This window comes from Lutibacter litoralis, assembly GCF_014646675.1.
GTDB classification, from domain to species: Bacteria; Bacteroidota; Bacteroidia; order Flavobacteriales; family Flavobacteriaceae; genus Lutibacter; species Lutibacter litoralis.
The window spans coordinates 145,108-202,778 of the sequence record NZ_BMNS01000001.1 but is presented as its reverse complement, the minus strand read 5'-3'; the positions used below and the strand labels follow the sequence as shown (position 1 = coordinate 202,778).

At 30.8% G+C, this 57,671-nt stretch carries 47 protein-coding genes and 1 tRNA gene (2 of these 48 only partly in view); 18 read left to right on the top strand and 30 right to left on the bottom strand.

What is annotated here, in order from left to right; translation table 11 throughout:
- Both IEW75_RS00895 and IEW75_RS00890 read right to left on the bottom strand, forming a co-directional pair.
- On the bottom strand, positions 1 to 46 hold the 5' portion of the coding sequence (locus tag IEW75_RS00895; protein ID WP_134248160.1) for a coiled-coil domain-containing protein. The gene continues 2,849 nt to the left of window position 1, outside the view; the window shows 46 of its 2,895 coding nt (coding positions 1-46); the start codon lies at positions 44 to 46; its stop codon lies beyond the left edge, outside the window.
- 602 nt (positions 47 to 648) lie between these two features.
- Entirely contained in the window at positions 649 to 984 is a 336-nt protein-coding gene (locus IEW75_RS00890; RefSeq protein ID WP_134248159.1) for a single-stranded DNA-binding protein, read from the bottom strand.
- 589 nt (positions 985 to 1,573) lie between these two features.
- Between IEW75_RS00890 and IEW75_RS00885 the strand changes: the two genes are divergently transcribed.
- Entirely contained in the window at positions 1,574 to 1,921 is a 348-nt protein-coding gene (locus IEW75_RS00885; RefSeq protein ID WP_134248158.1) for a hypothetical protein, read from the top strand.
- A 330-nt stretch (positions 1,922 to 2,251) separates the two neighbouring features.
- Here IEW75_RS00885 and IEW75_RS00880 read toward each other — a convergent pair whose 3' ends face one another.
- Positions 2,252 to 3,667: an alkaline phosphatase gene (locus IEW75_RS00880; RefSeq protein WP_134248157.1), complete on the bottom strand. Its 1,416-nt coding sequence runs from the start codon at positions 3,665 to 3,667 to the stop codon at positions 2,252 to 2,254.
- A 143-nt stretch (positions 3,668 to 3,810) separates the two neighbouring features.
- On the opposite strand from IEW75_RS00880, the gene IEW75_RS00875 reads away from it, so the two are divergent.
- Together IEW75_RS00875 and IEW75_RS00870 are read left to right on the top strand one after the other, a co-directional pair.
- Positions 3,811 to 6,120, top strand: a complete 2,310-nt coding sequence (locus IEW75_RS00875; protein WP_134248156.1) for a M28 family peptidase — start codon at positions 3,811 to 3,813, stop codon at positions 6,118 to 6,120.
- Between the two features lie 2 nt (positions 6,121 to 6,122).
- The gene (locus IEW75_RS00870) at positions 6,123 to 7,229 is read left to right on the top strand and encodes a DUF2891 domain-containing protein (RefSeq protein ID WP_134248155.1); all 1,107 of its coding nucleotides are present in this window, start codon (positions 6,123 to 6,125) and stop codon (positions 7,227 to 7,229) included.
- Between the two features lie 20 nt (positions 7,230 to 7,249).
- Here the strand turns inward: IEW75_RS00870 and pyk are convergent, their stop codons facing one another.
- The 5 genes from pyk to IEW75_RS00845 form a co-directional block, all read right to left on the bottom strand.
- The gene (gene pyk / locus IEW75_RS00865; protein WP_134248154.1) at positions 7,250 to 8,692 is read right to left on the bottom strand and encodes a pyruvate kinase; all 1,443 of its coding nucleotides are present in this window, start codon (positions 8,690 to 8,692) and stop codon (positions 7,250 to 7,252) included.
- A gap of 2 nt (positions 8,693 to 8,694) precedes the next feature.
- Positions 8,695 to 9,150, bottom strand: a complete 456-nt coding sequence (locus IEW75_RS00860) for an IPExxxVDY family protein (RefSeq protein ID WP_134248153.1) — start codon at positions 9,148 to 9,150, stop codon at positions 8,695 to 8,697.
- An 88-nt stretch (positions 9,151 to 9,238) separates the two neighbouring features.
- Entirely contained in the window at positions 9,239 to 9,979 is a 741-nt protein-coding gene (rnc, locus tag IEW75_RS00855) for a ribonuclease III (protein ID WP_134248152.1), read from the bottom strand.
- Positions 9,980 to 9,991: 12 nt separating this feature from the next.
- On the bottom strand, positions 9,992 to 11,242 hold the full coding sequence (gene fabF / locus IEW75_RS00850) for a beta-ketoacyl-ACP synthase II (protein ID WP_134248151.1): 1,251 nt from the start codon (positions 11,240 to 11,242) through the stop codon (positions 9,992 to 9,994).
- A gap of 6 nt (positions 11,243 to 11,248) precedes the next feature.
- Positions 11,249 to 11,485 (bottom strand): acyl carrier protein, encoded by a 237-nt coding sequence (locus IEW75_RS00845; RefSeq protein WP_134248150.1) that lies wholly within the window; start codon positions 11,483 to 11,485, stop codon positions 11,249 to 11,251.
- Positions 11,486 to 11,657: 172 nt separating this feature from the next.
- On the opposite strand from IEW75_RS00845, the gene purN reads away from it, so the two are divergent.
- Positions 11,658 to 12,227 (top strand): phosphoribosylglycinamide formyltransferase, encoded by a 570-nt coding sequence (gene purN, locus IEW75_RS00840; protein WP_134248149.1) that lies wholly within the window; start codon positions 11,658 to 11,660, stop codon positions 12,225 to 12,227.
- Entirely contained in the window at positions 12,220 to 12,852 is a 633-nt protein-coding gene (locus IEW75_RS00835; protein ID WP_134248148.1) for a ribonuclease H1 domain-containing protein, read from the top strand. The genes purN and IEW75_RS00835 overlap by 8 nt, the downstream gene beginning before the upstream one ends.
- 1 nt (position 12,853) lies before the next feature.
- On the opposite strand, the gene IEW75_RS00830 is transcribed toward IEW75_RS00835, so the two are convergent.
- The 3 genes from IEW75_RS00830 to IEW75_RS00820 form a co-directional block, all read right to left on the bottom strand.
- Positions 12,854 to 13,261: a hypothetical protein gene (locus IEW75_RS00830; protein WP_134248147.1), complete on the bottom strand. Its 408-nt coding sequence runs from the start codon at positions 13,259 to 13,261 to the stop codon at positions 12,854 to 12,856.
- A 78-nt stretch (positions 13,262 to 13,339) separates the two neighbouring features.
- The gene (locus tag IEW75_RS00825; RefSeq protein WP_134248146.1) at positions 13,340 to 14,401 is read right to left on the bottom strand and encodes a zinc metalloprotease; all 1,062 of its coding nucleotides are present in this window, start codon (positions 14,399 to 14,401) and stop codon (positions 13,340 to 13,342) included.
- 173 nt (positions 14,402 to 14,574) lie between these two features.
- Positions 14,575 to 15,789, bottom strand: coding sequence for an aminotransferase class V-fold PLP-dependent enzyme (locus tag IEW75_RS00820; protein WP_134248145.1), 1,215 nt, complete (start codon positions 15,787 to 15,789; stop codon positions 14,575 to 14,577).
- A gap of 350 nt (positions 15,790 to 16,139) precedes the next feature.
- Between IEW75_RS00820 and IEW75_RS00815 the strand changes: the two genes are divergently transcribed.
- A complete protein-coding gene (locus tag IEW75_RS00815; RefSeq protein WP_134248144.1) occupies positions 16,140 to 17,138 on the top strand; it encodes a metal-dependent hydrolase in 999 nt (332 codons plus the stop codon).
- Here the strand turns inward: IEW75_RS00815 and IEW75_RS00810 are convergent.
- The 9 genes from IEW75_RS00810 to IEW75_RS00770 form a co-directional block, all read right to left on the bottom strand.
- Complete coding sequence (locus IEW75_RS00810; protein WP_134248143.1) at positions 17,135 to 18,256, bottom strand: ABC transporter permease; 1,122 nt, start codon at positions 18,254 to 18,256, stop codon at positions 17,135 to 17,137. The two genes, IEW75_RS00815 and IEW75_RS00810, sit on opposite strands and share 4 nt — an antisense overlap.
- Complete coding sequence (locus IEW75_RS00805) at positions 18,256 to 19,362, bottom strand: ABC transporter permease (RefSeq protein ID WP_134248142.1); 1,107 nt, start codon at positions 19,360 to 19,362, stop codon at positions 18,256 to 18,258. The genes IEW75_RS00810 and IEW75_RS00805 overlap by 1 nt, the downstream gene beginning before the upstream one ends.
- Positions 19,359 to 20,087 (bottom strand): ABC transporter ATP-binding protein, encoded by a 729-nt coding sequence (locus IEW75_RS00800; RefSeq protein ID WP_134248141.1) that lies wholly within the window; start codon positions 20,085 to 20,087, stop codon positions 19,359 to 19,361. The genes IEW75_RS00805 and IEW75_RS00800 overlap by 4 nt, the downstream gene beginning before the upstream one ends.
- A 177-nt stretch (positions 20,088 to 20,264) precedes the next feature.
- Positions 20,265 to 21,167 carry an ABC transporter ATP-binding protein gene (locus tag IEW75_RS00795; protein WP_134248140.1) on the bottom strand — a complete coding sequence of 301 codons (903 nt, stop codon included), beginning with the start codon at positions 21,165 to 21,167 and terminating at the stop codon, positions 20,265 to 20,267.
- Positions 21,168 to 21,175: 8 nt separating this feature from the next.
- On the bottom strand, positions 21,176 to 22,072 hold the full coding sequence (locus IEW75_RS00790; RefSeq protein ID WP_134248139.1) for an HlyD family secretion protein: 897 nt from the start codon (positions 22,070 to 22,072) through the stop codon (positions 21,176 to 21,178).
- Positions 22,073 to 22,074: 2 nt separating this feature from the next.
- Positions 22,075 to 23,331, bottom strand: coding sequence for a TolC family protein (locus IEW75_RS00785; RefSeq protein WP_134248138.1), 1,257 nt, complete (start codon positions 23,329 to 23,331; stop codon positions 22,075 to 22,077).
- Between the two features lie 253 nt (positions 23,332 to 23,584).
- Positions 23,585 to 24,196: a TetR/AcrR family transcriptional regulator gene (locus IEW75_RS00780; RefSeq protein ID WP_134248137.1), complete on the bottom strand. Its 612-nt coding sequence runs from the start codon at positions 24,194 to 24,196 to the stop codon at positions 23,585 to 23,587.
- A gap of 104 nt (positions 24,197 to 24,300) precedes the next feature.
- Complete coding sequence (locus IEW75_RS00775) at positions 24,301 to 25,431, bottom strand: PepSY-associated TM helix domain-containing protein (RefSeq protein WP_134248136.1); 1,131 nt, start codon at positions 25,429 to 25,431, stop codon at positions 24,301 to 24,303.
- A 58-nt stretch (positions 25,432 to 25,489) separates the two neighbouring features.
- Positions 25,490 to 27,868 (bottom strand): TonB-dependent receptor, encoded by a 2,379-nt coding sequence (locus tag IEW75_RS00770; RefSeq protein WP_134248135.1) that lies wholly within the window; start codon positions 27,866 to 27,868, stop codon positions 25,490 to 25,492.
- A 173-nt stretch (positions 27,869 to 28,041) separates the two neighbouring features.
- On the opposite strand from IEW75_RS00770, the gene IEW75_RS00765 reads away from it, so the two are divergent.
- From IEW75_RS00765 to IEW75_RS00750, 4 genes are all read left to right on the top strand, one after another.
- The gene (locus IEW75_RS00765; RefSeq protein WP_134248134.1) at positions 28,042 to 29,376 is read left to right on the top strand and encodes a serine hydrolase domain-containing protein; all 1,335 of its coding nucleotides are present in this window, start codon (positions 28,042 to 28,044) and stop codon (positions 29,374 to 29,376) included.
- 251 nt (positions 29,377 to 29,627) lie between these two features.
- Positions 29,628 to 38,090, top strand: a complete 8,463-nt coding sequence (locus tag IEW75_RS00760; RefSeq protein ID WP_134248133.1) for an Ig-like domain-containing protein — start codon at positions 29,628 to 29,630, stop codon at positions 38,088 to 38,090.
- Positions 38,091 to 38,159: 69 nt separating this feature from the next.
- Positions 38,160 to 39,062, top strand: coding sequence for a PorP/SprF family type IX secretion system membrane protein (locus IEW75_RS00755; RefSeq protein ID WP_134248132.1), 903 nt, complete (start codon positions 38,160 to 38,162; stop codon positions 39,060 to 39,062).
- A 15-nt stretch (positions 39,063 to 39,077) separates the two neighbouring features.
- Positions 39,078 to 40,667, top strand: coding sequence for an OmpA family protein (locus IEW75_RS00750; RefSeq protein WP_134248131.1), 1,590 nt, complete (start codon positions 39,078 to 39,080; stop codon positions 40,665 to 40,667).
- Between the two features lie 175 nt (positions 40,668 to 40,842).
- On the opposite strand, the gene IEW75_RS00745 is transcribed toward IEW75_RS00750, so the two are convergent.
- Both IEW75_RS00745 and IEW75_RS00740 read right to left on the bottom strand, forming a co-directional pair.
- A complete protein-coding gene (locus IEW75_RS00745; protein WP_134248130.1) occupies positions 40,843 to 41,964 on the bottom strand; it encodes a TlpA disulfide reductase family protein in 1,122 nt (373 codons plus the stop codon).
- A gap of 54 nt (positions 41,965 to 42,018) precedes the next feature.
- The gene (locus IEW75_RS00740; protein ID WP_134248129.1) at positions 42,019 to 42,531 is read right to left on the bottom strand and encodes a CvpA family protein; all 513 of its coding nucleotides are present in this window, start codon (positions 42,529 to 42,531) and stop codon (positions 42,019 to 42,021) included.
- Positions 42,532 to 42,595: 64 nt separating this feature from the next.
- Between IEW75_RS00740 and IEW75_RS00735 the strand changes: the two genes are divergently transcribed.
- The gene (locus IEW75_RS00735) at positions 42,596 to 42,955 is read left to right on the top strand and encodes a hypothetical protein (protein WP_134248128.1); all 360 of its coding nucleotides are present in this window, start codon (positions 42,596 to 42,598) and stop codon (positions 42,953 to 42,955) included.
- Positions 42,956 to 43,087: 132 nt separating this feature from the next.
- Positions 43,088 to 44,434, top strand: a complete 1,347-nt coding sequence (locus IEW75_RS00730) for a TlpA family protein disulfide reductase (RefSeq protein WP_158283786.1) — start codon at positions 43,088 to 43,090, stop codon at positions 44,432 to 44,434.
- Between the two features lie 37 nt (positions 44,435 to 44,471).
- Here the strand turns inward: IEW75_RS00730 and IEW75_RS00725 are convergent, their stop codons facing one another.
- Both IEW75_RS00725 and IEW75_RS00720 read right to left on the bottom strand, forming a co-directional pair.
- Positions 44,472 to 44,831, bottom strand: a complete 360-nt coding sequence (locus IEW75_RS00725; RefSeq protein WP_134248126.1) for a YraN family protein — start codon at positions 44,829 to 44,831, stop codon at positions 44,472 to 44,474.
- A gap of 168 nt (positions 44,832 to 44,999) precedes the next feature.
- Complete coding sequence (locus IEW75_RS00720) at positions 45,000 to 46,685, bottom strand: glutamine--tRNA ligase/YqeY domain fusion protein (protein ID WP_134248125.1); 1,686 nt, start codon at positions 46,683 to 46,685, stop codon at positions 45,000 to 45,002.
- 324 nt (positions 46,686 to 47,009) lie between these two features.
- On the opposite strand from IEW75_RS00720, the gene folB reads away from it, so the two are divergent.
- From folB to IEW75_RS00690, 6 genes are all read left to right on the top strand, one after another.
- On the top strand, positions 47,010 to 47,381 hold the full coding sequence (folB, locus tag IEW75_RS00715; protein WP_134248124.1) for a dihydroneopterin aldolase: 372 nt from the start codon (positions 47,010 to 47,012) through the stop codon (positions 47,379 to 47,381).
- A gap of 70 nt (positions 47,382 to 47,451) precedes the next feature.
- A tRNA-Cys gene (locus IEW75_RS00710) sits at positions 47,452 to 47,522 on the top strand.
- Positions 47,523 to 47,679: 157 nt separating this feature from the next.
- Positions 47,680 to 48,540 carry an MBL fold metallo-hydrolase gene (locus IEW75_RS00705; RefSeq protein WP_134248123.1) on the top strand — a complete coding sequence of 287 codons (861 nt, stop codon included), beginning with the start codon at positions 47,680 to 47,682 and terminating at the stop codon, positions 48,538 to 48,540.
- 13 nt (positions 48,541 to 48,553) lie between these two features.
- On the top strand, positions 48,554 to 50,194 hold the full coding sequence (locus IEW75_RS00700) for a S8 family peptidase (RefSeq protein ID WP_134248122.1): 1,641 nt from the start codon (positions 48,554 to 48,556) through the stop codon (positions 50,192 to 50,194).
- Positions 50,195 to 50,296: 102 nt separating this feature from the next.
- Positions 50,297 to 52,132: a M1 family metallopeptidase gene (locus IEW75_RS00695; protein WP_134248121.1), complete on the top strand. Its 1,836-nt coding sequence runs from the start codon at positions 50,297 to 50,299 to the stop codon at positions 52,130 to 52,132.
- 352 nt (positions 52,133 to 52,484) lie between these two features.
- Positions 52,485 to 53,045: a fasciclin domain-containing protein gene (locus IEW75_RS00690; protein WP_134248120.1), complete on the top strand. Its 561-nt coding sequence runs from the start codon at positions 52,485 to 52,487 to the stop codon at positions 53,043 to 53,045.
- 65 nt (positions 53,046 to 53,110) lie between these two features.
- On the opposite strand, the gene alr is transcribed toward IEW75_RS00690, so the two are convergent.
- The 6 genes from alr to IEW75_RS00660 form a co-directional block, all read right to left on the bottom strand.
- Positions 53,111 to 54,262 carry an alanine racemase gene (gene alr / locus IEW75_RS00685; protein WP_134248119.1) on the bottom strand — a complete coding sequence of 384 codons (1,152 nt, stop codon included), beginning with the start codon at positions 54,260 to 54,262 and terminating at the stop codon, positions 53,111 to 53,113.
- A gap of 3 nt (positions 54,263 to 54,265) precedes the next feature.
- Positions 54,266 to 55,408 carry an amidohydrolase gene (locus IEW75_RS00680; RefSeq protein ID WP_134248118.1) on the bottom strand — a complete coding sequence of 381 codons (1,143 nt, stop codon included), beginning with the start codon at positions 55,406 to 55,408 and terminating at the stop codon, positions 54,266 to 54,268.
- 75 nt (positions 55,409 to 55,483) lie between these two features.
- A complete protein-coding gene (locus IEW75_RS00675) occupies positions 55,484 to 55,693 on the bottom strand; it encodes a YwbE family protein (RefSeq protein WP_188703935.1) in 210 nt (69 codons plus the stop codon).
- Between the two features lie 27 nt (positions 55,694 to 55,720).
- Entirely contained in the window at positions 55,721 to 56,314 is a 594-nt protein-coding gene (locus tag IEW75_RS00670; protein WP_134248117.1) for a PepSY domain-containing protein, read from the bottom strand.
- Positions 56,315 to 56,330: 16 nt separating this feature from the next.
- A complete protein-coding gene (locus IEW75_RS00665) occupies positions 56,331 to 57,014 on the bottom strand; it encodes a LysE family translocator (protein WP_134248116.1) in 684 nt (227 codons plus the stop codon).
- Between the two features lie 35 nt (positions 57,015 to 57,049).
- Positions 57,050 to 57,671, bottom strand: partial view of a 2Fe-2S iron-sulfur cluster-binding protein gene (locus tag IEW75_RS00660; RefSeq protein WP_134248115.1) — the 3' portion only. Its footprint extends 434 nt past the window's final position; only the last 622 of its 1,056 coding nucleotides appear in the window; its start codon lies off the right edge, out of view; it ends in the stop codon at positions 57,050 to 57,052.

Sequence of the window (57,671 nt, the reverse complement as noted above, 5' to 3'; positions counted from 1 at the left end):
AGGTAGTCATCATCAGAACTACCGACAATTTTTTTAAATGTTTCATTTTGTAACTTTTTAATTAATATTCTTTAAAATGTAAATAGGTTAATAAACTTGTGTTATTACAATTAGTTAACAAAACTACATAATTTTTTTTATTATGCAATAATTGATTTGCTAAAACTATTAAATTTTTGGTTTATGTACATCTTATTTATTATATGTAGCTATAATGTGTTAGAGTACAATGGTTTAAAAAGAGGTGTTTAATTCGTTTTTTTGGTGGTAATTTATTTTTTACATAAAGAATTGCCTTAAAAATGATAAATATTCATTTTTTAAAAGTTTTTTTTGTTATTAAAAGGCGAGTTTTGCCTTTAGAAGTGATAAAATGGCACTTTTTAACCCTATTTTTTGCAGATTTATAGTTGTATGTTTAACCAAAAACGGTTGAAGGGGTCCTTTTTACCTTATAAATATAGTTGTTTTTGAAAATCTATAACTTTCTATGAATGGTATTTCTAAATTACTATTGGTGTAAGGTGTACTTTTAATAGTGTTGTATATGAAACGCTAGTTACCAAAAAAACCTTTCACAAACTTGTTTGTGAAAGGTTTTAAAAATTTTGATTTTAGTACAGGTTAAAATAATTAAATTAGTAGTTATTATTTAGTACCTAAGAGTAATAACTCGCTTACCACTACTTCTGTAATAGAACGTTTATTGCCGTCTTTGTCATCATAACTTCTTGTTGTTAGTTTTCCTTCAATAGCAATCTCTTTTCCTTTTTCTAAATAGTTTTCAGCTATTTCTGCTGTTTTACCCCAAGCCACTAAATTATGCCATTCGGTATTGGTAACTTTTTCTCCTTGTGCGTTTTTGTAATTTTCATTGGTAGCAATTGAGAACTTTGCTAATTTTTTTCCAGATTCTAATGTAATAATTTCTGGTTTGTTTCCTAAGTTTCCAATTAACTGTACTTTGTTTCTTAACGTATTCATAAGATAAGTTTTTATAAGTTGAATATCATTCGGTCAATTCAACGGTGCAAATATGTAACAACTTGCAAATTTTATTCGGTTGGTATGTAATTACTTTCGTATGTAAATGATTGTAGTCGTTTGTAAACGGATAATTTTTGTTATATTTGGAAGTGAGAAGTTTGAAGTGAGAAGTGAGAAGTTTGCAGTGAGAAGTTTGAAGTGAGAAGTGAGAAGTTTGCAGTGAGAAGTTTGAAGTGAGAAGTGAGAAGTGAGAAGTGAGAAGTTAGAAGTGAAAAGTGAGAAGTTTGATGTGAGAAGTTTGCAGTGAGAAGTGAGAAGTGAGAAGTTTGAAGTTTGAAGTTTGAAGTGAGAAGTTTGAAGCTTGATGTGAGAAGGCAGTCCGAAGTCCGTATGCTTGAGAAAAAACAAAACCACGGAGTTCACAAAGTTTTACACAAAGAACTTATAGATTATTGATATGAAGGATGAAATAAGAATAACAGTATAAACAAATGGAGAAAATGATTAAAACTTTACTTAGTAAGAAATAGGCTTCAATTCTGCTCAGCCACCTTTTCAATCATTAAACCTATAAACCTATATTAAGATGAAAAAAAAATGCTTAGAATGTGGAGAACCTCTTAAAGGAAGAATAGATAAAAAGTTTTGTTCGGATTATTGCAGAAATGCGTACAATAATAAAATTAATAAGGATAGTAAAAACTTAATACGGAATATTAATAACCGACTTAGAAAAAATCATAGATTGCTTTGTGAGTTAAATACTTCAGGAAAAACAAAAGTTACGAGGTCTAAATTGCTAGACGGTAATTTCGATTTTAATTTTTTCACCTCAATATATACTACTAAAACGGGTAATACTTATTATTATATTTACAACCAAGGATATCTTGCTTTAGAAAATGATTATTATCTTTTAATTAAGAAAGAATAGTTTTAAGTTAGGGTTATACTTTGAAACGTTATTAAGGGCGCAATGAAGTAATCTGTTGCTTTGGAGCTAAGACAAACTTATAGAGATTATTCATAAGATTCCTGCCTGCGCAGGAATGACAACTTTGATTGAAATGATACTATGAGCGCAATGAAGCAATCTGTAACTTTAATACTAAAATAAACTTGTAGGTATTATTCATGAGATTCCTGCCTATGCAGGAATCTCAATTTGGATTGAAATGTTATTACGAGCGCAATGATGTTGAGAAAAGAGATTATGCAGTCGTGTTTTTTATTTTATTTCAATAACTTCATCGCCTTAACATGATTAATAATTATTTTCAACTTCAGCAGCTTCTAACATTAAATAATGTAGGTCGGTATTTTTAATCATTGGTTTTAATAAATCACTTCCCGGTCCAAACATTGCTAGTTCAACATAATCGGCAGAATGGTTCATGCTTATCCATCCAACTGAGTTGTGTTGTTTTTGAATTTTAGCCAACTCATAAAATGGTAAGTTTTTTGGATTGTACAATCCATCTTCAGCATTTAAATTGGTGTAATACTTTAAAAGCGTATTGGCTTCATTAGTTGTAACAGTAATATTGTTAGCGTATTCAATTCTTTGTTTAATTTGAGAAATTGAAGTTTCTTTTCCAAAACCATTTAAAATCCAATCGTTCGTATGCTTGTACTGTTGTATGCTATCAAATTGTTGATTTGCCTGTTTGCCATAAATAACACCAGGGTTTGCGTTTCCGTGGTCTGTTGTTATAATAACCAGTGTATTTTCATCTTTTTCAGCAAAATCTATGGCAACTTTAACAGCTTCATCATGGGCAACTTGATCGTATAATAAACCTGCAATATCATTACCATGGGCAGCCCAATCTACTTTTCCTGCTTCAACTTGTAACACAAATCCTTCCTCATTATTTTTCATGCAGTCAATTGCTTTTTGTGTCATTTCGCCTAACGTTGGAATTTTTTTAGTAAGTTCCTTGCTGTTATTTCTATCTGCACTATAAGGCAATGCATCAGTATGAAAAACGCCCAGAATTGGTTTTTCATTAGTTGCTCTCAACATTTCATCTCTAGACTTAACTACTTGATAGCCTTCGGTTTTAAATTTTTGAAGTATATCAATTTTATCTTTTCTATAATCGGCAGAGAAATATTTTTCTCCTGCACCCATCATAACATCAAATTTTTGAGTTAAATACTTTTCGGCAATACCTTCTTGGTCGTTTCTACTTTTGCTGTTTACGCAAAATCCTGCAGGTGTTGCGTGTGTTATTGGTACAGTAGTTACGCACCCCGCCATTTTACCAGCTTTTTTAAATTTTTGCCAAATTGGAAGGTATTCCTCACCTTTGGTTCCAATATTTAGACCTCCATTTTTTATTCTAAAACCACTTCCCCAAGAGGAACTTGCGGCAGCAGAATCTGTAACAATAGAATTTGCAGAAGCCATATCCATTAAAGCTCTATTTACTTTATTGTTTTTATATAATTGAAGCCAGTTACTTCCTTTTCCAGTTTTTCTTGAAAGGTATAAATCGGCCATATTTAAAGTTCCTGTGCTCATTCCATCACTCACAAGAATAATTATGTTTTTGGCTTTTTTATTTTTATTTATTAAATCATGGTCTAAAGTTGTTGCGCTTAGATCAAAAGGATTTAATAACGATGAGCCAAGTGCAAAAAGAGATCCGTTTTTAAAAAAATTTCTTCTATTCATATTGAGGATTATAAAATTATATTTTTCAAAGATAATTATTAGTGTATTATTTATTGCTTTTTTTAATCATTTAATGAAACGTTAACAATTTATTTTAATTAGACTAAAAAATAAATTAATTTTAGGAATTCAATTTTGTAAAAATGATTTCAAAAAGGTACTCTCAAGTAATTTCAGTTTTAATTATTGTAGCAGCTGTTTACTACAGTTTTTATTCATTAATGCCCTCAAAAAAACATTATTCTACCGCTCAAACAGGATTTTCTACACAAAAGGCATTAGTTCATTTAAAAGAAATAACTAAAAAACCACATTTTACAGGTTCAGAAGAGCATACGGTAGTTAGAAATTACCTTGTAAATGAATTTGAAAAACTGGGATTAACTGTTGAAGTTCAGGAACAAGTAGCCGTAAATAAAAAATGGAGAGCAGCAGCAAATACTAAAAATATTTTAGCAAGAATTAAAGGTTCTGGAAACGGAAAAGCACTGTTGTTACTTTCGCATTACGATTCTAACCCACATTCTTCATTAGGTGCTAGTGACGCAGGTAGTGGCGTGGTAATTATTTTGGAAGGAATTCGTGCTTATTTAGCTGGAAACAACATACCGAAAAATGATATTATTATTTGTATCTCAGACGCAGAAGAATTAGGATTGCTAGGTGCAAATGCTTTTGTAAATGAGCATCCTTGGTCGAAAGATGTAGGGCTAGTTTTAAATTTTGAAGCACGTGGTAGCGGTGGGCCAAGTTATATGTTGGTTGAAACCAATGGTGGAAATAAGCAACTAATTGAAGCTTTTCAGCTGGCAAATACTCCGTACCCAGTTGCGAACTCTTTAATGTACAGTGTTTATAAAATGTTACCTAACGATACGGATTTAACTGTTTTTAGAGAAGATGGAAATATAGATGGTTTCAATTTTGCGTTTATTGGAGATCATTTCGATTACCATACTGCGCAAGATACTGTTGAGCGAATGGATATAAATACGTTTGAACATCAAGCATCATACCTAATAGCGATGTTGAATTATTTTTCAAATACCGATTTATCTAATTTAAAAGCTGAGGAAGATTTTGTATATTTTAATTTCCCTTATTTTGGAATGGTATTTTATCCTTTTTCTTGGGTACTACCAATGGCATTAATTTGTGCATTGTTATTTTTTGTGTTGCTAATTGTTGGGTTTTCGAATAAAAAACTAACTCTTGTAGGAGTTTTAAAAGGATTTATTCCATTTATATTGTCGCTTTTAATTTCTAGCTTATTTGCAATTTATGGTTGGAAGGTTTTACTAAAAATGCATCCAAATTATACAGATATATTGCATGGGTTTACCTACAACGGATATTATTATATTGCGGCTTTTGTTGCCTTAACGCTGGCAATCTGTTTTTGGTTTTATAAGGGGTTTTTTAAAAAACGGACTGCGCAAGATTTGGTAATTGCACCACTATTTATTTGGATACTTATTAATGTTGGAATTGCCCTTTATTTACCGGGAGCCGCTTTTTTTATAATTCCAGTTATAATTTTACTTTTTATACTAAGCATTTTACTATTTAGTAAGCCTGAAAATAAGGTTGTATTATTTTCAATTGCTGTAATACCTATTCTAATTATTTTTTCGCCTTTAGTAAAACTGTTTCCTGTTGGTTTAGGTTTAAAAATGTTAATTATTAGTACAATTTTTACAGTATTATTAGTTGGGTTGTTAATTCCTGTTTTTAAACACTATAGAAATGAACAGAGAATACCTTTTTTATTTTTATTGACAGGAGGTATGGTGTTGATTTCTGCAACTATAAATTCAGGTTTTTCAGAAGAGAGAAAACAACCAAATAGTATATTATATGTTTTAGATACTTCTATAAATAAAGCATATTGGGCAAGTTATAATGCGGCCACAGATAGTTTTACAAAGCAATTTTTAGGTGAAAACCCTACAAAAGGAAGTTACGATGTGCACACTACCGCAAGTAAGTACAAGACAACCATTAAATTACACAAACAAACTGAGATAGTACCACTTGAAAGGCCAACTATAACAATAGTTTCGGACACTATTATAAATTCAAATAGAAGCATTTGCTTAAGTATTTATTCTAACAGAAATGCGAATAAGATTGAATTGTTAACCGCATCTCCAATTGAATTTAAAGAGTTTAAAGTGAATGCTATTCGTTTAAAAAAGGAGGCTACTAAAAACAATGTCTTGTCAATTAAATCAGGATCAATTTTAAGTTATTATAGAACTGATGCAGGTGAAATTATTGATTTAGAATTTGTTGTTGAGGCAAACCAGCAGTTAGACATTGATATTTTAGAATCTAAATACGACTTATTTACAAATCCACTTTTTAAAATTCAACCTCGATCTAAAACGATGCTTGCTATGCCATTTGTATTAAATGATGCTACCGTAATAAAAACAAACATAAAAATTTAGTAATGAAAAAAATAGTGATAATAGTATTCATAATAATTTTTACTTGTAGTTGTAAGAAGATTTCTCAAGAAAAAACAGTCGCTAAAACACAAAATGAAACCATGTATTCAAAACCTGTTTTAAATTTTAAAAGCGCTAATTATTTATATCATTTTGCTTTTGAATGTATCGATCAGGAATATCCCAATAAATTAGGTCAAGTATTAGGTGATGCGACCTATTTAAAAGAACCTTCAGAATTACATCCAGCATTTTATGGCTGTTTCGATTGGCATTCTTCGGTGCACGGACACTGGACATTGTTAAATGTGTTACGTGAATTGCCAAACTTTGAACACAAAGAAGCTATTTGGAAAAAGTTAAATGCCAATATAACTAAAGAAAACATTTTAAAAGAAGTTGCTTATTTTGACGATGTTCATAACAAAACTTTTGAACGCACTTATGGTTGGGCTTGGTTGTTGAAAGTTTCGGAAACCTTGCAAGATTGGAACACACCAGAAGCGATTAAGTTAAATGACAATTTAAAACCGTTGGTTGATTTAATTGAGAAAAAATATATTGAATTTCTTCCAAAATTAAATTACCCAATTAGAGTAGGAGAGCATCCAAATACAGCTTTTGGAATGTCTTTTGCCTTAGATTATGCAAAAAAATACGCACCTGAATTGGAAACAATTATTATTGAAAAAGCAACAGCATATTATTTAACAGACAAAGAATGTCCGATAACGTGGGAGCCTGGAGGATTCGATTTTTTATCACCTTGTTTGCAAGAAGCTGCATTAATGTTAAAAGTACTTCCAAACAAAGAATATACAGTTTGGTTAGATGCTTTTTTGCCAGGTTTCCGAAATAATCCAGCAGCATATTTAGAAGTTGCAGAAGTTACAGATAGGTCAGATGGGAAATTAGCACATTTAGATGGTTTAAATTTTAGTAGAGCTTGGTGCTTATATGAAATTGGAAATGCATTAGATAATAAAAAAATGATTCAGTTAGCAAATAAACATTTTAACTATAGCTATAAAAAAATGGACTCCGGCGAATATGCAGGAGCCCATTGGTTAGCTTCTTTTGTTTTATATGCTATGTTAAAAAGTAATTAAACTTTTAATAACTTAAAAAACTACTTGTTAGATTTTTTATATTCTGTAATACGCATTGTATTTGCCATACCTCTCTTTTTTACGGGCATTGAGGTAATGTTAATAGCGTAATCACCATCGTTTAAATAACCCCTTTCGGCAGCTAAATTATTGATGTCTTCAATTGTTTGGTCTGTACTTACAAATCTGTCATAATAAACTCCTTTAACCCCCCAAAGTAAATTTAACATTGCTAAAATTCTTCTGTTTGAAGAGAATACAAGAATGTTAGATTTTGGTCTCCAAGATGAAATATGAAATGCAGTAAAACCTGAATCTGTTAATGTGGTAATAACTTCAGCATCTATAGAATTTGCCATTAAGGAAGCTTGATGACAAATTGTTTTTGAAATAAAACGCTCGTTAATACATTGTACATATGTTTCTGGCATTGAAATTAGTGGAGAATTTTCAACACTTTCAATTATTTTTCGCATTTGTTTAATCACTTCCAAAGGAAATGCCCCCACAGATGTTTCACCAGATAACATTACAGCATCAGCACCATCCATTATTGAGTTTGCTACATCATTAACTTCAGCTCTTGTTGGCACTTGATTTTCAATCATAGTCTCCATCATTTGTGTAGCAATAATAACAGGAATATGTGCTTTTTTAGCTTTTAAAACCAAACGTTTTTGAATTAAAGGTACTTTTTCCATAGGAACTTCTACTCCTAAATCACCTCTCGCCACCATTAAAGCATCACAATGCGGTGTTAACTTATCTATGTTGTCAACTGCTTCAGGTTTTTCAATTTTTGCAATTATTGGAATTTTATGATCTGTATTTGCTTTAATAATATCTTGTAATTGTATTAAATCTTCTGGTGTTCTAACAAAAGATAAAGCAATCCAATCAACATCCAATCCTATTGCAAAAACAACATCTTTTTTGTCTTTTTTGGTAAGTGCTGGTAAAGAGATTTTAGTATTTGGTAAATTAACCCCTTTTTTAGATTTTAAAGGACCACCTCTAAGTACTTTAGTGGTAACATTTAATTCGGAATCTGTAGCAATTACTTCAAATAATAATTTACCATCATCTACCAAAATATGCTCGCCCTTTTGCACGTCTTTTGGGAAATTTTGGTAGGTCATAAATGCTTTTTTGTTGGTACCTTCGCATTTTTCTGTAGTAAATGTAAAGGTGTCACCTTCTTCAAGTTCTACACCTTCTGCCATAATACCTACTCGTAATTTTGGACCTTGTAAATCTGCTAAAACTGCTACGTTAAAGTTGCGTTTTTCGTTGATTTCTCTTATAATTTTAACGCGTTCTTCTACATCCGCATAATCTGCATGTGAAAAGTTTATTCTAAATACATTTACACCAGACTCCATCATGCTTTCTATTAATTCTTTAGTTCCGCAAGCGGGACCTAATGTTGCTACAATTTTGGTGCGTTTTCTATTTTTTGCCATTGTTAAAAAATTAGATTATTTTTTGATTTTAATGTGTCTATTTCTATTTGATATGAAGTTATAATTTGATTTATTTCATTTAATTTTTCAACTATTTCTAAAATAAATTCTTGAGTACTTCCTTCAATTTTTAATAGAAAATCGACTTTCTTTTTTTCTGGTAATAAGTAAGAAGTTGTACTATAATTTCCTCCAAATAAACCAGCATTGTATTGTTCGTTAACAACGTGTAAACATTTGTTGTTAATTAAATAGTAATTTAAGTATGTTTTTTCATTCTTATATTCAAATAAAGGGAATTCTACATTAGAATCTTTAAAGTCTAAACTATGTTTATATCTAACAAATTTAGTCTTTAAACATTTATTAATTAAATATGCCAATCTATAATCCTCTTCAGTTGAATGAATCCCAATTAATAAATAATCATCTTCTAAATCAAATGTAAATACTTGCATAAATAGAATGAAAATTGAGTTTGTAAAAGTACCACTGTTTAATTACAGTAACTAATTATTTTACGAAATCGTATTCGATATAGTTAAATTACAAATTAGAAATCTCGTGTTGAAAGGCATAATATGCGCGTTTAGCAGCAGTTTCTTCCGCTTTCTTTTTTGAAGTTGCTCTCCCTTTAGCTATAATTTTACCATCTAAAAATAATTTCACACTAAAATGTTTTATAGTATCATTTCCAGAGTCTTCATACACTTCAAAAACAAAATCATTTTTAACTTTTTGGCACCATTCAATAAATAAACTTTTATAACTTGTAATTTTACCTTCTAATTTTGGCACATCTACGTAAGGAATAATAACCCTTTTAAAAACAAATTTTTTGCAATATGTATAACCTCTATCTAAATAAATTGCTCCAATTAATGCTTCAAAAATATTTCCATGAATATTTTCTCCAAATTTAGATTTCACTACATTGCTTCGTACAAATCGAAATAAATCTAAATCTTTTCCAAGTTCGTTTAGATGTTCTCTGCTAACTATTTTTGAACGCATTTTTGTTAAATAACCTTCATCTCCAGAGGGAACTTCTTGAAATAGATAGGATGCAATTACTGAACTTAGCATTGCATCACCTAAAAATTCTAAGCGCTCATAGTTTAGCGGAAGCCCAGTTTTTTTATCTACTTCTTTTATGGAACGGTGAATAAATGCCTTTTTATAATATTGTAAGTTTTTAGGATTAAATCCTATTATTTTTTTTAAATCTTTATAAAAAGCCTCGTCGTTTTTTGTACGAGTATCAATAATTTTTCGAATGAAGTTCATTCAGATGTTTTGTTATTCAATTTTTTTAAAGAGTACACAAGCATTGTGTCCTCCAAAGCCAAACGTGTTGCTCATGGCAACTTTTACAGTACGTTTTTGAGGTTTATTAAACGTAAAATTTAATTTACTGTCAATTTGATCATCATCAGTAAAATGATTAATTGTAGGTGGCACTATGCCTTTATTGATGGCAAGTATTGAAGCAATTGCTTCTACTGCTCCCGCAGCACCTAATAAATGACCAGTCATTGACTTGGTTGAGTTAATATTTAACGAGTATGCGTGCTCACCAAAAACTTCTACAATTGCTTTAGATTCGGCAATATCACCAAGTGGAGTTGAAGTTCCGTGCATATTAATAGCATCAACATCTTCTGGTTTTAAACCAGCATCTTTTAAACAGTTCGCCATTACATTATAGGCTCCTAAACCATCTGGATGTGGTGCTGTGATATGATAAGCGTCAGCAGACAATCCGCCACCACCTACTTCGGCATAAATTTTTGCGCCTCTAGCCATGGCGTGTTCATATTCTTCAAGAATTAACGTTCCGGCACCTTCTCCTAAAACAAAACCATCTCGATCTTTATCAAATGGTCTTGAGGCTGTTGCTGGGTCATCATTTCTTGTAGAGAGTGCTTGTAGTGCATTAAAACCGCCCATTCCTGCAATTGTAACTGCGGCTTCTGAACCACCAGAAACCATAACATCTGCATATCCTAATCGAATGTAGTTTAATGCGTCAATTATTGCGTTTGATGATGATGCACATGCTGAAACTGTTGCAAAATTAGGACCTCTAAATCCATATTTTATGGAAATTTGTCCAGGTGCAATATCAGCAATCATTTTAGGTATAAAGAATGGATTAAATCTAGGTGTTCCATCTCCAGCAGCAAAGTTTAAACATTCATTTTGAAATGTTTCTAAACCACCAATTCCGGCTCCCCAAATAACACCAACTCTATTCTTATCGATCTTTTCTAAATCTATTTTAGAATCTTCAATAGCTTCATCAGTTGCTACCATAGCATACTGCGTAAATCTATCCATTTTTCGAGCCTCTTTTCTATCAATAAAGTCATTAACTTTAAAGTTCTTTAGCTCACAAGCAAAACGAGTTTTGAACTTGGACGCATCAAAATACGTAATTGGATCGGCACCACTAACTCCGTTAATGAGGCCATCCCAATATTGTTCAACAGTATTACCAATTGGTGTTAATGCTCCAAGTCCAGTTACTACAACTCGTTTAATTTCCATATAAAATTACTTTTTTGCGTCTTCTATATAGCTAATTGCTTGACCTACAGTACCAATGTTTTCAGCCTGATCGTCTGGTATTTGAATATCGAATTCTTTTTCGAATTCCATAATTAACTCAACAGTATCAAGTGAGTCTGCTCCTAAGTCGTTAGTAAAGCTAGCTTCTATTGTTACTTCATTTTCGTCAACGCCTAATTTATCTACGATAATGGCTTTTACTCTTGATGCAATGTCTGACATAATTCTTTAATTTTTAAATTTAATTACTCGGCAAAAATATAAAACTTTATTTAATTCAAAATCATTTAACTCATAAAAGATGATTTTGGAAGAAATAATATTGTGATTTTTTAGTTTTAACAGGTAATAGTTACTAATATTTTATTTTATTTGTTCAACAATAATTAATTTTATGAAACGAATTGTAATTCTTGCTTCAGGTTCTGGAACAAATGCCGAGAACATTATAAAGTACTTTAAAGATAGTAAATCAATTTCTGTTGTACAAGTGCTTTCTAATAAGAAGAATGCTAAAGTTCTGGAAAGGGCTAAAAAACTCAAGGTGAGTAGTTTAACTTTCGAAAAAGAAGATTTAGTTACTTCAGATAAAGTGTTGAATTTACTTAAATCAACCGCTGATTATATAATTTTAGCAGGATTTTTATGGAAAATTCCGACTAAAATTATTGAAGCTTTTCCAAACAAAATATTAAATATTCATCCTGCATTATTGCCAAAATATGGTGGAAAAGGAATGTACGGAATGCATGTTCACGAAGCGGTTGTAGAAAATAATGAAAAGAAATCAGGTATTACAATTCACTTTGTAAATGAGAAATATGATGAGGGTGGAATCATTTTTCAGGAGAGTTTTGATGTTTTAGAGTCGGATTCGGCGGAAGATGTGGCGAAAAAGATTCATGCATTGGAGTATGAACATTTTCCAAAAATAATAGAAAAAGTAATTTTGCAAGATGGCTAAACAAAAGTTTTATGTGGTTTGGAATGGGCGTAAAAAGGGTGTTTTTACCTCTTGGGATACTTGTAAAAAGCAAATTTCAAATTTTGAAGGTGCTCAGTACAAGTCTTTTGTTTCTAAAGAAGCAGCTGAGAATGCTTTTAAAGAAAATTATAGAGATTATGTTGGAAAAGACACAAAAACAATACAACTTTCTGCTGAGGAATTAAAAAAAATTGGTAAACCTCTGTTAGATTCTATTGCTGTAGATGCTGCTTGTGCTGGAAATCCGGGAAAAATGGAGTACCGCGGAGTTGATACAAAAACAAAAAGGCAATTGTTTATTCAAGGACCTTTTGAACAAGGAACAAATAATATTGGTGAATTTTTAGCCTTGGTGCACGGATTGGGTTATTTGAAGCAAAAAAACAGTGAACTTCCAATTTACTCAGATTCTAAAATTGCGATAAGTTGGGTGAAAAAAGGTCAATGTAGAACTAATTTACAAATTACTTCAGAAAACAAACCATTATTTGATTTTGTTAAACGCGCTGAAAAATGGTTAAAAGATAATACCTACACTACTAAAATTTTAAAATGGGAAACCAAAGCTTGGGGAGAAATTCCTGCTGATTTTGGTAGAAAATAAATTAATTTAAAAATTTTTCAAGTTTATTTAGTAAGTTTTGAATGGTATCTGGAAGCTTTTGATGATTGAATTCAAACTCGTATTTTTTTTCTTTTAAGTCTATTGTAAATACCCCTTTTATTACTCGATCTACAGCTAAATCATCAATTGAGATGTTATTCTCAATTTTAATAAAATTTATGTTATTTACTAAACTATCAATGTTATCATATTGCGATTTATTTAAAATTATTTCTTTTACAACATTGTTTTTATCAATTTTAAGTACATTATTTTTTAAATGTAAAACATACTTAAATCCTCTTGTTTGTGCGGTATAATTAATTTCAATTTCTTTATTTGTTTGTTGTTTCTTACAAGAGGGAGATAGCATTAAAATAAGTGTTGAGAAAAGAATTAGAAATTTCATTTTTAAATTTTATTTAGTTAAAAATACAAAAAAGGAGCGAAATGCTCCTTTTTTAATTGTAATAAAAAATATTTAAAGTTATTGATTTAAGCTTTCTCTAGCTCCTCCTGAAGCAAATATGGCTCTCATTCTAGATTTTTGTCCTTCAGAGAACATATACATACAATCATCATTTGTATAATCCATGTAGTTCATTGTCATATCGGTAGATTTACAGTTTACTGTTGGGAAAGAAGGACAACCATAATTTGGACCATCAGAACTTGGTGTATCTGCAACAAAATCATCTTGACGACATCTTCCGTCTCCCCAAATATGTCTCAAGTTTAAATAATGCCCTACCTCATGGGTAGCTGTTCTGCCTTCGTTGTATGGAGCTGCCGATCCACCAGGTAAACTTGAGTATAACAAAACAACACCATCTGTTGAAGATGAACCACCTGGGAATTGTGCATATCCTAAAATTCCACCACCTATATTACAAACCCAAATATTTAAATGAGTTGAAGGAGTAATAGGAGGATAAGCAGATTTTACCGCATCTCTAGTTCCCCATTCGCCTGTAGAATTTGAATGTCTAAAGGTACCTGCATTAGTAAATGTAATTTCACTATCAGCAGCAATACCTGAGAATTCAGCTGGCACTTTATTTATATCATTATTTGCCTTTCTAAAGTCCTCGTTTAAAACACTCATTTGAGCAGTTATTTGCGCGTCACTTACATTTTCTTCAGCATTACTATATACAACGTGAAAATATACAGGGATATTAATTACGCCTAATCCATCATCAACTGGGTCGGTTCCTGGATCAGTTCCGTCACCGCCATTTCCACCTCCTGGGTTTGTTGGTTTTCCTTTAGCAGCAATAAATGTTCTAGTGTGCTTTTCAATATTGTACATTTTTTTGTACAATCCTGGATTTTCTTTTAATTGTTGGTTTAATACTTTCATTGTATGGCACTTATCTTTGTTAGATCCGTTGGTGCTTTTTCCTGATAAATCATCATCAGTATAGACATAAAAGTCACTCATATCAACAGTTAAAGTTTCTTGAGTTGGGGTTGCTTCGTCAGAGTTTTCCTGACATGCAACAAAAGCGAATGCTACTATTGCAAAAAAAAGAATAAATTTTTTCATTGTAAGTTTTTGTTAAATTAGTTAATAATAGGGTCTTGTTTATTGTTGCAAGACGAACGAATATATTAAAAAAATGTTAAAAACAAATGAAAAGTTAAAAATAATGATCATTATATTGAGATATTATTGAAAAACCCTACAAAAGTAACAAAAAACCGTAAAATGTTAAATACTTAACAAAGCATTGTTTTTGCTTTTACTAAAGCATCATACAATAAATCAATTTCTTCAAAAGTATTGTAAAAAGAGAATGAAGCTCTAACGGTTCCAGGTATTTTATAAAAATCCATAATTGGTTGTGCGCAATGGTGGCCAGTTCTAACAGCAATTCCTAATTTATCAATAATGGATCCAATATCATATGGATGTATTTCTCCAATATTAAATGATATTACAGCGGTTTTGTGTTTTGAAGTTCCGTAGATTTTAAGTCCTTCTATTTGTAGTAATTTTTTTGTAGCATATTCTAAAAGCTCATTTTCATAAGAAGCGATATTGTCAAAACCTATTTCATTCATATAATCAATGGCAGTTCCAAATGCAATAACTCCAGAAATATTTGGAGTTCCTGCTTCAAACTTATGAGGTAAACCGGCATAGGTGGTTTTTTCAAACGTTACTTTTTCAATCATTTCACCACCACCTTGGTAAGGAGGTAGTTTGTTGAGCCATTCTTCTTTTCCGTATAAAAACCCAACACCTGTTGGACCACATAATTTATGAGCAGAGACTACATAAAATTCAACATCTAATTTCTGTAAATCTGGTTTAATATGCGGAGCGCTTTGAGCACCATCAATTAATACTGCTGCACCAACTTTGTGTGCTTTATCAATTATTTCTTCAATAGGATTTATAGTTCCTAAAGCATTTGAAACGTGATTGACAAATACCAGTTTTGTTTTTTTAGAAAGTAATTTGTCATATTCAGATAGCACTAATTCACCTTCTAAATTCATTGGAATTACCTTTAAAATTGCGCCTGTTCGCTCGCATAACATTTGCCAAGGCACTATATTTGAATGATGTTCCATTGCTGAAACGATGATTTCATCATCTTTTTTTAATATAGAAGAAAAGCCTGTTGCAACAATGTTTATACTATGCGTTGTGCCTGCAGTTAATATAATTTCGTAGCTTTTTTTAGCGTTAAAATGTTGTTGTAATTTAATACGAGCTTGTTCGTAAGCATCGGTAGCCTTTTGACTTAATGTATGAACGCCTCTATGAATATTTGAATTTATGGTGGTGTAATAATTTACAATACTATCAATAACAACTTGCGGTTTTTGACTAGTTGCGGCATTGTCTAAATAAACAAGTTGTTTTCCGTTTACTTTTTCTTTTAAAATTGGAAAATCAGCTCTAATTTTATTAATATCTATCATGTTCGCTTTTTAGAATCATTCTAAATACAAAATTACAAAATTGATATTGTTTTAATTGTTTGTAATTAAATTCTTTTCTTAAAAAATTACTAAATCTCAATTCGTAAACGTATTAAAATTGTCATTTCGATTTCTATAATACAACCAAACGATTTTGATAAAAAGTTTGATTTTGCAATCCGATCAAATTTTTAAATCTTTTATAGACTTATGTTTTGCAGGCATCTCCTTTATGCGATCTCTGTTATAAATATAAAAAAAAATTGTGAAAGGTTTTTATAATTCATTGGTGAACTTTAAAGAAAGTATTTTATGTTGTGTGAATTACAAGTCTTACTTTTGCACACTTTATGGATTCATTAACTCAAATAGTATTAGGAGCTGCCGTTGGAGAGGCTGTTTTAGGTAAAAAAGTTGGAAATAAAGCGATGCTTTATGGTGGTATTGCTGGTACTATTCCTGATTTAGATATTATTTCTTCTTACTTTACAGATACTGTAACGGCAATTTCTATACATCGCGGATTTACACACTCTATTGTATTTGCAGTACTTTTTGCTTTTATTTTTGGTTGGATTGTTTCCAAATATGAGATTTATAAAAATATTAAGGGTTGGTTCTGGCTGTTCTTTTGGGTATTTTTTACACATTCCATTCTAGATTCATTCACCACTTGGGGAACACAATTATTTTGGCCTTTAGATTTGCGATTAGCTTTTAAAACCATTTTTGTTATCGATCCTTTGTATACAGTACCTTTTTTAGTGTTTTTAATTTTAGCGATGTTTCAAAATCGAACATCAAAAAAAAGAAGATTCTATAATAATGCTGGTTTAATAATAAGTTCTGCCTATTTAGCACTTACATTTCTATTAAAGTGGATAGCTTTTAACCAATTTGAATCTGCTTTGGAAGAACAACAGATAAATTATATACAATTAGATACAAGACCTTCACCTTTAAACACTACACTTTGGAGTGCTAATGTAGCAACTGAAGATTCGTATTTATTAGCTAACTATTCATTTTTTGATACCAAACCTATAACTTTTGAAAGTTATCCTAAAAATCATCATTTATTAGGAAATCTTGTTGAAAATAAAAAAGTAAAACGTATGATTTCAATTTCTGAAGGTTGGTATATTATATCTCAAGATGATGGAAATCTGTATTTTAACGATTTGCGTTTTGGACTTTTAAGTTTAGAGCCAAAAGCTGAAAATTTTGTTTTTAAATATAAAATAGAAGTTGATAATTTAGGAAAATTAACATTTACAGAAGAACCGAAAATTGGACGTGATGGTAAAAAGTTACTGTTAGATTTATGGATTCGTTTAAAGGGAAACTAATTTGTTTTTTTATAGCTCCAAACCGCCAAACCATTCATAATAATTGCATAAGCCAATGTTTTTGTAAATTGGGGAAGAATGTCGGTGAAGTTTGAACCTTTTAACATCACCATTCTCATAACTTCAACAAAATATTTAATTGGATTAAATTCTGTAATGTATTGTGCCCATATTGGCATACTTTCTATGGGTGTAAACAGACCACTCATTAAAATAAAAATTACCGTAAAAAACCACGAAATAAACATTGCTTGTTGTTGTGTGTCGGTAAAATTGGATATAAAAAAACCGATACCTAAAATTACTAATAAGTAAATTGAAGTAAATAAATAAAGTAATAAAATACTACCAACTATTGGCACATTAAAAAGTAGTTTTGCAATTATTAATCCAATAGTTAATAAACCAAATCCAATAATCCAGAAGGGGAATAATTTACCAATTATGAACTGGTGCTTTTTTATAGGAGTTACATTTATTTGCTCTAAAGTTCCAATTTCTTTTTCACGAACAATATTCATTCCAGATAAGAACAGCGTAATCATAGTAACTAATAAAACCAAAATTCCAGGCACCATAAAGGTTTTATAATTCAACGTTTTATTATACCAAAAAGAAGGAATACTATTTATGTATACTGGCTTGTTGATTTGAACGGAATGCTGTTTTAAATTTGCTTGTGCATTTTTATTGAAATCTTTTATAATTTGATTGATATATACATTTTCAACACCAGCTGCAGCACCATCAATTGCATTGATTATTAAAGATAAATCGGTTAATTGGTTTTTTACTAAATTTTGCTCAAAGTTTTCAGGAATTTCTAGAATAACGTCAACTTCACCATTTAACATTGCGGCAGTCGCTAATTTAGTTGAAGGGAAATCGGTTAAAACATTAAAATAGGTAGATGCATCAAACTTTTGAATTAATGCTCTTGAAAATGAAGTTTTATTATTATCAACATATGAAAATTTAATATTTTTTATTTCAAAAGTAGCTGCATTAGATAGAATAACGAGTTGTAAAATTGGTAACACAAAAATAATAGGCAACATTCCTTTATTTCTAAAGATTTGTTTGAACTCTTTTTGAATGATAAATAATATGGTTTTCATTATTCTAATCGTATTTTATATTTTTTCACACTTAAACCTATAAAAAACAGGGTCATACCAACTAAAATTAATGTGGATTTCCATATAAATTGTAATCCTACACCTTTTAACATAATTCCTTTTAGAATGATAATAAACCATTTTGCAGGTACAATATTGCTAATAATTTGAAGCGGAAGTGGCATACTTGATATAGGAAAAATAAACCCTGAAAGTAATATTGTTGGTAACATTAAGGCCATTAACGAAATCATCATAGCGGTTTGTTGCGATGCTGAAACTGTAGAAATTAAGATACCTAATGAAAGTGAAGTTATAATAAATAATACACTTTCAGCAGCCAATAAAAAATAACTTCCTTGAACAGGCATATTAAAAACTAATATTCCCAGCAATACAATTATAATGGCATTTATAATAGATAGAAAAATATATGGAACAACCTTACCAATTATTACTTGAAATGGCTTTAGAGGTGAAACTAGTAAAATTTCCATAGTACCTAATTCTTTTTCACGAGTTATAGAAATTGAAGTCATCATTGCTGAAACCAACATTAAAATAATGGTCATCACTCCAGGAACAAACATGAAAACACTTTTAAGCTCAGGGTTAAAAGCCATACGTGTTTTTGGTAATATTTGATAAGGAGTTTTTACAGCTACATTAATTTTCTGTTGATATTTTTGTAAAATAGCAGTAACGTAATTGCTGATTGTATTTGCCGTATTTGGATCAGTTGCATCAGCAATAACCTGAACTGTAGCATTGTTTTCTTTACCTAAGTTTTTACTAAAATCTTTTTCGAAAATAAGTACCGCTTTCACATGCCCTTTTTTAAAAGCTGTTTCAATTTCGGTTTCATTTAAAATAGATGCTGTAATAGTGAAATACTTAGAGGATTCTATTTTATGAATAATCTCTTGAGTTGTTGCATCTTTTGAATGATCTAAAATTGCAATATTAACATTGTTAATTTCATTAGTAATAGCAAAACCAAATAACATAATTTGAGCGATTGGCATACCAAAAAGTATAAACAACGAGCGTTTATCTCTAAAAATATGGTAAAACTCCTTTTTTATAAATCCTATAAATCGCTTCATCCTCTAGCTAATTTTAAAAATACATCGTTCATAGTTGAGGCTTTAAACTGTTCCTTTAATTTTTTTGGTGTATCCAAAGCTTCTATTTTGCCATTTACCATTATAGAAACGCTGTCACAATATTCGGCTTCGTCCATATAATGTGTGGTTACAAAAACGGTGGTTCCTTGGTTGGCTGTTTTGTAAATCATTTCCCAAAATTGCCTTCTAGTAATTGGATCGACCCCTCCGGTTGGTTCATCTAAAAAGACAATCTTAGGATTGTGTAGTAATGCTACTGAAAAAGCTATTTTTTGTTTCCAGCCCAAAGGCAACGAGCTTACTAGTTCATTTACAATTTTTTGCAACCCTAATTCCTCAACTAATTGGCTTCTTTTATCTTTGATTTGTTTACGAGTTAAACCATAAATTCCACCAAAAAAAGTGATATTTTCTTTAACCGTTAAATCATCATACAAAGCAAATTTCTGACTCATATAGCCAATGTTTTTTTTGATACTTTCAGGTTGAGTATTTACATTAAACCCTGCAACAGTAGCTTCTCCCGAAGTTGGTGTTGAAATACCAATCAGCATTTTCATTGCAGTTGTTTTTCCTGCTCCATTGGCCCCTAAAAAACCAAAAATTTCACCCTTTTTCACTTTAAAAGAAATGGTATTTACAGCGGTAAAGGCACCAAATTTTTTGGTGAGATTTTTAACGTGTATTGCGGTTTCTTCTTTCATTGTTTATTTCTTTTAGTCAGTTCGAGTTGAGGATTTAGCCGAAGTATCGAGAACTTTTTGCTTAAATCTTGTCCTTCCTGTGAAAACAGAAATCCATACGTTTTGAAAATAGATTCCTGCCTGCGCATGATGACATATATCTTTCTATATTCTCTATTTTCGTTAACTGTTCACTGCCTATTTTGCCAATTCCATAAAAGTATCTTCAATGGTAGCTTGTGTTATTTCAATGCTTATATTTTTCAGGTTTTTAGACGTTAAGTAATGTTGTAAATCAATTGGACTAAAATCAGTTCTGGTATCGGTATAATGTACAAATTCACCAAATGGGTATACGCTATAATTATGTTGATAGCTTTTTAAACTTTTAATAAGTTGATACATATTGTTCGCTTTTACATTGTAAATAGTTTTAGAGTAGTGTTTTACAATTTTTTTTGGTGTGTCTATTTCTAACATTTCACCATCTTGTATTAGGGCAATCCTGTCACATATAGCGGCTTCATCCATATACGGTGTAGAAACCAACATGGTAATTCCTTTGTTTTGCAAACGCTTTAACATCTCCCAAAATTCTTTTCTGGAAACGGGATCCACACCAGTAGTTGGCTCATCTAAAAATAGCACTTTTGGCTTATGAATTAACGCACAGCACAGGGCAAGTTTTTGTTTCATTCCACCAGATAATTTTCCAGCTCGTCTATCTTTAAAAGGTTCAATTTGAACGTAAATATCTTTTATTAAATCGTAGTTTTTCTCAATAGTAGTTCCAAAAATAGTAGCAAAAAACTCCAAATTTTCTTTCACAGTTAAATCCTGATATAAAGAAAAGCGTCCTGGCATATAACCCACATTATTTCGAATACTTTTGTAATCCTTTATAATGTCAAAATCAACAACTGTTGCTTCGCCATGATTAGGAATTAAAAGCGTTGTTAAAATTCTAAACAACGTTGTTTTTCCTGCACCATCTGGGCCAATTAAACCGAATAATTCCCCTTTCTTAACTTCAAAAGAAATGTTTTTTAAAGCAGTTTTACCTTTAAATGATTTGCTAATATTATTTACAGAAATACTCATTTCTTATGTTAATTTTCTGATGGATTAAGCCACAATTCTGCTGGCATTCCAATTTTTAAACTATCATCGTTTTTTACATCAATTTTTACTGCATATACTAGGTTAACACGTTCTTCTTTTGTTTGAATTATTTTTGGTGTAAATTCAGCTTCCGAAGCTATCCAAGAAATAGTTCCTGTATAGTTTTTCATAGTGTTAGTGCTGTCAATTTTAATGGTTACTTTTTGTCCGATTTTAATAGTTGCCAATTGGGTTTCGCTTACATAAACACGCAATTGCATAGTTGTTAAATCGGCAATCTTATAGAGAGGTTTTCCAAAAGAAACAATTTCATTAGGCTCGGCATATTTTGCCAAAACTGTTCCTGAAACCGGATTTATAATAATGTTTTTTTGTAGTTGATCTTCTAATTGTAATAATTGAATATCTATACTTTTTAGCTCATTTACAACAGACGCATTTTGGATTTTAATACTTCTAATTTGCTGATTTAGTACATCTATTTTACCATTTATAGCATCTAATTGTTGCTGTGTTCCTGCATTTTCTTTTAGTAGGTTTTCAATTCTTTTTTTTGAAATCTGCGCTGTCTTTAATTCGGCTTTTAACACACTTATTTGTGATAAAACGCCTTTAGATTTAGAATACACAATTTCTTTTGAAATTTGCAATTGATCCTTTTTTAAAGTCAACGGAATAGTATCTATATAACCAACAAAAGCTTCTTTTTTTAGAAGTGCCCCTTCCACTAATTCAAATTGCAACAGTTTGCCATTATTTTCTGCTGAAACGGTAATTTCTGTAGTTTCAAAATTTCCGTAACCATCTGCTTTTTCATTAGTATTGCAAGAAATTAAACCACTTACTAGAAGGGCTAATACAATTATTTTACTGTTAATTTTCATAATTAATTTCCTTTTATAGTGTTGTAATTTGCTTTTTCTAAAAGCATTTCAATTTTATGTGTTTGTAAGTTATTTTCTGCTTCAAACAAATTGGTTACTTCTGTAATATATGCAGCTGAAGTAATAACACCGTTTTTAAGTTGTGATTCGGCAGATTTAAGTATTTTTTTTCTAAGTTCAATAATTTTTAAATCTGAATTAATTAGGTTTGAAAGTTTGTTAATTTCAGTTTGTTTTTGTTGCAATTCAATAGCTGTGTTTAGCTGAAAAACTGCTTCTTGATTTTCAACAATTTCTTTATTAATTAATAAAGATTCCCGTTGTTTTTTATTAGCATTCCAATCAAAAATATTCCAATTTAATTTAACACCAACTTGGTAAAAAGTTTGAAAAGAATTATCGAGCATATTTAAGCCGGGATTTCCGTAACCTCCTGTTGCAAAACCAATTATATTAGGTGAGTTTTGTTTGGAAAGCAACTTTTCTGAAGTTTCAATTTGCTCCTTTTGAAGTTGAAAAAGTGCTAATTCAGGTCGTTCTAAATCCGTATTAAAATCGGTTGTAATAGTGGGATTTTCAAACTCAGTATGTGTTGAAATAGGAGTTCCAATAAGTTGTGCTAAAGATTTAATTAAACTACTTTTATTTAAAGAAAGCGCTTCTAATTGTTGTTTAATTTTTAAAACCTCAGCTTCAATAACATAGTCAGAAGTTGGTAATAATGCTCCAAATTTAATTCCTGCTTTTACTTCATTTAATTTAGCTTCTAGCATTGTTTTTTTAGCGCGTAATAATTCCATTTTTTCGTTAAAAAGTACAACTAAAAAAAAGTATGTGTTTACTTGTTTTTTAAGTTGGTATAAAGTTACTTCAACTTGTTTTTGTTGCGTTTTTAAAGAGGCTTGACTTACTTTTGCAGTTGCATCAATGAAACCTCCTTTGTAAATAAGTTGATTTACAGAAAGCGTTGCTTTGTATTGGTCTTTATTGGGAGATTCAACAGTTGTATTTGGAATGGAGATTGGCATTTGTGTTACATCTGACTGGTAAGTGGTTTGTGCACCTAATTCCAATGTTGGTAATTTTATATTGGAAATTGCTGCTAAATCAAGTTCGTTTTGTTTGGCCAATATATCCGACTGTTTTGCCAACGGATAATTTTTATTCAATAAAGAATAACAAGTTTCTAAGCTCAATTTTTCTTGGGAAAACATTGAGGTAGAAAGCAAAAGGAATAGTAAATAGTGTATTTTTTTCATTTTTTCATATTTTTTGACATTCCTGTGAAAGTAGGAATCTATACTATTTTGTTTTAATATTTACGTGCCTTTGTGGTTAAAAAATTATAAAATTTATACTCATATTTATCCTTTTTGGATACCTGCCTCCTTAGGCATGACAAACTTTTTTAATGAATATTTTAGCAATTGAACCATAATTCAACAATATTGGTTTCGACCTCGCTCAGCCGTCTCATATTTCAACTTTTCAACAATTAAACCCATGAACCTTTTAACTTTTAATTGCATTAATAATAAAATTTGATACTTCAGTGGCTCTTTCTTCCATTAATTGCTTGTAATTTTCATCGTTAACTTTTAAAAATCCTTTTAATAAAGGTGATGCAATAAATGGAAAGATATTTAGTGCCATAATATTTATAAAAAGATGTTCAGGTTTAATGGGTAAGATTTTACCGTTCTCTACATTTTCCGTTATTTGGTCTTTAAATTTCTGAATATTGGGGAAGTGTTTTTCAGAAATTAATTTTTGAACAAATTCAGGACTTCTGTTTAGTTCATTTATTATAAAATTAGGTAAATAGGGGTGTTTAATAATAAATGAAATATAGTTTTTTGTAAAATCTTTAATCTTGATATTTAAAGAGTCCTCGCTATTTAATATTTTGTTTAATTGAGGAGCAAGTAATAAAAATGCATTTTTAAAAACAGCCTCAAAAAGTAATTGTTTACTTCTGTAATAATAATGAAGCAAAGCTTTGTTTATACCTGCTTCGTCTGCAATTTCTTGCATGCGTGCGCCATCCATTCCTTTACGTTGAAATATATTTTTGGCGGCATTTAAAATAGTAGATTCTGTTGTTATGTTTTTTTCTTTTTTCATTAAAATTAACTAATTAGTTTAACTAAATGGTTAACAAATGTAAAAAAAATATTTTAATAAAAAAATCCTTCAATAAAATTGAAGGATTTAGGTGCTTATTAAATTTAGTTTTTACCTTTTTTCTTTTTCATTTTATTGAGCCAAATTATTGTTCCGGTTACTGGTAAACTAGTAGCAATTAAACAAGCTAAAAAGTAAATTATTTTTGAAAATGTTCCAAAAATTTTTCCCGTATGTAATGGTTTTATAAGTGCGGCTATTTGAACATTAAGTGGTTTTTCCTTGAAATAATCTGTATGTAAAACATTGCCATAGACATCAACAATTAATTTATCATTGGTTTCGGGTGACCAACTATTACTATCATATTTTCTAAATTGAAAGTATTTATTTTTTTGATTTGGAAATGAAATTGAAAGTTTGCCACTATAATCAAATTCATTATTTACAATATTAAGTGCATTTTTTAATGTGATTTCTTTAGAATTGCTATTTTCAGTAGTTTTATAGGTTGTGCTTCTATTTCCAAATACGGGTGCATTTAATACTTCTCCCAACCCATTTCTATAACTTTCAAAAGACCAAGCAAGTCCGGTTAAACTCATAATTACAATTATAATACAAGCATAAAAACCTAAGGTGTTATGTAAGTCGTAATTAATTCTCTTCCAATTAGATGTTGTTTTTATTTTAAACCCAGTTTTAATTTTTTTCCATTTTATTTTTTTAGGAAACCACAAAATAATTCCTGAGACAGATAGGATTAAAAAAATAATAGTTGCAATACCAACAATTGGTCTCCCTATTTTTACGTCTAGCAACAACCAGCGGTGTAGCTTAAACATTGTCATTAAAAAGTTATCAGCTGGGTTTTTTTCCAGTTTTATAATTTGTTGAGTATAAGGGTTGACTAAAATAGTAGAACCTCGCCTTTCTTTTAGATCTTTTTTTATTGTGAATACATAAGGTTTTTCAAGTTCATCAGGTATTGTTAATCCAGTTATAAAACCTTTATTTTTTGATTTTATTGTTGCTGTTAATTCATCAATATCAATATTATTTGAGCTAGGCTCTATGTGAGTTTTTTTTGCAAATATATTTTTTATTTCATCTTCAAAGGTTAAAATGCTTCCACTTAAACAAACTAAAAATAAAATGATTCCACTTAGTAAACCTAGCCATAAATGAATGTCGTTTGTAAATTTTCTAAAACTAAATTTCTTTTTTGTATTCATAGATTTTTTTTTAAAAAAGGTGTAGCTAGCTCATTACACCCTTGTTTTTAATTTACTTTTAAAAAGAATATGTAATTACACCTGAAAATTGTCTAGGATTTGTTTGGTTGATGTACCTAGTTCTATATGCATTGTATCCAATTTCATCAAGAATATTATTAGCTAAAAAGCGGAACCCCCATTGTTCATTAATTTTATAACCTAGTTGAAAATTTACTAAAGTATAGGCAGCTACATTAAAGGGCTTAAGATTTGGAACCATCCCTTCATGAGTTACAGCTCCTGATGACCAATCATTAATTGGCCTTTCTCCTGTATAATATGCTCCAGCACCTATAGATAATCCATCTAAATGTTCTTTAAAATAGTAGTTTAAATATAAGTTAGCTGTATGCTTAGGAGTGTTAAGAGGAGCAGATCCATAAACGTAAGAAGTATGTTCTTTGTATTGGGCATCTATATAAGAGTAGCCAGTAATTACTTCTAGATTTTCCATAATTCTACCTGTTAATTCAACTTCAATTCCTTGACGTTGATCATTACCACCTTTTTTATAAAATCCAGTGGCTATCCAATTTTCATCATAAACCGGAAGGTTTATGTCTTTATTGTTTATTTTAAACAGTGTAAGATTAAAGCGTAAACGGTTGTTTAACCAATTGGTTTTAATACCAGCTTCTAATTGATCGTATCGTTCATTACCTAATTCTTTTCCGTCTTCACTTAATCTAGAAGCCGATCTTGGGTATGAACTATTAGTATATGAAGCAAAAAGATTGATGTTTTCTGTTGGGGAAATTATAAAACCTCCTAAAGGGTTAAATGCTTTACTTGTATTATCTTTGGTAGTATTAATGGTTTCGGTAGTGCTATATCTAAATCCTAAAAATGTTTTTAACCAATTGTTAAAATAAATAACATCTTGAGCTACAAAGCCTAAAGATTTTGATTTTGCTTCTCCTGTTTGAGGATTTTTAAATGTAATTGTATTTGGCAGTGTATTACTGTTTTCTTCAAATACATTTATTATATCAATATTATTTGCAGATTGGCTAAAGGTTTTGTAGTCGGTTGTTCTATAATCAAACCCAACTTGGAATGTATGTTTAATATTTCCTGTTTCTATATCCTTACCTATTAAATCAAATTGAATTACGCTATTATTATCACTTCTAGTTGAAATATTGTAACCTCTGTTTCTTAAGTTATATATAGGTTCGTCATTTTCAATTACTGCGCTTCCTAAACTTGCGCCCTTATCATCTAAATCTAAGTTAGATTTGTAATAAGCACCTTTTAAAGTTAATTCGCTGTTTAAAGCTCTATTAAACCTTACGGCATAAGTGGTGTTTTTTGTAATGGATTTGTCATTTTTAAATCCTAAGAATATATTGTGAGGTAAGTTATAAATAGCATTTGTGTCTGTTTCATCCAAATTAACAGTTCCAACGTCTGGAGTTCTGCTATCATCAAAGTAATCTAACTCGAAAGTAAAGGTAGTTTTATTGTCTAATTTCCATTGTAATGATGGGTTGATGTAAAAACTCTCAAAAGAAACTCCTTCTCTAAAATTATCCGATTTTTCTAAAGCACCATTAATTCTAAAGGCTAATGTTTGTTCATCATTTAGAGGTCCATACACATCAAAAGTAGGTCTAACTTGTCCATAGCTACCTACTCTAAGAGAGGTATTTCCTCCAAATTCAAATTTAGGAGTCTTTGTAACTATATTTATAACTCCTCCTGGACTACCTAAGTCTGTAGCAACACCTTGTGTTATAGAAGCAGCACCTTTTAGCACTTGAATATTGTCTACTCCTTGCATGTCTGTTAATACACCTACACCTCTAAAATCAGAATGTACTCTTACTCCATTTTTTAAAATAGGAATACCTCTAAAACCTCTTGAAGACATACTTTCTCTTTTATTTCCGTAAGTGGCAAAAGTATAAACACCCGGAACATTTTTGGTAGTTTCAGAAATGGTTAACGCTCCTTGATTCTTAATTAACTTATCGGAGATAACAGAAATACTTTGAATTTGTTCATATGGTTCTAAAGGGAGTCGAGTTAAAGCTTCAATTTTATCCGGATGCTTAAAACGGTTTCCAAAAACTTCCACTAATTCTAGTTGCGAATCATTTTCTAAAATAAATTTGGTAGTTAAATTTTCATCTTCATTAAAGGTTATTTTCTTAAATAATGTTTTAAATCCAATGGCACTAATTTTAAAGTTATAGGAACCAGTTGGTATTTTTGAAATTTTAAATTCACCTTTTTCATTTGCTGAGGTTCCTTTATTTAAATTTTCAATAATAATGTGAGCATAAGGAATGGTATTGTTTTCACTATCTAATACTGTTCCATTAAAAGTTGACTGTTGTGAATAGGCTGTTTGTAAGCTTAATAATACGAGGGCTAATAAAGTTTTATACATTGTTATTCTTATTTAGACTAATTAAAGATAAGGCAAATGTATAAAATGAAAATATCTTAAAAAAACTATTTAGAATGATTTTAATCAGTTTTTTTATTTTATTGTAACGCAAAAAGTTACGAGATGAATATGTGGGTTAATTAATTATATTTGTTCAAAAAAAGTAACTTTTAATGAAAAAACTATCCTATTTTTTAGTCCCATTATTCTTAATTATAATATTTATAACTGTTAGTAATTACCCTAGATTAAACATTATTACCGGTTTTTCAGCTAAAAGTGTTTGTTCTTGTACATTTGAAGCTGACAGAGATTTGAGGTCTATTGAAGCTGGTGACAACGGATTTAGCCCAATTAATTTAGCTAAAAACGTTATTAATGAAAAAGAAAAATCGGTTGTGTCAACAATATTTGGTTTAAAAGCCAGAAAAGCTATATATAAAGAAGGTGTAGGTTGTGTATTACTTCCAAATGATATTGAAAATATAAAGTTTAAACCCAATAGAACTTTTTTAAAAAACAAATTGCCCTATCCTTACGGAGATGCAACCCAAAAAGATACTGTTTTTTCAAATCTAGATTATGACGCGCTTCAAAATGCGGTTGACAATGCTTTTGATAAAAATGGTGAACAATTAAAAAGAACACGTGCAGTAGTGGTTATTTATAAAGGACAAATTATTGCCGAAAAATATGCTGAAGGATTTTCAAAGGATACAAAACTCTTAGGCTGGTCTATGACTAAAAGTATAACAAATGCAGTTTTAGGTGTTTTAGAAAAGCAAGGCAACATAAATATCAATCAAATAAATTTATTTCCTGAATGGGAAAACGATGAACGCTCAAAAATTACCTTAAATAATTTATTACAAATGAATAGTGGTTTGGAATGGGTAGAAGATTATAACACTATTTCAGACGTTACAAAAATGTTGTTTTTAGCAGATGATATGACCAGAACTCAACTTAACAAACCTTTAACAGGCAAACCAAATGAAAGTTGGAATTATTCTTCTGGAACCACTAATTTACTTTCAGGCTTTGTTAGAAATCAATTTAAAACACATCAAGAGTATTTAGATTTTTGGTATACAGAGTTAATCGATAAAATCGGTATGAGTTCAATGATAGTTGAAACCGATGCTACGGGAAATTATATTGGTTCTTCTTATGGTTGGGCAACTGCGCGTGATTGGGCAAAATTTGGACTCTTGTATTTAAATGAAGGAAACTGGAATGGCGAACAAATTTTAAATAAATCTTGGGTGAATTATTCTAAAACACCAACAAACACTTCAAACGGTGAATATGGAGCGCAGTTTTGGCTAAATGCTGGAGGTGTGTATTCAAATGTCCCAAAAGATTTATTTTCTTGCAACGGATATCAAGGGCAATATGTATTTATAATTCCTTCAAAAGATCTAGTTATTGTGCGTTTTGGGTTAACTGAAAACCCAGAATTTAATGTGGATGCTTTTTTAAGTGAAGTAATTTCTTCCTTTCAATAATATACTGATTGTATGTTGGTTTTTGAATTTTATTATACAAAATAAGTCATTTGTTAACGTAAGGTCTGATTAGTAGTTTTTTACTAGTCAAAAATATATTTTTACCGAAGATTAATTTTGTTGTCACCACATTCAAAAAGTTTTAAACTTTAAATAAGTTGTTAAAATAATTAACGATACGCCTTATAAAGACATAAAGGCGTGTATAAAGTTGCAACAAATTCTCATAAGTATTTATTTAAATTAATTATATGGAAAAAAACTACATTTCTAAAAGAAGTATTAAAAACTCTTTAAAAATAGTATTAATTGCTTTTGTGTTTTTCAGCAACATAGGGATTAATAGTGTTTATGCACAAGCTTGTCCAGTATTAACAGGACCAGTCTATAGTAAACCTGATGATATTGTAATTACAACTTACCACTCAAGTATTGCTTTAGGGAATGGTAAATTTTTAACTTGGGGAGAAGATATGGCTCCTGATGGAACTAATCAAACAAGTATAACTGAAATTAATTCAGTAAATGCTTTTCCTTTAGCGGTAAACGACACACCAGCTGATATTGTAGAAAATACAGGGTTAATAAATATAGATGTATTATCAAATGATAGTTTTGGAAATGACGGTCCAAATAATGGAAGTATTACAGCTATAACTTTAAATACTGGTGGTGCTGGATCAGCATTCTTAAATGATAATGGAACAGCAACAGACCCAACAGATGATTCAATAGATTTTATACCAGCTTTTGGGTATTTTGGACCTGTTAATATTGATTATACAATTACTGATGCCGATGGGGATATGGTAACTGCTACAGTAACATTTAATGTTATAGAAGGAGAGTCTATTATTTGTGGGCCGATTAATACACTATATCAAACAGTAGGTAATACTACTCCCGGAAAAACCGATATTTTTAGATATAATAATTTCCAGCAGTCGTATGTGAAGGTTGGAGAACTTGGGGGAACTGCAACGGATGATAGTGCACCAAATTCTGCTTATAATGCAGCAACTCAGTTAGTATATTCAAGTGAGCCATCTGATGGAGGTTCAACTGTAAGAGTTTATGACCCTGCAACTAATTACAGCCATATTGGAAATATTAATATTACAGGTAATTCTGAAAATTTTAATAATACGTTATTTGCTCAAGGAAACTTTATTGGTTATGTAAATAATAATAAAGTAATTCGTTTTGATGTAACTAATATTTCCTCTTACCCAGTATCAATAGCGGTAAATGAGGTTGCTATAACAGGAGCACAAGGACCAGCTGATTATTCTTTAATAGGTGATGAAATTTATGGTGTAACAGACACAACATTACGGGTTATTAACTTAGCAAACAATACATTAGTAGATAGAGCAATTACTTTTGATAATACCCTAGAAGGAACGCCTACATCTTCTGGTTTTGGAGCTGTATGGCAAGATAGAAATGGTAATTTGTATTTCTTTAATAATGGTAATGGCCATATTTATAAAATTACTAATGTAGTTAATCCTGCATCTACTGTTGCTGTAAAAGTATTATTAGCAAGCCCATCTGGTAAAAATGATGGTTTTGGATGTGAATTAGGACCAGATCCTTTAGACTGGGATGATGATGGAATTTCTAACAGTGTTGATATTGATGATGATAATGATGGTATTTTAGATGTAAATGAATCAAATGGTTCGGGAATTGATCCAGGAGGAGATGATGATAATGATGGTGTTTTTAATTTTAGAGATCCTGATATTGCGGGATATGTAGATGTAAACGGAGATACTATAAATGATAATTTTGATTTTGACCTAGATGGTGTGCCAGATGCATTTGATTTAGACTCAGATAACGATGGAATACCAGATAATATTGAAGCGCAAACTACAATTGGTTATGTTGCTCCAAGTGGTAGTGATGATGATAATGATGGATTAGATAACAATTATGATAGTAATGATGCAGATATAACACCGGCTATTAGTATAGGTTTACTAGTTATTGATACTGATAGTGCCTCAGATCCTGGATCTCCAGATTTTTTAGATGTTGATGCAGATAACGACGGAATTTACGATACTGTAGAAGCAGGTTTAAAGTTAGCCAATGCAGATGTTGATTTTGACGGATTAGATGATGCTGTTGATTCAAATTTAACAAATGCTACAGATTCTAATGGAACTATCAATGATCCTACCTTACTTCCTGATACTAATATAGGAGGAGATGTTGATTTTAGAGAAATTGCAGATTTTGATAATGATGGAGTTGATAATATAACAGACTTAGATGATGATAACGACGGTATTTTAGATACAGTTGAATATCCAGTTGGTTTAACGCCTTTTGGAGATGAAGATGGTGATGGTATTTTTAACTATGCCGATGCTATAGATAATGGTACAGGTGATGGCTCACTAACCGATTATACAAATACAAATGGAGATACTATTCCTGATGCATATGATTTTGATTTAGATGGAATTGTAAATCATTTAGATACAGATTCAGACGGTGATGGTTGTTCTGATGCGAATGAAGCCTATGCATCTTCCAATGCTGATGCTGGTGATGGAGAGCAATTTGGAACTAGCGATCCATTAACTTTGGGTGACGGTGAAGTAAATGCAGATGGTACAGTAGCAGCAGCAGCATATACTGCTCCAGAAAATTTAGACAGTGCTTTTGGAAATACAGATGCCGACTTTTTACAATTAAGTATTATACCTAATGTGATAACATTAGATCCAGTTGATATCTCAACTATACCATTTGCAAATATAAGTTTTACATCAACAGCAAGCTCAACAGGTACCGGAACAGCTGTTCAATACCAATGGCAAGAGCAAGTTGATGGAGCAGGAGTTTGGAATGATATTGTTGATGATATAACAACTTATAGTGGAGCAACTACTACAACATTAGGTATTACAGCTGTTAATAGTACATTAGATGGAAATTTATATCGTTTACAGGTGTATTCTCCAGCTTATATTTGCGATACAGATGTTTTTTCAGCAGCAGCTTTACTTACCATTACAGAAAATAACATTACAGCAATAAATGATAATGGTTCCGGAATTGAAGGTACTGCTAGTACTGTTATATCAAATGTACTTGCAAATGATGATTTAGCAGGTGTTACACCAACAACAGCTACAGTTATTTTAACTGAGGTTAGCTCAACAAGTGCTGAAGTTACTTTAGATACAGCAACAGGTGCAGTTAGTGTAAGTGCAGCTGCTACAGCGGGAACATATTCAATTGTGTATCAAATTTGTGAAACAGCAAGTCCTACAAATTGTACAACGGCAGAAATAACAGTAGTTGTAAATGATCAAGGTAATCCAATTGCAGTAAATGATGCAGTTTTAATTGCAGAGGGTACAACAACATCCACTTTAATTAATGCTATTGGAAATGATAACACTCAAGACAATACCAACTATTTAATAGGAAGTTTAGTGTATTCAAGTGGAAATGGAGCAACAATAACAGATAATGATAATGGTACATTTGGATATATTCCAGCTGTAGGTTTTTCAGGAACAGATACATTTACATATACTATTTGTGATGATGATTCACCAACGGCCTCTTGTGATACAGCAACAGTAACTATTACAGTTGCTGATACAGGAAATCCAATCGCTGTTAACGATGCGGTTTCAATACCAGAAGGTATTACAACTTCAACATTAATTAATGCTATTGGGAATGATAACTTAGCAGACAATGCGACTTATTCATTAGGAAGTCTAAATGTTACAGGGACTACAGGAACAGTAACAGATAATAATGATGGTACATTTGGATATATTCCAGCCGTAGGTTTTTCAGGAATAGATACCTTTATATATACTATTTGTGATGATGACGCAACTCCAACCTGTGATACAGCTACAGTAACTATTATCGTTGTTGATTCAGGAAATCCAATTGCAGTAGACGATTCAGTTTTAATTGCAGAGGGTACAGTTTTGGCAACAAGTATTGATGCATTAGCTAATGATACTTTAGCAGATAATGCAACTTACAATACAGGTAGTTTAGTGTATTCAAGTGGAAACGGAGTTACAGTTATTTATAATGGAACTAGTGGTGAGTTTGAGTATACACCTGCAGTAGGTTTTTCAGGAACAGATACATTTACATATACTATTTGTGATGATGATTCACCAACGGCCTCTTGTGATACAGCAACAGTAACTATAACAGTTGCTGATACGGGAAATCCAATCGCTGTTAACGATGAAATTTCAATACTAGAAGGTACTACAACTTCAACATTAATTAATGCTATTGGGAATGATAACTTAGCAGACAATGCGACTTATTCAGCAGGAAGTCTAGATGTTACAGGAACAACAGGAACAGTAACAGATAATAATGATGGTACATTTGGATATATTCCAGCCGTAGGTTTTTCAGGAATAGATACTTTTACGTATACTATTTGTGATGATGACGGAACTCCAACATGTGATACAGCTACAGTAACTATTATTGTTGTTGATTCAGGAAATCCAATTGCAGTAGACGATTCAATTTTAATTGCAGAGGGTACAGTTTCGATAACAAGTATTGATGCATTAGCGAATGATAATTTAGCAGATAATGCAATTTATAATACAGGTAGTTTAGTATATTCAAGTGGAAACGGAGCTACAGTTATTTATAATGGAACTAGTGGTGAGTTTGAGTATACACCAGCCGTAGGTTTTTCAGGAACAGATACATTTACATATACTATTTGTGATGACGACGCAACTCCAACATGTGATACAGCTACAGTAACTATTATTGTTGTTGATTCAGGAAATCCAATTGCAGTAGACGATTCAGTAATTATTAATGAAGATACAACCGTAGCAACTATTATTAATGTTTTAGCGAATGATAATTTAGTAGATAATGCGGCGTATTCAGCAGGAAGTTTAGATGTTACAGGAACAATAGGAACAGTGACAGATAATGGAGATGGTACATTTGATTATATTCCAGCAGCAGGATTTGCGGGATTAGATACGTTCACATATACTATTTGTGATGATGACGCAATTCCAACGTGTGATAAAGCAACTGTTTTTATAACAGTTTTAGATGAAGGAAACCCATTTGCAAATAATGATTCAGCAATAACAATTTTAAATACTGTTGTAACTACAGGTAATGTTTTAACAAACGATACGGTTGTGGATAATGCAACAATAACAAGTTTTGATGTAACTAGTGCCAAAGGAGGAACTATTACAGATAATGGAGGCGGTACATTTAATTACACGCCACCATTTGGATTCATAGGAGTAGATTCATTTACATACACTTTATGTGATGATGATGTAGCAACTGCAAGCTGTACTACAGCAACAGTATTTGTAACAGTTTTGGCTGGAACTTCTAATTTGATTACTACAAAAACAGTAAGTAATTCAACGCCAGACGAAGGACAAACAATTACTTATACATTAACGGTAACTAACAATGGTCCTAATGCAGCATCAAATGTTAGTTTAACAGATTTATTGCCAAATGGTGTAACTTACACAGGCAATATACCATCTCAAGGGGTTTATAATCCAGGTTCAGGAATCTGGACTGTTGGAGATATTGCCTTCCCTGGAAACGCAACAATAACTATTGATTCTACTGTTGATGCAAATACTAGTAATGATTTAATAACTAATACAACCACAGCAGCAACAGGAGATCAATCAGATCCAACAACAGTAGGCGATGATTTAGTTGAGGCTATTACGGTTAACAATGTTGCAGATATTGTATTAACTATGGTTGTGGATAATAACAATCCAAATGTAGGAGATACGGTAACCTATACCGTAACAGTAACTAACTACGGACCTGCAAAAGTTACAAGTTTGGTAGTAACAGATGTATTGCCAAGTGGATTAACTTATGGTATTGTATCACCGAGTGATGGTACTTGGGCAGCACCAAACTGGAGTGTTGGTATTTTGGAATCAGGAGAAGAAGAAACAATAGTTATAGAAGCTGTTGTAGGGATGGATCAAGGAGGAGCTACATTAATCAATGTAGCATCTAATTCTCAAGATCAGGTTGATAGTAATTCAACACCAGATGATGCTTCAGAGATAATTGTAGTAACAAGTTCAGATTTAGTAACGGTAAAAACAGTAAGCAATGCTACACCAAATGAAGGAGATATCATTGTTTATACAATTGCAGTTACAAATTCAGGAAGTGATGCTACAGGAGTAAGTTTAACCGACTTATTACCCCAAGGAGTTACTTATGTTAGTGATGATCAGTCAGGCGCATATAATAGTGGTTCAGGAATTTGGACAATTGGAAACATTTTAGATGGGACAACAGCAACGTTGAATATAACAGCACTAGTTGATGTAGATACATCAGGTACAACAATTACAAATAGTACAAGTGCAGCCACAGGAGATCAGTCAGACCCAACAACAGATGGTGATATATTAGAAGCTACTATAGGTGTAGAGAATTTTGCAGACATAGTTTTAACGAAAGTAGTAGACAATGCCAAACCAAATGTTGGAGACATAGTAACATACACAATAACTGTTACTAATAATGGACCATCAAAAGTTACTAATTTAGTAGTAACTGATACTTTACCAGCAGGCTTAACATATGCTAATGTTATGCCAAGTGATGGTATATGGACAGCACCAAATTGGCAAGTTGATTTATTAGAATCCGGAGAGTTTGAAACAATAGTTATAGAAGCTGTTGTAGGAATGGATCAAGGAGGTATGACATTAACAAACATAGTGTCAAATACACAAGACCAAGTAGATTCAAACTTAACAGAAGATGATGATAGAGAAACAATCGTAGTAACAAGTTCAGATTTAGTTACTGTAAAAACTGTAAGTAATGCAACTCCAAATGAAGGAGATACCATTATTTATACAATTGCAGTGACGAATAATGGACCTAGTATAGCAACTAATGTAAGCTTAATCGATAATTTACCTGTAGGAGTTACTTTCGTAAGTCATTCAGCTGCTGAAGGAACTTATAATTACGGTTCTGGATTATGGTCTATTGGAAATTTAGCAAATGGAGCAACAGCAATGTTGAATATTACAGCAACAGTTGATGATGGAACTTTAGGACAAACAATAACCAATACTACAAGTGTAGTAACTGCAGATCAATCAGATTCAGATACTACAAATAATGTAGGGACTGTTTCTATTGTGCCTACGGCTTATATTGATTTAAGTTTAACTAAATCAGTGGTAAATGATGTTGTTGACCCAGAAGTTGGAGATATAATTACCTTTGAAATTAGAGTTAATAATGATGGGCCAACTGAAGCTACAGGAGTTCAAGTTAAAGACTTAATTCCATCAGGATATGATTTTGTTAATTATAGCTCTTCAATAGGGACTTACAATCCAATAACTGGATTATGGAATATAGGTTTTATTGAAATTGGAAATACAGCAGTATTACTTGTTGATGTAATTGTAATGGATAGTGGAGATTATATTAATTGCGCGGAGATTACTGCTGCCAATGAATTAGATATAGATTCTACTCCAGGTAATGCAAATTCAAGTGAAGATGATTATGACTGTGCATCTGCTCCTCCATATCAAGAACTCGATTTAAAAGTTGAAAAAACAATAATCGCTAATAATTTAACACCTATGGTTGGAACAGAAGTTTCATTTGAAATTAGATTGATTAACGATGGTATTATTGAAGGCACAGAAGTAGTTGTTACAGATTTATTACCAACAGGTTATACATTCTTAAATTATAGTTCTACAAGAGGTGCTTATGATGATGATAGTGGAAAATGGATGGTTGGTACAATAGTAGATGGTGAAACAGAAGTATTAGTAATTGATGCAATTATAAATGCTACAGGAGATTATTTAAACTGTGCAACAATTACTGAAATGCATCAAACGGATACTGACTTGTCGAACAATACAAGTTGCATTGCAACAGACCCTATTAAAGTTGCTGATTTGGAATTAACCAAAGAGGTGGAATTGTCAGATCCAAATTTAGGCACTGTAAGCACAACAGGTGTTTTACAGCCGTATGCTGAAACTAATGTTGATTTTACAATTACGCTAACAAATAATGGACCAAGTGATGCTACAGGAGTTCAAGTAAATGATCTGTTACCAAATGGGTACAACTTTGTAAGTGCTTCTACTTCAATAGGAAGTTATGATGATGGTTCTGGAATTTGGGATGTTGGAACTGTATTAAATGGAAGTTCTGAGACTCTAGTTATAACGGCCTATGTGAACCCACTGGGAGATTGGGTAAATATAGCAGAAGTAATAGCCGTTAATGAACTTGATTTAGATTCTACACCAAACAATGGTGATATCTTTGAAGATGATATGGATCAAATTGCAACAGCTCCAATTGTACCATTAACTGTTCCTGAAGGATTTTCACCTAATGGAGATGGAATAAACGATTTATTTGAGATTGAATTCTTACAAATATTATATCCAAACTTTGGTTTAGAAATTGTAGATAGATACGGAAATCTAGTTTATAAATATAAACATAATGGAGATCCATATCAAACACCAGAATGGTGGGATGGTTTTTCTTCTGGAAAAGCAAATTTCTCTAGTGATCAGTTACCAGCTGGAACATATTTCTACACTATTTACTTTAATAACAATGAAAGAAAACCACAAACTGGTTGGGTATATTTAAGAAAATAAAACATTAATTTTTGGAAAGAGAGAATAATAAAGAACGCTCTTTCCTTTAATATTTTTTAAGATAAGTTTATGAAAAAAATAAAATTACTTTTAGGATTTTTAATCTTAATGTCCATAACAACTGTTTTTGGTCAACAAGATCCACAATATACTCAGTATGTGTACAATATGAATGTTTTGAACCCAGCATATGCTGGTTCAAAAGGAATCACTAGTATTGGTTTGTTGGGGAGAACGCAATGGGTAGGTGTAGAAGGAGCACCAAGAACGGTAACTTTATCGATGCACTCTCCGATAGGAAGGGCAGTAGGTATTGGGTTATCTGTAATTCACGATGAAATTGGACCTGTGAAAGAAGATAATATATATGCAGATTTTTCTTATACCATTTTTACTTCTAGCACTGGAAGACTGGCATTTGGTTTAAAAGCAGGTGTAACTTTTATGGATGTTAGAGAATTGGAAATGGTAGATCCAGACCCGTTAAATATTCCAATACATAAAACATCCCCAAATTTTGGAGCAGGTGTTTATTATTACACAGATAAGTTTTATGTTGGATTATCTGCGCCTAATTTTTTAGAGACAAAACACCTTGAAAAGGAAGGTGGTGTTGTAAGTACGGCTTCAGATAAAATGCACTATTTTTTAACTTCTGGGTATGTATTTGATATTGCAGATAATCTAAAGTTAAAACCTTCAACTATGATAAAAGCGACAGCTGGAGCTCCCATTTCTGTTGATTTATCACTAAATCTTTTAGTTGATGAAAAAGTAGAGCTTGGATTGTCACATAGATTTGATGATTCTATTAGTGCTTTAGTTGGTTTTCAAGTAAATGATGATTTTAGAGTCGGATATGCTTATGATTATACAACTACAAGATTTGGGAATTTTAATTCAGGATCTCACGAAATAATGTTATTATTTGATTTTAATAGAAAAAATGTAAAGAGTCCAAGGTTCTTTTAATAAAAAAACAGAAGTATGAAAAAAATTACACTAATACTACTATTATTTTGTGCAGGTTACCTAAATGCACAGGATGTTAATTATAGTATCAAAAACATTTCTGAAAACACAAAATTAGCTGATTTTGGAGTGACCTATTTTGGGGAAAATGAAGTTGTCTTTGCTTCTTCTAGAAAGGATAAATCTATTAGAAACAGAAAATGGTATTTAAATAAACAACCATATCTAGAGCTATTTAAAGGGGCTTTAACCGCTGATGGCGAAATTAACAATGTAGAAAGGTTTTCAGAAACTATTAACACAAAGTATCACGAATCTAATGTAACTTTTACAAAAGATTTAAAAACAGTTTATTTTTCAAGAAATAATTATATTAACAAAAAAATTGAAAAAGATGAAGACGGTTGGGTTTTAATCCAATTATACAAAGCTACAGTTGGTGATGATGGAGAATGGACAAATATTACACCTTTGCCATTTAACAGCGACAATTACCAAACTGGGCATCCAACATTAAATGCTAAAGAAAATAAATTGTATTTTACTTCGGATATGCCCGGATCTTTAGGGTCGACAGATATTTATGTTGTGGATATTAATTCTGATGGATCGTATGGAGAACCTATTAATTTAGGCTCAAATGTAAATACAAAAGGAAGTGAAATGTTTCCTTTTATAGATGAAAACAATGTGCTTTATTTCTCTTCTGACGGATATCTTGATGGAAAAGGACAATTAGACATTTATATTACAAAAATAATAGGAAAAGAAGCTATTGAACCTGCAAAGAATTTAGGATATCCAATTAATAGTAAAAGTGATGACTTTGCCTTTGTTAAAAAAACAGGTGCAAATTCGGGTCATTTTTCTTCTAACAGAGAATTTGGAAAAGGAGATGATGATATTTATTATTTTGAAGAACTAACTCCAGAAGAACTAGATTGTAATCAATTAGTTGAAGGTGTAGTTAGAGAAAAAGAAACTGGAGCGTTATTACCTGGAGCATTAGTTGTTTTATACGGAGAAAATGGAGAAAAAATCGAAAGTATAATTGCAGATAAATATGCGTCTTTTGGTTTTAAAATAGATTGTAAAACATCTTATAAAATTGTTGGATCTAAAGAAAATTATTCAGAGGATAGCGTAGAGTTTGTAACTTCAAATGTTCGTGACTTAGAATTGGTTGTTGGTTTAACAATAGAACCTACTGAGTTTGTCGTTGTACGTGGTAAACTTATGGTTAATATAAATCCAATTTATTTTGATCTAGATAAATCAGAGATTAGAAAAGATGCAGCTATTGAATTAGATAAGGTAGTTAGGATTATGAATAAATATCCAAATATAAAGATAGCATTAGGGTCTCATACGGATAGTCGTGCTTCAGATCAATACAATTGGGATTTATCAAATAGACGAGCAAAATCATCAATCGAGTGGATAATTTCAAGAGGTATAGATGCTTCAAGAATTACAGGAGAAGGATATGGAGAAACACAGCTTGTTAATAAATGTTCTAATGGAGTTGAATGCTCTGAAGCAGAACACCAGTTAAACAGAAGAACAGAATTTATAATTGTAAATCCTGAAGGGGTAAATCAATAATCAATTTATTTTTTTAAATGCGAAGTGCCACAATTTGTGGCATTTTGTATTTAAAGATGTTTCGTTCTTATTAGTTCTAAAATGAAGAAATTCCTAAAAGTGATAAATTCGATTAGAAGAAGCATAAAAAATAAAGAAAAATATATATTGTAATTGAAAATACAGAAATTATAGATTAATTATATAATTGTTCTACAAACGCTTTTAACTTTTCTCCGTGAAGGTTGCTTGCAACAATTTTTCCATCTGCGTTAATTAAAAAATTAGTTGGTAGAGATGTTATCCCAAACTCTTTAGCCACAGCAGTATTAAAACCCTCAACAGTAGAAACATTTGTCCAAATTCTATTGTCTGTTTTAAGCGCTTTTAACCAACGTTCTTTGTTAGAATCTAAAGAGATGCCATAAATATTAAATCCCTTAGAACTGTAGGTAGTATAAATATTATTTAGCAATGTACTTTCCGTTCTGCAAGGCGGACACCAACTTGCCCAAAAATCTATTAAAGTATACGTGCCTTTTATGGAGTCTAATTCAATAAGATTATTAAATTGGTCGGGTATTTTAATGCCTGTAATAGTATTTCCAATACTTGTTTTTTTAAGAAGCTGAACCCTATCAAGTAGTTTTTTTGTAATTTCTAAATTAGGATGTGCCTCTTGAAAATTAGTTGTAATTTCCTCTAAAACTATTAAGTTTTCATTGTTCCAACGGGTTGAAGTAGGATAAATGGCAATAGAAGTTCCCATATTTTCTTTTACAAATTGTACCAATTCATTTAAATGAATTTTATAATTTTCAACTTCTAGCGTTCTTAATTCAGTGATTTTTTGTTCGTTAACTTGTTGGGTTTTTAAATTTTTTATACTGTCTCGAACAGTTGTAACTAATCTTTTTAAAGACGCTTTTCTAAAGGTTTCATAAGCGTTTAATAATTCAGTATCACTAGAACCTGAAACTATTAAATCTTCACTGGAATTTCCTTCAATTGTAATATGTTGACCTTTATCAATAGCTAGTTGAAGTGTTTTTTTGTTATCAAAAGTTAAACTATAAATAGTTGGTTCTAAAAAATAAACAGCATTAAATTTACCTCGTTTGTTTACTTTTAGGGTATCAATTAGAATTGTTTTTTTAGTTTGAATATTTTCTATTTGCGATAGTATAATATAATCAGTTTCTAAATTAGAAATACTACCTGAAATAATAAATGAATTGTTATTTTTAGTAGAACAACTATTAAAAATTAGGAATAAAAATGCGATGCTTAAGAAATGGAGTTTTCTATATAATTTCATTAATTAAAAGTTTAATTTCTTTGACGTAAACCTATGTTCTAACTAACAAAATTATTAAGAAATATCTAGATTTGTTTCATCTTTAACAACTGTAAAAAATTTTGGAAATAGGGTAGTAGCTAAGTTTTTTACGGGTTCATATAAGATAGAAGTTTCTTCTAGTTCTTCGGAAATAAAGGGAATGGTATTATTAAGTTTAGTGAAAACAGACAATAAAATACTTAAAATTATTCCTATTTTTAAAGCCCCAAAACCACCTCCAAGTATTTTATTTAACAAGCCAAGCGAAGCAAAATCGGCAATTTTAGTAAGTAATTTCCCTAACAATCCAATTGTTAAAACTATAATTGCAAAGGTAATTGCAAAAGAAACAATTGTAATATATCTCTCTTCCCAAGATACACGATCTGCTAAAAAATTACCAACAAAATAAGAAAAGTGAATTGCTCCGTAAATACCAGCAATTAAAGCAATTAGAGAAGCCACTTCAACAAATAAACCTTTAAACAAACCCCTAATAAAACCAAAAAGTAAGAGTGCTGCAATTATAATGTCAAAAGTATTCATATTAATGTTTTTGTAAATATACATGAATGGATTTGTATATTTGCAACCAAACTAAAAATATCAAATGTCTAGAGATCAAAAATTAAAGGAAGACTACGAGCAAATTCTCAAGATTTTAGCAACTAAATTTGGAGAAGGTGAGCAACTTAATTTAGATGCCATTATTTATTTAATTGGAGTACAAGAATTAGGAAAAGGAGCTGTAGAATTTAAAAAAGACGATAAAGTTAATTTAATGCATATTGCAATTTGTAGGTTATTAGAACCATTTGGTTACTACGAATTTGAATTTTTTGATGATGATGGTTGGCCTCATTATAAGGTTTTAGAAGAATTACCACCTTTAAAATCTGGTGAACAAACGGTACTTATAAAAGAAGCTATTGTGTTATATTTTAAAGCTCAGGAATTGATTCCAAATTAGTGTTATTTGTTTTTTTAGCCTATAATTATCCAAACATCTTTATGGGTATAATTCATAAAATAGGGTTTTAGACAAAATGTTAAAATACTTATATTTGGTCTGATTATTGAATAAATCAATAAAAATTAAATGATGAAAAAGCTACTTTTCTTAGTGTTTTTAGTTGGCGCAGCAATTCAAAGTCAAACTTTTGTAAAAGGAACAATGAGTCCTGAAATTAGCGATTTAGAATATGTAATTTTGTATCAATTAAAAGGCGCAAAACAATTATATATTACAAATGTTGAAATAAATAATGGTGAATTTAAAGTAGATTTTCCCGAAAACTCTCCAAAAGGAATGTACCGTTTAGTCTATGATATGAACAATGGCGGTTTTGTAGATGTATTGTATTCAAACGAATCTATTGAGCTAAAATTCGACCCAATGTTTCCTTCAGGAACCATACAGTTTTTAAGTTCAGAAGAAAATAAATTATATGCTAATTATAAAATACAAACAGATAATTTAAAACACAAGTTAGATTCTCTTCAATTGTCTTTTTTTAGATTAAAAGAAGCTATTGCTCTTAAATTTACCAGTGAATATTATAAAAAAACACGTAAAGATTATTTAGAAACACAAACTAAATTTGAGAAGAATTCAAAAAATATGTTAGCAAATAATTTTGTTAAGGCAAGCAAAAAATATTATGCTCATGAAGTTTTTTTGTCTCCACAGTTGTACTTAAATAGTGAAAAATTACATTATTTTGACGCGATCGATTTTGAAAATACAGTATTGCAAAATTCCATTTTTTACACTGAAAAAATTGTGGATTATGTATTCTATTTAAACCAATCAGATGATATTGAGGTTCAAAATAAATTATATATAAACGCAATTAATGAAGTAATAGAAAAAATAGACGAAAACTTGACACTGAAAAGTGAAATTTTAACAACCTTAATGTACAATTTTTCTCAATTGGAGAATGCAACACTTATAGATTATATAATTGAAAATCATTATAATAAACTTCCGCAGGAATATCAAAATTCATCTGATATTGAACAAATTCAAAACTCAGTTAAATTTGCAATTGGAAAAATGGCGCCAGATTTTTCATGGACAAAAAATGGTAAAGAAAATAGTTTATATAAAATAGACAAAACAGCAGCTTATCTATTGGTTTTTTGGAGCACAACGTGTTCTCATTGTTTAGTTGAAATTCCTCAATTGTATGAATTTATTAAAGATAATGAAGAGGTTCATGTTATTGCAATTGCTCTAGAAAACGATGCATTAGGATTTAATCATCATACCGAAAAGTTTGAGAAATGGACCAATGTTTTAGGTTTAGAAAGGTGGCAAAATTCTATTGCACGTGCTTATGAAATTAATTCAACACCTACTTATTTTATTTTAGATGTCAATAAAAAAATAATTTCTAAACCATACGCTTTAGAAGATATTAAAAATTATTTTAGAAAGGATTAAAAGTAAATTATAAAGAGGTTGTTTAAAGTTAAACAAGTTAAAAATGCAGAAAAGCATCTTCAAGATGTTCAATTTTAAATGTGTATTGATTTTTTAGAATTGCTATAATATCAAACCGAACTTCAACATCTAAATCTTTTACGGTAACATATTGGTTAATAGCATCTACTAATAATTTAATTTTTTTCTGATTCACAAAATCTTGAGGATTCCCAAAATAATTGCTCGAACGTGTTTTAACTTCAATAACAGCTAAAACATCACCCTTTAAAGCAATTATGTCTACTTCTGCTTTTTTATAAAACCAATTTTTTTCAAGTATTATATATCCATCTTTTTCTAGATATTCAACGGCAAGTTCTTCGCCTTTTTTACCTAATTCGTTATGTATAGCCATTTTTTGAATTTTAATTTTTAGTATTTAGAATCAGAGTGAATTTTTAGAGTATTTCTAAACTTAAAGATACTATAATCTTTTTTAGACTTTTATATAGTGAGCTAAACGGAAAAAGACTGTATAAAATAATTTCATACAGCCTTTTTCTAATACAAATTGTTTTAATTATTACTCACCCATTTTAGCCCAACTATCGCGTAGTGGGACAGTTCTGTTAAAAACTAAATTAGTTTCAGTGGTATCTTTATCAACACAAAAATATCCTAGGCGTTGAAACTGAAATCTATCTAAAATTTTAGCATTTTTTAAGCTAGGTTCAACAAAAGCTTCAATAATATTTAAAGAATCTGGATTTATAAATTCTTTAAAATCTTTGTCTTTATGTCCGTCAGGCGCTTCATCTGTAAACAAACGGTCGTACACTCTCACTTCTGCTTTCTCTGCATGTTTAACAGAAACCCAATGCAAGGTGCCTTTAACTTTACGTTTGCTAGCTTCTGTACCACTTCCGCTTAAGGAATCCTCATCGTACGTACAATGTATTTCGGTTATTATACCATTTGCATCTTTTACACAGTTTTCGGCTTTAATAATATAGGCATTTTTTAAACGCACTTCTTTTCCTAATTTTAAACGGAAAAACTTTTTATTGGCTTCTTCTCTAAAATCTTCTTTTTCTATATATATTTCACGACTAAAAGGTACTGCTCTGCTACCAAAACCTTCTTCATAATCGTTATAATTGGCATCTAAAAACTCTTCTTTATCTTCTGGGTAATTGGTGATTATTACTTTAACAGGATCTAAAACCGCCATTACACGTGGTGCAGTTTTGTTTAAATCGTCTTTTATACAATGTTCTAATAGAGCTACATCCGTAACATTATCTCTTTTTGAAATTCCTGCAGTATCACTAAATTTTCGAATTGAATTTGGTGTATAACCTCGTCTTCTTAATCCAGATATTGTTGGCATACGTGGGTCATCCCAACCAGATACAATTTTTTCTTCAACCAATTGCAATAATTTACGTTTACTCATTACAGTATAACTTAAATTTCTACGTGCAAATTCTCGCTGTTTTGGTCTTAAAGGTAGTTTAGAAGCATTAAAAACTTGATCTACGTACCAATCGTATAAATCTCTATGAGATTTAAATTCTAAAGTACATATAGAATGAGAAATTTGCTCTAAATAATCTGATTCACCATGTGTCCAATCGTACATTGGGTAAATACACCAATCGTCACCAGTTCTATGGTGATGTTTTTTTAGAATACGATACATAATTGGGTCGCGCATATGCATATTGGTATGTTTCATATCAATTTTAGCACGTAACACATGAGAACCTTCTGCTAGTTCTCCATTTTTCATTTTAAAGAAAAGTTCTAAGTTTTCTTCAACCGATCTATTTCGATTTGGACTTTCGGTTCCAGGTTCTGTTGGCGTTCCTTTTTGAATTGCCATTTGTTCAGAAGATTGATTGTCTACATACGCTTTTCCTTCTTTAATAAGCGTAATTGTCCAATCAAATAATTGTTGAAAATAATCTGAAGAATACAATTCTTTGTCCCACTTAAAGCCAAGCCACTCAATATCTTGTTTTATTGCATCTACATATTCTTGCTCTTCTTTTGCAGGGTTTGTATCGTCAAAACGTAGATTTACAGGAGCGTTGTAACGCAATCCCAATCCAAAATTTAAACAAATAGAAGCCGCATGTCCAATATGTAAATAACCATTTGGTTCAGGCGGAAATCTAAATCGTAATTTATCTTTTGATAACCCGTTTGCTAAATCTTCTTCAATAATTTGTTCAATAAAATTCAGCGACTTTTTTTCTTCACTCATAATTGTAAAATAACTAAGTTGCAAAATTATCGATTTTTTTTGGCAATAGCTATAAATAATTACGAGTACAAGTGTTTGTTGGCCAAGAGGCTTGTAATAAAGTTGAAATTTTAAATTCTACTAGAATAAATTGGGAGTTCCTTTTCAGGTTGTGTTTTCACCACGAGCTTTTTATAGTTGCAAAAGACAACAATACAGTCAGTAAAATTGGTATTTAACCCTAAACCAGCTACAAGTTTCTTAGAAGCTGTAAATTTTTTATAAAAAGAGGTAATTCTAAAATCATAATTCTAAATTTGTAAATCATAATTCGAAATATAAAAAATGGGAGTTATTAAAGTAAAAAATATTCGTGTATATGCATATCACGGCTGTTTGGTTGAAGAGGGGAAAATAGGTTCAGATTATAGAGTAGATGTAACTGTAAAGGCAAATTTATCTAAATCGGCTATTTCAGATAATCTTGCAGATACTGTAGATTATGTGCATTTAAACAAAATTGTAAAAGAAGAAATGGCAATAAGATCTAAGCTTTTAGAGGAAGTTGCTAAACGTATTTTAGACCGTATTTTAAATGAAATTGTTATTGTAAAATTTGCAAAAGTTGAAGTTTCTAAACTAAATCCACCAATTGGAGGTAATGTTGCAATGGTTACTATAGAAATGAGTAAGACAAGAAAGAAGCTTAATAATTAATCAGGGATACAATAATTTCAAAAAAATGTTGCCAACTTATTAAAAATGGTTAAATTTGCAATCCAATTAAGGCGTCGTGGCCGAGTGGCTAGGCTGGGCTCTGCAAAAGCTCCTACAGCGGTTCGAATCCGCTCGACGCCTCTACAAAAACCTAAGCAATTGCTTAGGTTTTTTGATTTATTTAACATTTTGTTAAGCAGAAAATCACGTATCTTTGTGAAATTCATATAGTACAACTTAAAAGTTTACCTTACTAAGGATTAAGTTGTTATTATACAGTTGAAAATTTTATATAAGAATGACAATTTACCCTATTGAAACAGGAAACTTTAAGTTAGATGGTGGCGCTATGTTTGGAGTAGTTCCAAAAACACTTTGGCAACGCACAAACCCAGCAGATAGTAATAATTTAATAGATATGAGTATGCGAACCATGCTTATTCAAGACGGGGATCGGCTTATATTAATTGATACAGGTACAGGAAACAAACAATCCGATAAGTTTTTTGGCTATTATTACTTTTTTGGAGATTTCTCCTTAGACACTTCATTAGCAAAATACGGTTTTCACAGAGATGATATTACCGATGTATTTTTAACTCATCTTCATTTCGACCATTGTGGAGGTGCTATTCAATGGAACAAAGATAGAACGGGTTACGAACCAGCTTTTAAAAATGCTAAATTTTGGTCGAACAAAAATCATTGGCAATGGGCAGTTGAGCCAAATGTTAGAGAAAAAGCTTCATTTTTAAAAGAAAATATAAATCCAATTGAAGCTAGTGGTCAACTAAATTTTGTGAATTTACCTTCAGGTGATTTTGCAACAAATACCGCACTTGGTTTCGATATTTTATTTGCAGATGGACATACCGAAAAGCAAATGATTCCACACATTCAATATAAAGGAAAAACACTTGTTTTTATGGCAGATTTATTACCAACAGTTGGTCATATTCCTTTGCCTTATGTAATGGGTTACGACACACGTCCGTTATTAACAATGGATGAAAAAGCCAAATTTTTAAACCAAGCTGCAGATAATAATTACTTTTTGTTTTTAGAGCACGACGCAACAAACGAATTATGTACTCTTAAACATACCGAAAAAGGAGTGCGATTAAACCAAACATATAAATTTAACCAAGTATTTAATTAAATAGTAAATAGAAATGAGAATAGTAAAATCAATGTACGTAGTGGCAATTGCGGTTGCTACATTAACTAGTTGTAGTTCTGTAAAAAATATGGCAGTACCAACTATGGATACAGCTGTTTCAATGGCTGCAAAGCAAGGAACTGTAAGTGATGAACAATTTAAACATTGGGCACATGCTGATTTGGTAACAGACACAATTCCAGGCATGAGTTTAGATAAAGCATACCAATTTTTAGAAGGAAAAACAGGAGAAACGGTAATTGTTGCTGTTATAGATTCAGGAATTGACATTGAACACGAAGACTTAAAAGATGAACTTTGGACAAATCCAAAGGAAATTGCAGGTAACAATATAGATGATGATAAAAACGGATATGTAGATGACGTTTACGGATGGAACTTTTTAGGCGGTAATGGTGTAGCTGCACCGGAACAATTAGAGATTACACGTATTGTAGCTAAATTAAACAGTCGTTTTGAAGGAAAAACTGCTGAAAATATTTCTGAAGAGGAAAAAGCAGATTTTGAAAAATACCAAGAGTATTTAGAAGCTTATAAAGCTGCTTCAAAAAATCATTTCAATACCATGGAACGTCTAGCTCAAATAGAAGGAGTTATGAATTCTGTAAAAGAATTTATTGGAAAAGAAACCCTTACCATAGAAGATCTTAAAGCTATTAAAACAGATGATGTAGCTATTCAAGGACAAGCAAATGGCTTAATTGGGATGTTTAGTAATGGTTTTGATGAAAAAGCTTTTAACGATTATTATGAGAATCAAAAAGAAAATAAAAATTACGATTTAAATTTTGATGGTAGAGCAATTGTAGGAGACAATCCAGAAGATATTACAGATGTTAACTATGGTAACGGATTTGTAATCGGTTCAAAAGATGTTGAATCTCACGGAACTCATGTTGCTGGTATTATTTTAGCTTCTCGCAAAAATGGTCTTGGTATGCGTGGAGTTGCACACAATGCAAAATTAATGTCGGTAAGAGCTGTACCAGATGGAGATGAACGTGATAAGGATGTTGCTTTAGCAATTAGATATGCAGTAGATAATGGTGCAAAAGTAGTAAATATGAGTTTTGGGAAAAGTTATTCTCCACACCGTCATTGGGTTGTTGATGCTATTAAGTATGCAGAAAAACACGATGTTTTATTAGTTCACGCTGCTGGTAACTCTAGTGAAGATATTGATGTAAGTGATAACTGGCCAAATGATTCTTTTGATAAAATAAATGAAGTTGCTGATAATGTATTAACTATTGGAGCAATGAGTGTAAATTATAATGAAAAATTACCAGCTTCATTTACAAATTACGGTCAAAAGAATGTAGATGTATTTGCTCCTGGAGTTCAAATTTATTCTACGGTTCCTAAAAACGAATATGCAAAATTTAGTGGAACATCAATGGCGTCTCCAGAGGTTGCAGGTATTGCAACATTGGTAAGATCTTATTATCCACAATTATCTGCAAGTCAGGTAAAACATATTATTATGAATTCTGGAACTAAATTAGATCTAGAAGTATTAGTTCCTGGAAAAAAAGACGAAAAAGTTAATTTCTCTACATTATCTATTTCGGGTAAAGTAGCGAACGCATACAATGCTTTAGTTTTAGCCGATAAAATGGTAAACGGAAAGTAGTAAAATTATAATATTCTGTTAAAAAGCACATTCAATTAGAATGTGCTTTTTTGTTTTATAGACTTATGTTTATATTGCCATTTTAACTATTAAAACTAATTAATGAAAAGATTTTTACAACTAATTATGTTGGTTTCGGCAGTTTCAATTACAGCTCAAAACAATACAGCTTACTGGCAACAACATGTGAATTATACAATGGATGTGGATGTAGATGTTGCTAATTATAAATATAATGGAACTCAAAACCTAGTTTATACAAATAATTCACCAGATGTATTAGAAAAAGTATTTTACCATTTATATTTTAATGCTTTTCAACCTGGAAGTGAAATGGATGCTCGTGTAGGGTCCATAATAGATCCAGATAAAAGAATGGTTGTTAATAAAGGAACTAAAGAGAATCCTTTTTATGAAAGCAGAATAGCCAAACTAAAACCCGACCAAGTAGGTTATTTAAATGTGATGACCCTTCAACAAAATGGAATCGATGTAAATTATAAAGCCGAGGGAACTGTTTTGATAGTTGCACTGAACAATCCAATTCAACCTGGAGAAACAGTTACTTTTGATATGACTTTTGAAGGACAAATACCTGAAATGATTAGAAGAGCAGGGAGAAATAGTGAAGATGGCGTTGCTTTATCAATGGCGCAATGGTATCCTAAAATGGCTGAATACGATTTTGAAGGTTGGCACGCCGATGCTTATATTGCTCGTGAATTTCATGGAGTTTGGGGAAATTTTGATGTAACACTTCATTTAGATAAAAAATATACTGTTGGTGGAACAGGGTATCTTCAAAATCCACAAGAAATTGGGCATGGTTATGAAGACAAAACAAAACCGTTAACTATTAAGAAAGGTAAAAAACATTCTTGGCATTTTGTAGCCCCAAATGTGCACGATTTTACTTGGGCTGCAGATCCTGATTTTAAGCACGATATTTTAAAAACAAAAAGTGGTACACAGCTTCATTTTTTGTACAAAAACAATAAAAAATACGCAAATGCTTGGAAAGAAATACAGCCACTTACTGAAAAAGCGCTCGATTATTTTAATGAAACTATAGGTCCATATCCTTGGAAACAATACTCAGTTATACAAGGTGGTGATGGAGGTATGGAATATGCTATGTGTACCTTAATTTCTGGAGGCGAAACTTTAGGAAGCATTATTGGAACTGTTTTTCACGAATTGGCCCATGCATGGTTTCAACAATTATTGGCAACCAACGAGAGTAAGCACTCATGGATGGATGAAGGGTGTACAACTTACATTGCAACATTAGCATCCAATAAAATTTTAAAAAACAAAGGAGATAAGCCAAAGTCAGATAATTATAGTAGATATTTTTATTTGGTAAATGCTGAAATAGAAGAGCCGCTTACTACTCATGCAGATAGATTTAATACCAATACGGCATTTAGTACAGCAAGTTATACAAAAGGAAGTATGTTTCTAACACAATTAAATTATATTATTGGTGAGGATAATGTAAAAAAGTCACTTAAAAAATATTATGATGATTTTAAGTTTAAGCATCCAACACCAAACGATTTTCAGCGTGTGGCAGAAAAAGTTTCAGGAATTCAATTAGATTGGTATCTAAATGAATGGATTGAAACAATACATACTATTGATTACGCTATTGCTAAAGTTGAAGAAAATAACATAACACTTGCAAGAGTCGGTCAAATGCCTATGCCTATTGATGTTAGAGTAACCTATTCAGATGGAAGTTTTCAAGATTTTTACATTCCTTTAAAAATGATGAAAGGAGAAAAACCTTCTACGGCAACCTTAAAAAGAGATTGGGCGTGGTCCAATCGGTTTTATTCTTTTTCAACTCCAAAAGAAATTAAAAAAGTTGAAATTGACATTTCTAGTTTAATGGCAGATATTAATAGAGGAAATAATGTATTTTTTAATTATTAACTCATTATGTAGTTTAGTCGTAAATTTAATTAAGCGTCTTTTATGAGTTAATTTTAGTAGAATTTCAATTTGCTATTGTTCTTTTGAACGTTTAAGCTGTTATTTTTAAGTACTTAAAGACTAAATATAACTCAAACGGTATTGATTTGTTAAAAAAAACAATCAAATTCGTATTTTAATTGTTAATGTTAAAAAGCTCTTTTAAGCAATAGTTTAAAGGGTTTTTTCGATTTTAAAGCATAAGTGATTTCAAAAATTTAACACTTTGTTTAATAAAAATATCAAAAAAGTAAACAAATATCAAAATGTTTAACTATATTTGTAAAACATTAAACAATAAAAAACACATATTATGAAAACTAAAAAAATTTTTTCCGCGTTGTTAATCTTTGGATTTATGATTACTTCTGTATCAGCAATTCATATAAATGAAATAGAAAGATTACCATATTTTGAAACAGAAGAAGCGACACCTACCATTGTAGGAGTAGCTGCAAGTAATGATAATTTTACAACATTAGTAGCGGCTGTAAAAGCAGCAAATTTGGTTGAAACTTTAAACAGTGCAGGACCTTTTACGGTGTTTGCTCCAATTAATGAAGCATTTGAAAAGTTACCAGCAGGAACTGTAGAAAGTTTATTAAAGCCAGAAAATATTAAGACTCTATCCGCTATTTTAACGTATCACGTGGTGGCAGGAGAATTTAAAGCAGCAGCAGTAGTTGCAGCGATAAAAGAAAATAATGGAAGTTTTGTAATTACTACTGTTCAAGGAGGGAAACTTACAGCTTCAATTAAAGATGGAAATGTTATGTTAACTGATGAAAAAGGAAATTCTTCAAAAATAATTTTGACAGATGTTGAGGCATCTAACGGAGTAATTCACGCAATTGACTCCGTGGTTATGCCATAATTTTTAATTAATTACTTTAAAAACTCGTTACACGTTAAGTAACGAGTTTTTTATGTTCATAATTTTTAATCAACAATAAATCTTGGTAAATTTTGAGGTAACCTTGTTAATAATTCATAATTTACTTGATCGCTAAATTCACTAAAAGAAGAAACGCTAATTTCTAAATCCCCTTGTTTTCCAATTAATACAACTTCATCTCCTTTTTGAACATGTTCAATTTCTGTAACATCAACAGTAATCATATTCATATTTACTATTCCTATAACATTTATTCTATGCCCATGAATTAAAACACGTCCTTGGTTACTTAAGCTTCTGCTAAACCCGTGACTATAACCAACAGGAATTGTAGCAATTTTTAAATTAGAATTTGCTAAATATGAGGTTCCATAACCTACAAACTCACCAGCTTTCACCGTCTTAACATCCATAACTTTACTTTTCCAAGAAATTATTCTTCTTAAAGGGTCTTCGGTTATTTTCTTTTTTGTTAGATATTCTATATATATTTCTTTATTTGGAAAAAATCCATATTGAACAATTCCTAACCTTACCATATCCATTTGACTTTTAGGATAGCGCAGTGCAGCTGCAGAACAAGCACTATGTATTTGCTCTGGAATTACATTTTTATCTTTAAATTTCTGTATTGATTTTTGGAAACTTTTTTGTTGTTTTTTTATTCTGTAATAATTTGTAATACTTTCAGCACCTGCATAATGAGTGCATAATCCTTTAAAATTTATAAAAGCGCTGTTTTTAGTAATAAATTTGGTTATTTTACCAATATCCTTTTGGATAAAACCAGTTCTATTCATACCTGTTTCTAGTTCGATATGAATGGTTGCCTTTTTTTTTATTTTTTTTGCTAACTCAGTAGCTTTTTCTAATCTATCAAATTCAAAAACATAAAATTCAATTTCATTTTCAATAGCCCATGCCAATTGTTCATCTTCAACCAACCCCATAATCATAATAGTATTTTTATTAATTGAAGCTTTTTGAACTCTATAAGCCTCGTCTGCACTAAAAACCGAGAAATGATTTATACCGCATGATTCTGCAAGCGGTATGTAAAATTCAATTCCATGTCCGTAAGCATTCCCTTTTACTACAGAAGATACTTTAACATTTTTAAGAATATGATTATTTAAAAAATTTAAATTATGGTGTAATGCTGATTTACTAATTTCTATGTATGATGTGTAAAACATATGTTAATTTAATAGTTGTAAACTTATTTGATGAAATAATTTAATAGCTGTAGGTAAAATTTTGTCAGGAAAATCGTATTCAGGATTATGTAAAGGTTTGCATTTAGTTCCAGCTCCTATTCCAAACATAGCTCCTTTAAATTTTTGCGTAAACAATCCAAAATCTTCGCCAAATTTAAAAGGCTCTTTTTTAAATATTATTTCTAAATTTTTATTTTTTGCTGCTAATATTATTGTGTTAATAGCTTCGTTATTGTTTTTAGTTGCACTAAATTCTTCGGTCCATTCATTTTCAATTTTTACGTTGTATTTGGTTGATATTTCTTTTAATGTGTTTAAAATAGTTAAAGTTAATGCTTCAATTTTTTCTTGTGTCCAAGTTCTTAAAGTAAATCGAAGCTCTCCATATCCTGCCGAGGTACCGTAAGCAATTGCTCCCATGTTTATATGAATAGGGGTTATTAATGAAAAATCTTCAAGTTGGGGTTTGTTATTAGAAAACGTTTCAAATTTTTGAATAATTTCAGCAATTGCCAACGCAGGATTAGTTCCTTTTTCGGGTTCTGCTGCATGTGCATTTTTACCATGAATTTTAATAATAATACTTTTTACAGCAGCAGTAAATGAGTTTTTCTTTAGAATTATTTGGTGCAAAGGAATTTCGGGAATATTGTGAAAAGCAAAAACAAAGTTGGGTTTTATATGTTCAAATTTAGGATCGTTTATAACTTTCTGTGCGCCCTCTCCAGTTTCTTCGGCAGGTTGAAATAATAAGATTATTTTTCCTTTTCTTGGTGGATTTTTAGAAAGTAATTTTGCAAAACCTAATAAGACGCAAGTATGTCCGTCGTGACCACATTTGTGTGAGATTCCTGAATTTAGGGAGGCGTGTTTAAAGTTATTAATCTCTGATATTGGTAATGCATCAATATCTGACCTAAAAAGAATAGTATCACCAGATTTTTTGCTGTCGAAAATTGCCAAAACTCCGTAACCGCCAACCTTTGTTATTATTTGTGTTGGATTACATGTTTTTAAAAATGTATAAATAACTTTTGAAGTATTTGTTTCTTTTCCTGATAATTCAGGATTGGCATGAAGTTTTTTTCTTAGTAAAATTAGTTCTTGAATTAGTGCGTCATCCATTATTATTTAATGCATTTTTTTTAGAAGTTTAAAATAAAAAAATACTGAGAGACTTCCTAATAAAACCAATTTAAGTTAGGCTAAAACCCATTTAACTCTACCAACTTCACCTTTTACAAGCATAACTTTTATTCCGTGAGGATGATTTTGAGAATTAGTCAATATTCTTTTTACAATTCCTGTTGTTAATTCTCCACTACGTTGGTGGTTTTTTTGTACAATTTCGACTTCGCTTCCTATTTTTATATTATTTCTAATACTACCACTAATTTTTTCTTGTTTCATTTTTATTTTATTAAAAAAACTGAATAATTATACATTGGTATTTAATTTCTTGTTTCTATGCTTTTTCAGCCTTTTTGGCCCATACCACAACCAAAATCCTGTTATTGTAAATAGTAACAAAGCCAACCCCATTATTGAGGTATAAATTACTCGAAATGGTTTTGCGGAGGTGTTAAACCACGTGTCTAAAATGGTGCCATCATGCAGATCTTCAATAAAATCGGAATGTCTTTTACCAATATTTAGAACGTTTCCTGTAGCACCATCTAATTGAATTTCCCAAGTATGATTTTCGAAAATAAATTTTACCATTCCTTTATTTTTACGAATGTCAATTCTGTCAAGTTCCGTAGATAAATCTGCTGAAATACTATCTTTTAATACAAATAATGCTTTTTTATGCAAACTATCTACAGGTAACCAATTTTGTAAATTACTTGCAGTGCCCTTGTAAGATTGTGGTATTATTAGGTTTTTACTATTACTTTTCCAACCTAACAAAATTCCTGTTATGGCTAGTATAAAAAAGAATAAAAAAAGCGCAGCACCAGTAGCTCGGTGTACCTTTCTAAAGATTCTTAAAATTTTTGCTTGTGTTTGTCTGGGGTTCAATTTTTTCAAAAAATAATTTGTTTTTTTAATTTGTTTTTTCAACTTTATCAATCACCTTTTTTAGGCTTAATTTTTCTTTAGGGATAATTCCTTTTATTATTAGAGCTACTCCAAAAACAATTAACAAAATGCCCATGGTGCGTTTTATTTTATAAATAACTTTCGGGGTTAATTTTCTTTTAAGTTGCTTTGCGAGTAGTATTTTCCCAATATCGGTTATTAAGTAACTGACTAAGATTACAGCAAAATAGTTAAATATTTTTCTTGGATCCATTTCTAAATTTGGACCAACAACTACAATCATTCCCAACCAAAAAGCCAATACACCAACATTTATAAAATTTAATAAAAACCCTTTTATAAATAATTTTGTGTAATTAGATTTTTCTGTTAAAACTAGGTTTTCATCTTGTATAGCCCTTTTTTGACTTTTATCTAAATAAGTAATTAAACCATATATCAATAAAATAAGCCCACCAATTAAAAACATTTTTGGGTCGTCTTTTATTTTTTCTAGTAAAGTTTTACTACCGTAATATGCCATTAAAATAAAAACAACATCACCTAACATAACGCCTAAGTCAAAAACTATGGCAGCTCTGGCACCTTTAATAATACTTGTTTGAATTAGCATGAAAAAGACAGGGCCTATCATAAATGCTAGGAAAAATCCAATTAATACTGCTTCTTTAAGTTCGTCAAATGCCATAACTTGTTTACTAATTTGTGAAAATACTATATTTATTAAACATCATCATAATCAACAGTAATTTTTTGTGAAGTTGGATGCGCCTGACAGGTTAAAATTAAACCTTCTGCAATTTCACTATCCGATAAAATAGCATTTTTCTCCATTTTTGCCGTTCCTTCTGTTACTTTTGCCAAACAACTGCTGCAAATACCGCCTTGGCATGAGTATGGAGCGTCTAAACCTTCTTTTAAAGCAGCGCTTAATATTGAAGTTTTAGCATCCATATTAAATGTTGTTTCTTCATCATCAACAACAACAGTAATTTCAGAAGTACCTTCAAAATTTTGGGTTGCTTTTTCTTCGGAAGTTATAGGTGTTGAAAATAATTCGAAATAGATATTATTTTTTTCAATATTATTTTCAATCAACACATCAATGGCTAATTGAATCATAGCTTCTGGCCCACATAAAAAGGCATCATCAAAAGTTATGTTTTTTAATTTATTTTTAACAACATAGTTAATGTTTCCTTTATCAATTCTGCCAAACAAAGCATTTTCTTGTTTTTCTTGACTGTAAACATATTGTACAATTAAGTTAGTTGGAAAGCTTTTTTGCAGTGCATTTATTTCATCTTTAAAAATAGTGTCAGCAACTGTTTTATTTCCGTAAATA

What these genes read in the sequence shown, in the direction of transcription:
- IEW75_RS00695 (WP_134248121.1), top strand. Translation starts at nt 50,297, where the DNA reads ATGAAAAGATTTTTACAACTAATTATGTTGGTTTCGGCAGTTTCAATT.
- IEW75_RS00860 (WP_134248153.1), bottom strand. Translation starts at nt 9,150, where the DNA reads ATGCAAGTATTTACATTTGATTTAGAAGATGATTATTTATTAATTGGG.
- fabF (WP_134248151.1), bottom strand. Translation starts at nt 11,242, where the DNA reads ATGGAAATTAAACGAGTTGTAGTAACTGGACTTGGAGCATTAACACCA.
- IEW75_RS00785 (WP_134248138.1), bottom strand. Translation starts at nt 23,331, where the DNA reads ATGAAAAAAATACACTATTTACTATTCCTTTTGCTTTCTACCTCAATG.
- IEW75_RS00720 (WP_134248125.1), bottom strand. Translation starts at nt 46,685, where the DNA reads ATGAGTGAAGAAAAAAAGTCGCTGAATTTTATTGAACAAATTATTGAA.
- IEW75_RS00885 (WP_134248158.1), top strand. Translation starts at nt 1,574, where the DNA reads ATGAAAAAAAAATGCTTAGAATGTGGAGAACCTCTTAAAGGAAGAATA.
- IEW75_RS00875 (WP_134248156.1), top strand. Translation starts at nt 3,811, where the DNA reads ATGATTTCAAAAAGGTACTCTCAAGTAATTTCAGTTTTAATTATTGTA.
- IEW75_RS00755 (WP_134248132.1), top strand. Translation starts at nt 38,160, where the DNA reads ATGAAAAAAATAAAATTACTTTTAGGATTTTTAATCTTAATGTCCATA.
- IEW75_RS00690 (WP_134248120.1), top strand. Translation starts at nt 52,485, where the DNA reads ATGAAAACTAAAAAAATTTTTTCCGCGTTGTTAATCTTTGGATTTATG.
- IEW75_RS00770 (WP_134248135.1), bottom strand. Translation starts at nt 27,868, where the DNA reads ATGTATAAAACTTTATTAGCCCTCGTATTATTAAGCTTACAAACAGCC.
- IEW75_RS00880 (WP_134248157.1), bottom strand. Translation starts at nt 3,667, where the DNA reads ATGAATAGAAGAAATTTTTTTAAAAACGGATCTCTTTTTGCACTTGGC.
- IEW75_RS00815 (WP_134248144.1), top strand. Translation starts at nt 16,140, where the DNA reads ATGGATTCATTAACTCAAATAGTATTAGGAGCTGCCGTTGGAGAGGCT.
- IEW75_RS00825 (WP_134248146.1), bottom strand. Translation starts at nt 14,401, where the DNA reads ATGAAAAAATTTATTCTTTTTTTTGCAATAGTAGCATTCGCTTTTGTT.
- IEW75_RS00735 (WP_134248128.1), top strand. Translation starts at nt 42,596, where the DNA reads ATGTCTAGAGATCAAAAATTAAAGGAAGACTACGAGCAAATTCTCAAG.
- IEW75_RS00725 (WP_134248126.1), bottom strand. Translation starts at nt 44,831, where the DNA reads ATGGCTATACATAACGAATTAGGTAAAAAAGGCGAAGAACTTGCCGTT.
- IEW75_RS00805 (WP_134248142.1), bottom strand. Translation starts at nt 19,362, where the DNA reads ATGAAGCGATTTATAGGATTTATAAAAAAGGAGTTTTACCATATTTTT.
- IEW75_RS00700 (WP_134248122.1), top strand. Translation starts at nt 48,554, where the DNA reads ATGAGAATAGTAAAATCAATGTACGTAGTGGCAATTGCGGTTGCTACA.
- IEW75_RS00820 (WP_134248145.1), bottom strand. Translation starts at nt 15,789, where the DNA reads ATGATAGATATTAATAAAATTAGAGCTGATTTTCCAATTTTAAAAGAA.
- IEW75_RS00775 (WP_134248136.1), bottom strand. Translation starts at nt 25,431, where the DNA reads ATGAATACAAAAAAGAAATTTAGTTTTAGAAAATTTACAAACGACATT.
- IEW75_RS00760 (WP_134248133.1), top strand. Translation starts at nt 29,628, where the DNA reads ATGGAAAAAAACTACATTTCTAAAAGAAGTATTAAAAACTCTTTAAAA.
- pyk (WP_134248154.1), bottom strand. Translation starts at nt 8,692, where the DNA reads ATGGCAAAAAATAGAAAACGCACCAAAATTGTAGCAACATTAGGTCCC.
- purN (WP_134248149.1), top strand. Translation starts at nt 11,658, where the DNA reads ATGAAACGAATTGTAATTCTTGCTTCAGGTTCTGGAACAAATGCCGAG.
- IEW75_RS00680 (WP_134248118.1), bottom strand. Translation starts at nt 55,408, where the DNA reads ATGGATGACGCACTAATTCAAGAACTAATTTTACTAAGAAAAAAACTT.
- IEW75_RS00750 (WP_134248131.1), top strand. Translation starts at nt 39,078, where the DNA reads ATGAAAAAAATTACACTAATACTACTATTATTTTGTGCAGGTTACCTA.
- IEW75_RS00705 (WP_134248123.1), top strand. Translation starts at nt 47,680, where the DNA reads ATGACAATTTACCCTATTGAAACAGGAAACTTTAAGTTAGATGGTGGC.
- IEW75_RS00790 (WP_134248139.1), bottom strand. Translation starts at nt 22,072, where the DNA reads ATGAAAATTAACAGTAAAATAATTGTATTAGCCCTTCTAGTAAGTGGT.
- IEW75_RS00830 (WP_134248147.1), bottom strand. Translation starts at nt 13,261, where the DNA reads ATGAAATTTCTAATTCTTTTCTCAACACTTATTTTAATGCTATCTCCC.
- IEW75_RS00765 (WP_134248134.1), top strand. Translation starts at nt 28,042, where the DNA reads ATGAAAAAACTATCCTATTTTTTAGTCCCATTATTCTTAATTATAATA.
- IEW75_RS00730 (WP_158283786.1), top strand. Translation starts at nt 43,088, where the DNA reads ATGAAAAAGCTACTTTTCTTAGTGTTTTTAGTTGGCGCAGCAATTCAA.
- rnc (WP_134248152.1), bottom strand. Translation starts at nt 9,979, where the DNA reads ATGAACTTCATTCGAAAAATTATTGATACTCGTACAAAAAACGACGAG.
- IEW75_RS00740 (WP_134248129.1), bottom strand. Translation starts at nt 42,531, where the DNA reads ATGAATACTTTTGACATTATAATTGCAGCACTCTTACTTTTTGGTTTT.
- IEW75_RS00795 (WP_134248140.1), bottom strand. Translation starts at nt 21,167, where the DNA reads ATGAGTATTTCTGTAAATAATATTAGCAAATCATTTAAAGGTAAAACT.
- IEW75_RS00800 (WP_134248141.1), bottom strand. Translation starts at nt 20,087, where the DNA reads ATGAAAGAAGAAACCGCAATACACGTTAAAAATCTCACCAAAAAATTT.
- IEW75_RS00665 (WP_134248116.1), bottom strand. Translation starts at nt 57,014, where the DNA reads ATGGCATTTGACGAACTTAAAGAAGCAGTATTAATTGGATTTTTCCTA.
- folB (WP_134248124.1), top strand. Translation starts at nt 47,010, where the DNA reads ATGGGAGTTATTAAAGTAAAAAATATTCGTGTATATGCATATCACGGC.
- IEW75_RS00780 (WP_134248137.1), bottom strand. Translation starts at nt 24,196, where the DNA reads ATGAAAAAAGAAAAAAACATAACAACAGAATCTACTATTTTAAATGCC.
- IEW75_RS00890 (WP_134248159.1), bottom strand. Translation starts at nt 984, where the DNA reads ATGAATACGTTAAGAAACAAAGTACAGTTAATTGGAAACTTAGGAAAC.
- IEW75_RS00835 (WP_134248148.1), top strand. Translation starts at nt 12,220, where the DNA reads ATGGCTAAACAAAAGTTTTATGTGGTTTGGAATGGGCGTAAAAAGGGT.
- IEW75_RS00810 (WP_134248143.1), bottom strand. Translation starts at nt 18,256, where the DNA reads ATGAAAACCATATTATTTATCATTCAAAAAGAGTTCAAACAAATCTTT.
- IEW75_RS00845 (WP_134248150.1), bottom strand. Translation starts at nt 11,485, where the DNA reads ATGTCAGACATTGCATCAAGAGTAAAAGCCATTATCGTAGATAAATTA.
- IEW75_RS00745 (WP_134248130.1), bottom strand. Translation starts at nt 41,964, where the DNA reads ATGAAATTATATAGAAAACTCCATTTCTTAAGCATCGCATTTTTATTC.
- IEW75_RS00675 (WP_188703935.1), bottom strand. Translation starts at nt 55,693, where the DNA reads ATGAAACAAGAAAAAATTAGTGGTAGTATTAGAAATAATATAAAAATA.
- alr (WP_134248119.1), bottom strand. Translation starts at nt 54,262, where the DNA reads ATGTTTTACACATCATACATAGAAATTAGTAAATCAGCATTACACCAT.
- IEW75_RS00870 (WP_134248155.1), top strand. Translation starts at nt 6,123, where the DNA reads ATGAAAAAAATAGTGATAATAGTATTCATAATAATTTTTACTTGTAGT.